Here is a 57,671-nt window from a genome sequence, read left to right as displayed (position 1 = left end):
CGCCGCCCGGATAGGTGAAGGTGACGTCCGCGAACTCGACCTCCGCCTCGTCGATCCGCCGCACCGGCTCGGCCGGAACCGGCAGCGCCGGGGTGGAGAGCAGTTCCTCGATGCGCGCGATCTGGTTCCCCAACGCGCGCAGGGCGCCGATGAGCTCGATGAGATTGCCCAGCGGCTCCAGGAAACGGGCGGCCAGGACGAGCAGCACGATCGCCGTGGCGGCCTCGATCCGTCCGCTGAGCATCAGCTCGGCGGTCAGGGCGAGCACCGCGACGAAACCGGCCATGATCACACCGGTGTAGACGAAGAAGGGCTGCCGCGCGCGCCGCATGCCCTCCCGGTACGTCTCGCGGTGGTCCTCCAGTGCGGCGCGCATCTGGGGAGTGCCCTCGGCGTGCCCGGCGGCCCGCAGGACCGGCTGGGCCTGGCCCAGCTCGATCGCCCGGCCGGCGACCCCGGCCGCCGCCCGCTCCAGCTCGATTTCGGCGATCTCGGAGATCCGCGCGGCACGGCGCAGCGCCAGATAGGCGACCAGGGCGATCGCGCACAGCAGCAGCGCCATCCGCCAGTCGACCGTGAACGTCACGACGACGACCGTCGCGGGCAGCAGGGTCGAGGTGATCACGGGCCCGCCGATCGTCACGGCCAGGTGCGCGGCGCTGCCGACGTCCGCGGTCACCGCCCGCGCGAGCCGGGCCTTGTGCTCGGCTGTGAACCAGCCCAGCGTCAGCGTGCTCACATGCCCGACGGACCGACGATGGCGGTCACCCGGCCCGGCGGACAGACGGCGCTGATGTTCTCGACCGCGTTGGTCACCCCGTCGTAGGAGAAGGAGACCCGGTCGAACTCGACGCCGTGGCCGGCGGGCGTCTGCGGGTGCTCGGGCTCGGGCAGCGGCGTACGGGCGAGCAGCTGCTCGATGTTGGCCGCGCCCATCCGGCCCTTGCGCACTCCCTGGGCGGCGGTCACGGCGGGGAGGATGGAGTTGGGCAGTCCGATGGCGACGACCAGGAACGCCACCAGGTCGGCGACGCCGAGCGAGCCGCGGTCGACGAGGACCAGCCCGACGGCCGCCACGGCGGTGAGGACGGCCATCTCCGAGCCGAGCAGCCGTGAGGCCGCGGAGCTGTGGCGGACCTCGGCGACCCAGGCCGCGAACGCCTGGGTGTGCTCGTCCACGGCGTCGTCGAAGCGGCGCAGGACCCGGCCGCCGGTGCCGAAGGTCTTGACCACCTGGATGCCGTCGGCGTACTCGACACTGGCGGCGCTGATCCGGGCGTCGGCGACGACCAGCCGGTTCATATGGGTCGTCATGGAGCGCATCGAGACGCGGAAGAAGATCCCCATCAGGAGCAGGACGCCCAGCACCACGAACGCCATGCGGACGTCGACGAAGAGCAGATAGCCCGTCGCGACGGTCATGACGGTGGTGGCCCCGACCAACTGCCCCAGGGCGTGCGCGATGACCTCGTGCATCTCCTCCAGGTCGCCCGTCATCGCCCGCTTGACCTTGCCCGAGCCCACGGCCCGGAACCAGCCGAGCGGCAGCTTGCCGAGGTGCGTCACGATCCGCACGCGCACGTCGTGCAGGATCGCCGCGTCCGCGTAGTGCCCCACACGGGAGGACTGGACGAACAGGACGAGCCAGACGCCGGCGCCACCGGCCCCGATGCCGACCCAGGTCCAGATGGCGGTGTGGGAATCCGCGGGGTTGTCGAGCATGAGCCGCGCGATCTCGGCGACGGCGATGTAGGGCACGATGGATCGGCGAGCCGCCCCGCCACCGCTGGGACGACCTGCTGACCGACGTCCGCACCCGGCTGGCCGACCTGACGAGCCCGCCGGACCGCCCGATCGCCCTGTTCGGCCACAGCCTGGGCGCGCTGCTCGCCTTCGAGTGCGCCCGGATCCTGGTGGCCGAGCACGGCATCCAGCCGGTCCGCCTGCTGGTCTCGGGCCACCGGGCGCCCCACCTCCCCCTGCGCGAGGAGACACTCCACCACCTGCCGGACGCGGAGTTCCTCACGAAGCTCGGCGAACGGTCGCGCACGCTGCGCGCGTTGACCGACCCCGAGTTCCGCAAGCTCCTCCTGCCGATGCTGCGCGCCGACTTCACCGCCTCGGAGACCTACGCCTTCGTGCCGGGCCCGCGGTTGACCTGCCCGATCACCGCCCTGGGCGGCGAGCAGGACGAGGACGCGCCCCTGGGAGAGATCGCCGCCTGGCAACGGCACACCACGGGCCGGTTCGAGCTGACCGCCTTCGCGGCCGCCACTTCTTCATCGACGACGCGTGGGAGGCGGTGGTGACGAGGGTCGGCGAACGGCTGCGGGTACGAACGGGGGCGCACCGCGGTAGACGTGCCGTTGCACCGAACCCCACGTGCTGCTCTACGCGACGCGCAACGGCGATCCGTGGCGTACCTGGCTTGTATCGCCGTAGCAGGCGTGATGTACGTGTCAGTCCACTTCCAGGGCGTCCAGAGCCAGCGTGTGGGCGATGGCGAGACGGCGGTCGATGTCGGGCGCGAGGATCTCAAGTACGTACCGGGTGTGCAGCCCCAGCTTCTTGGTGACGGTCATCAGCGTCTTGCCGCTCTCGGTGTACTTGAAGCGGTACGGCCAGATGAACGGCACGTATTCGAGGTACGGCACGAACTCCCAGACGAACCGGACGAAGGCCACCACCCGGCTGTGCTCGCGGCCGGTCAGCTTCATCGTCCCCGGCTGCCGCACCTGCCATGTCCTGCGGAGGAAAGACGCGCCCGCGTCCTCGTGGAACGACCCGAAGGACTGGCCCGAAGCGTCCCGCACGTCGTACATGTAGCCCACTTCGTGGTCGCGGCCCTTGAAGGCGGCGAGAACGGACTTCCTGGACGCGTCCGTATAGACGGTCACCTGTCCCCTGAGCGACAGCCGCTTCTCGCGTGCGTAGGCGACGGGCTCGCCCTCGGAGCCGTCCGGCCGGGCCACGCTCACCACGTACTCGCCGGCCGTGAGGCTCAGTGTCTTCTTGATGACGAAGGTGTCGTGGGACTGGATGTCCGGTGCTTCCACAGTGGTGGGGGCCGGGACCGGGGCGGGGGTGGCTTTGGTGAGGTTGACGGCAGCCCTGTCCTTCTCCGAACCCGCTCCTGCACTCGACTCCGTGCCCGTGCTGTCCATGTGGCATCTCCCGTTGTCCGCGTGGCCCCGATTCGGTCCGCCCATCGTCAGCCGCACGACCGGCCCGGCGCAGTCTCCGGAAGTCGCGATCCCGGGCGACGAAAGGTGTCAACTTTCGTCGTACGGTGGCACGACGCTCGGCCGATACCCGTGTTCTTCCGGGGGTCCTACCGTCGGTCCGGTGTATGCGGACAGGGATGTGGACGTGGATGTGAGGGCGGGTACGGATGTGGGAGATCGACGGGTGCGTTCCGCCGGGCTCGCCGTTCGGGGCCTCCGGCGGCGGTTGAGCGGCGGTGTGCTCTGGAGCCCCGCCCGTATCGTCGGGGAGGCGGTGCTCGCCGTCGCCCTCGCCGGTCTCGCCACAGGCTTCGGCGCGTGGACGGACACGCTCGACGCGCGGACCGTCCTCCTCGCCGGGGCGACGGCCCTGCTGGCGCCCGCACGCCACGCGCTGCCCGCGACCGTCCTCATCCTCTCCGCCCCGCTGGCCGGGGGGTGGAACGTCATGGCCTCCGTGCTGCTGGTCTGCGCCGCCTGGTCGGCGGGGCGGCGGATCACGGAACCCTGGCGGGTGGCCGCCGCGTTCGGGGCCGCATGTGTGCTCCACACCGTCCCGGGCCTCTACCACGACATCGCCTCGGGGACCGCGCCTGTGCTGGCCGTCACCCTCGGGTGGAACGTCGTGGCATTCCTGACCCTGGCCGTGGTGCCGGCCCTCGTCGGCCGCTACCGGGACCAACGGCGGCGGCTGCTCGGCGCGTTGTGGCAGAACAATCAGCAACTCAGGCGCGAGCAAGCGATGGTGGCCCGTGAGGCGCGGTTGCTGGAGCGCAACCGCATCGCCCATGACATGCACGACAGCCTCGGCCATCAGCTCGCCCTGATCTCCGTGCACGCGGGCGCCCTCCAGGTCGACCCGGAGCTGACCGGGAGCCAGCGGGAGGCCGTACGGATCCTCCGGGGCGCCTCCGTCACCGCGATGGCGGAGTTGCGGGCGGCGGTGGGGGTGCTCCACGACGAGGCGGAGTATCGGGAGCAACAGAACGAGCAGCAGTACCAGGGGCATCAGTCTCACCAGGGGAACCAGGGGAACCAGGGGGAGGTTCCCTACCGGGAATACGGGGAGCACCGGGAACACCAGGGACGCCGGCGGCAGCCGGTGGGCGACGGCGCCTCGGTGCCGTACGCGCCCCGTACCACCGCCGCCATCGACGGCCTGGTCGAGTCGTCCCGGGGCGCGGGCACGGCGGTGTCGCTGGACCGGAGCGGTGTCCGGCGGCCGTTGGCACCCGCCGCCGACCACGAGGCGTATCGCATCGTCCAGGAGGGCCTGACCAACGCCCACAAGCACGCGCCGGGCGCCCCCATACGCCTTGCCCTGCGGTACGAACCGGACAGCCTGGTCGTGGAGGTCACCAACGGGCCCGTGCCGGGCGGAGCGCCCGAGGTGCCGCCGGGGATCAGCGGCGGCCAAGGGCTGAAAGGGCTGCACGAGCGGGTCGGCCGGGTCGGCGGCATGGTGCACACCGGGCCCACCGAGGACGGCGGCTTCCGGATCGCGGGGATGCTGCCGTACGGGCAGGAGAGCAAGGCGGGAAGCGGGGCGGAGGGCCGGGCGGGGCACCTCGGGGGACACGGGGCGGGGAACGGTGCCCGGGGCGCGGGGACGTACGGCGCGACCTCCGTCGTACCGGCTCGCGACGTTCGGGGGCAGCTGCGTCCGGGGGCGGTGGACGACGGTGGAACGGTCATCAACGGGGCCGATCCACAGAGGGAGTTCACCGCCATTATGAGTACCAGGAAGAACGTCGCCATCGGCTGCGCCGTCACCGCCGTCGTCCTCGTCGCGGGCGTCATCGGCCTGGGCGTCTGGGGGATCGGCGTCATGACGGAAGAGGTGAAGAAGGCGGAGATCTCGCCGAGTGTCTACGAGGAGGCGAAGGTCGGGGACGCCGAGGCGGACATCCGGGCCAGGCTTCCCGAGGAGGACTCGTGGCTCACCTCGGACCTGGCGGACCAGGGGCCCAAGCTGCCCGACGGAGCGACGTGCCGACACTTCACCTCCGAGGACGACCAGGGGGTCGACTTCCTCACCGTCTTCCGGTTCTGCTTCCAGGACGGGAAGTTGGTGTCCAAGGAGACGTACAAGGCGACGTGATGCCGGGCTCCGTGCGGCGGGTCGGACCGTACAGGGCATGATGGCGGGGCCACTCCGTCCATTCTCCTTGACAACGTCATGACCGACACCGCGCAGGAGGCTGTGTGATCCGGGTCCTCGTCGCCGATGACGAGCCGCTCATCAGGGCCGGCATCAGAATGATCCTCACCTCGGCCGACGACATCGACGTGGTCGCCGAGGCCGGGGACGGCCGCGAGGCGGTGGAGAAGGCCCGGGGCGGCGGGGTCGACGTGGCGCTGCTGGACATCCAGATGCCGGTGATGGACGGGCTGACGGCGCTGGTCGAGCTCGGCCGCGCCGCGCCGAAGGTACGGGTCCTGATCCTCACCACCTTCGGCGAGCGGGACAACGTACTGCGGACGCTCGGCCACGGCGGTGCGGGGTTCCTGCTGAAGGACTCCGCGCCCGACGAGCTGATCCAGGCCGTGCGGGCCGCGGCGGCGGGCAACGCGTATCTCTCACCCGCGGCCACCCGGCATGTGGCGGACGTGCTCTCCGCCACCGGGGCCACCACGCGCGGGGAGGCCGCGCGGCGCCGGCTCGACGGGCTCACCACCCGGGAGCGCGAGGTGCTGGCGCTGCTCGGGGAGGGGCTCTCCAACGCGGACGCGGGGCGGCGGCTGCATATGAGCGAGGCCACGGTGAAGACGTATGTCAGCCGCATCCTCACCAAGCTCGACTGCGACAACCGCGTCCAGGCCGCCCTCCTCGCCCGTGACGCCGGGCTCCAGCCGGGGGGACTTCAGCCGGGCGGACACTGACCGGATGGAGCGTCACTTCCGCACGGCCTGACGTCTGTACGGGGGCGCGCCGTCCGTACGGGCCCCTTCCGGCCCGGGGGGCCGAGACACGCGGATCCGTACGACTGACGTCCTCGAACATCGTCCGCGCTCACTCCTCGGGGGAGTGCCCGGTGCGGGGGTGGCCGGTGAGGGTGAACGCGTCCGCGTAGTCGGGGGTGTCCATGGCGCCGAGGGTGGAAAGGCGGGGTGGGGCACCGGCCCGCCGGGCGGGTGGGTGGGTCGTTGGTACCCACATTCGTGGGTGGGGAAGAGGCGGCCGGGTGGGGGTGGGAGGGACCGGATTACGGGGACGGAGCTCCCATGTGGTCCGGTCCCGAAGGGGGTTGACTCGGGACCGCCGCCCGCCCGGGCAGCAAGCCCACCGCACGCGTACCCCAAGGAGAAGTCCCATGAGTGTGCTGAAGCTCCAGACCCTGCAGCCGTCCACCTCGGCGGCGAACCGCGGCCCCGTGAGCCTCACCAGCAGCAGCAGCTCCTGCTGCACCACGCAGCCGAACTGATCGCGCGTGGTCCGGGCGGAGCCGCACCGGCGTGTCCGCCCGGACCGCCACCACCGGCGATCCGGGGGTGACCACCCCCACCCCCGCCCCCATCCGTACTCCGGAGGAACCCAGATGAGTGTGCTGAAGCTCCAGACCCTGCAGCCGTCCACCTCGGCCTCGGCCCGTGGCCCGGTCAGCCTCACCAGCAGCAGCAGCACCTGCTGCACCACGAAGCCGAAGTAATCCCCGGGCGGTCCGGGCGCGGGCGTCGACTGCCCGTGCCCGGACCGCTTCGCCCGTGCCCCGCCGGCCACTGCTTCGACCCGCGGCCCCCGGACGACGACCACAGAGGCTGACATGCGTGACGAACGTTGGATCAACCGCTTCCTCTTCGCCTGGAACGACACCCTGTTCTTCGACCCGCTGGACGTCTACTACCACCCGCGGGAGGACCACTTCCTCGCCGGGTTCGACGAGCGCACCCGGGCGCGCTTCGTCCGCAGCGGGATCTGGTGGAGCCACCGGCACAATCCCGAACTGCCAGCGCAGGGCTGGAAGATCCACGTGTCGGCGGACCACCGCAGCGTGTACCGGGTGGCGAACGAGGTGATCCGCCATCTGGTCGACCGGGAGGCCGACTTCAAGATCGCGCTCGACCTCAACGTGTACGAGATGCTCAACTCCAAGGGCATGTCCCGGGGCAGCGGCGGCAAGCTGGTCACCGTCTACCCCCGCGACGAGGCGGAGTTCCGGTCCTGTCTGGCCGACCTGGCCCGGCTGCTGGACGGCGTCGAGGGCGCGTACGTGCTGTCCGACATGCGCTACCGGGACAGCCGGGCGCTGTACTTCCGCTACGGCCAGTTCCTGCACTCCCGGGCGGTGGACGTGCTCGGGCGGCCGGTGGCGCACATCGAGGGGCCGGACGGGCCGGTGCCCGACGACCGGCAGCCCGGATATGCCCAACCCTGGTGGGTGGAATGGCCGTTCGCTGACTGGAAGCCGGCCGAGGAGCCGGAGGACGACGGGCTGCTGGGCGGCCGCTTCCGGGTGACCGGGGCGATCCAGTTCTCCAACAGCGGTGGGGTCTACACCGCCGAGGACACCGCGGACGGGGACCGCAAGGTGGTGCTGAAGGAGGCTCGCCCGCACACCAACCCCAATCCGCGGCAGGGCCACGACGCGGTGGACATCCTGGCCCGGGAGTGGATGTTCCTGAACCGGCTGGCCGACGTGGGGGCCTATCCGCGGCCGATCGCGTATTTCGAGCACTGGGAACACCACTACATCGCCGAGGAGTTCGTAGAGGGCGCCGACATCCGTACGGTGCTGCTCGCCGACAACCCGCTGGCCCGGCCCGGCTTCGACCTCGAGCGGTCGCGCGACTTCCTGCGGCTCTTCGTGGACGTCTTCCGCGCGCTGGCCCGGGCGATCAGAGCGGCCCACGAACACGGTGTGATCCTGGGCGACTTCACCCCGGCGAACCTGCTCATCGACACCGCCACTCACGAGGTGACCATCGTCGACCTGGAGGCGTGCCGGCTGATCGAGGCGCCGGGCACGGAGGCGGGCGACGACGCGGCGCTGGCGAAGCCGGTCGAGCTGTTCACTCCGGGGTTCAGCCTCTCCGGGCACCACTACCGGGCGGCGGGTCCGGAGGGCGACCTGTTCGGCCTGGCGACCACCATGGCGTACTTCGTCTTCCCGATCGCCGCCATGTCCTATCTGCGCACGGACATCCTGGACAGCTACCGGGTCTTCGTCGACGCGCTTGGCTGGCCGGAGCGGATCCACACCCTGATCATGGACCTGGCCGCGAACCGGATCACCCTCACCGACGTGCTGGAGGAGCTGGGCGACGGCTCGGAGCTGGTCGACCGGGTGACGGTCGCGCCGCCACCACCGGCGCTGCCGGAGCCGGCGCGGCTGGTGGAGGCGGAGGCCGGGGTGGCCGCGTTCGTCACCGCGGTGGCCGACCCCGAGCGCGCCACGCTCTTCCCGGTGGACCCGTTCGCGCACGTCACCAACCCGCTGAGCCTGGGCTTCGGGGCGGGCGGGGTGCTCCGGGCGCTGCACGCCTCGGGTGTGCCTGTACGGCCGCGGTGGCGCGACTGGCTGGCCGAGCGGATCGCCGACCTGGACGTGCGCGACTACCCGGACGGGCTGATGGCTGGTCTCGCGGGCATCGCCTGGGCGGCCGACGAGCTCGGACTGGGCTCACGGGCACGGGAGTTGCTCGGCCACGCCAACCGGCGGGCGCTCGCGGTCGGCGATCACACCTTCTACTACGGCCTCAGTGGCCTGGGCGTGACCAACCTCCGGTTCTTCCACCACGGCCGGGACCCGGGCGACCTGGCCTCCGCCCGGGAGTGCGCGCGGGCACTGCGCGAGCGCGCGGTGCGCTCGGACGGATTGGCGCACTGGCGTAACGAGTTCACCGGAGAGGAGCCGCTGACCGGGCTGGGCTTCGGCCAGGCCGGGGTGGCGCTCTTCCTGCTGCGGATGCACCAGGTGACCGGCGAGGAGGAGTGGCTGCGGCTCGGACGGGAGGCGCTGGCCTGGGAGATGAGCCGGCTCAAGGAGCTGGACGACGAGGGCCGGAAGATGTTCGAGCACGAGGGCACGATGGAGCCGTACGTGGAGGTGGGTTCGGCGGGCGTGGCGCAAGTGCTGCTGCGCTACGGCGATCTGGACGCCGCCCGGGAGGTGCTGCGCGGTCTGGAGGTGCGCTTCTCGGTGCTGCCGGCGTACTGCTTCGGGCTCAGCGGGGTGGCCGACGCGCTGCTGGATGCGGCCGAGTTCACCGGCGACCGCGCCTACCGGGACACCGCGCTGCGCCAACTCGACTACGTACGCTCGGTCTTCCTCTTCGAGCCGGCCGAGCGCTTCGGGGTGCCGCGCGGTGACGACGGGCCGGTGCCGCTGGGCGTCCCCGGCGAGGGTCTGCTGCGCTGCTCCACCGACTACCTGACCGGCTCGGCCGGGGTGCTGCGGGTGCTGCACCGGGTCAACCACGGTGGCCTGCCCGACTTCCTCCTGGACGAGGTGGCGCCGTGAATGAGCTGTGGGAGACCCTGCGCGGGCACCGCCCGCGGTTCGTGGCGATCCTCATCGCCGAGGCGAGCACCGGCGGGATCGAGGCGCTGCTGCACCCGCTGTTGCTCAAGGCGCTGTTCGACCAGGCGATCATGACCGCCGACCTGCATCGCTTCCTCTTCCTCGGCGGCTGCTACCTGGTGCTCGGCATCAGCCTCAACCTGGCGGCGTTCTGGATCTCCGCGTGGCGCAGGCGCTTCGAGAACGCGTTCATGCTTTCGCTGGAGACCGAGCTGCTGGACCGTACGCTCGGTCTGGACAGCCGTAAGCTGACCGGGCCCGGGAACGCCTCGTACGTCAGCCGGATCCACAACGACGTCAGTGAGGGCGTGCTGCCCGCGATGGACGTCTGCATCCGGATCGGCCGGACACTGGTCTCCTCGCTGGTCTTCGTCGGTGTGCTGCTCTACCTGTCCTGGCAGGCCAGCCTGATCCTGCTGGTGATCGTGCCGCCGCTGGTGGTCGTGAGCAACCGGCTGGCCAAGCGGATCGAGGACAACACCGAGCCCGAGCGGGAGGCCGAGGCCGGCTACGTCAGCCGGCTCACCCGCACCCTGGAGTCCTTCCACGCGCTGCGCGGCCTGCCCGCGTTGCTGCCGGGCACCCGGGCGGTCAACCGGCGGGCGCTGGGCGGCTTCCTGGACCTCACCTACGTCAATTACCGGCTGTCGCTGAAGCAACGGACCCTCAGCGACCTGGTGATGAACCTGTCGGACACCGCGTCCATGGTGGTCGGGGCGTTCTTCGTGTTCACCGGCCGGATGTCCTTCGGCAGCTTCCTCGCCTTCGTGAACTCGCTGTGGCGGGCGGTCTCCGGGATCTTCGACCTGATCAACATGATTCCGCAGGTCCGGCGGAGCAACGCGGTGCTGCGGCGGATACGGTCGTTGCGCGACTCCCCCCGGTCCCGGTACGCCGACGAGGGCCCCGCGGTACGGCTGCGCGGGGTGCGGGTCCGCTACGACGGCACCGCGGAGGCGCCGGACACCAAGGAAGTGCCGGACACCAAGGAAGTACCGGTCGCCGACTTCGATCTGGGCACCGGTGAGCGCGTCCTGCTCCGCGGTCCCAACGGCTGCGGGAAGACCACCCTGCTGCACGTCGTCGCCGGGACCCTCGCCCCGGACGCCGGTACGGTCGTCCTGCCGCCGCGCGTGGCGAGCCTGACCGCGCCGGTGAACCTCCCGCCCCTCCCGGTTGATGAGTTGGTGCCGGACGAGGAGCTGCGCGCCGTGCTCGGCCTTGACGGGCTGACCGGACGGCTCCCCTCGCACCTCTCCTCCGGGCAGCGGCAACGGGTCGGGGTAGGCGCGCTGTTGAGCGAGGACGCGGACGTCTATCTCGCCGACGAGCCGTTCGCCAACCTCGACGAGCTCGGCCGGGACGTGGTGTTCCGGGCGCTGAGCGGGCGGACCGAGGGGCGGGCGCTGCTGGTGGTGCACCACGGCGACGGGGGCCTGGACAGCCACTTCGACCGCGTGGTCACCCTGACTCCACCGCCGAAGCCGGGCCCGACATCAGGGCCGGCGCCGGGCCCGGGGGCGGCAAAGCAGCTCACTCCGCGCAGGCTGACCTCAGCCCACCCACCGGTCTCCTCCCCGTGAACCGGCCGGCACCACAGCACCCCGTGTCCGGGGGACCGGCCCTCGCCTCCGGACCCGGGGCCGGAGCCGAGGGCACCCTGCCGCGGCGCGCCCCCGCGCCGGGCGTGGGCTGTCACCAGCCGTCCCCGGTGCCGACCGCCGGGAGGGCGGGCGGGGTGAGCCGGGCCGTACCGGTCCCCGTACCCGTACCGCTGCTGGTCCCTGCACCGATGCCCATACCCGTGCCCGTGAGGAGAGTCGGGGTGGTGCGGGTGGCGGTGGCGAAGGCAGTGCGGTCGGGGTGGCCGGTCTTCCGGAGCAGGCTCGCCACGTGCTTCTCCACGGTGCGTGGGGAGATGTGCAGCAGAACGGCGATGTCCTTGTTGGCGACCCGCTCGGTGAGCAGCTGGGCGACCTCGAACTCCCGGGCGGTGATCCCGAACCGGCGTAGCATCGGCGGCACCTGCTCGGTGCCGGTGCGCCGCTGCCGGACCGTGGCGCCCATGCCGCGCAGCAGCGCGCGGCAGGCGCCGGCGGGGGCCCGCAGCCCGGCGCCGTGGAAGTACTCCTCGGCCTCGCGCAGCCATTCCACCGGGGCACCCCAGCCGTCCCGGTGCGCGGCCGAGGCGACCAGGCGCACCGCCAGGTGGCGGGCGACGGGGTGGGTGGCGGCGACCTCCAGCGCGGCCGCCGCCGCGGCGGTCGCCTCTCCGGCGCGTCCCTGGCGGCCCAGCAGTACGGCGTGCGCCAGTCCGGCGAACTGGCGGTTCCAGCGGGTGCCGCCGGCGCCTGCGGTGCCAGGCAGGTGTTGCCGGCCCATCCGCCCGGCCAACACGCCCAGCAGCACGGCCAGTCCGTAGCGGCCGAAGTCGGCGGTCGAGGGGTTCTCCGCGTCGAGGGCGAGAGCCTGGGCGAGTTCCCGCTCGGCGTCGCCCGGCCGTTCCTCCAGCAGCGAGCAGAAGGCGCGCGCCAGCCCGTATGCCACCGGGCGCAGGCCGGGAGCGGCGTCGGGGGCCAACTCCAGCGGCTCCAGGATGTGTTCCAGCTCCACACGGCGGCCCTGGTGGGCCAGTCGCACCGCCTCGGCCATCCGCAGTTCGGCCAACGCCCCCTTGAGGCACAGCCGTTCGGCCTCGACGGTCGCCGCGCGGATCCATTTCCCGGCGGCCGCGAACTCGCCGCGGCGGATCTGCTCCAGGGCCAGCGCCAGACCGAGGTGCTGCGCCAACGCGGGTACGCCCCGGCGGACCGCCTCCCGGTGGGCGTGTACGAGCGGGGGCAATAGGCCGTCGCGGTCCGCGGCGAGCCGGGCCAACTCGGCCTCCGCGGCAAGCCGGAGCACCGGTAGGCGGTGGGCCCGGGCCAGCGTACGGGCCTCCTCCAGCCGCGCCCGGGCGGCCGACTCGGCTTGTTCCTCCGCGAGTCGGGCGAGGAGGAGCAGCGCTCGGCAGGCGAGGGCGGGCTGTTCGGCGCGTCGGGCGGCGGCCCGGGCGCGTTCGGCGAGTTCGGCGGCGGTACACAGTCGCTCGGGTGCCAGCCGGTGGAGCTGCGCGTGTGCGGCGGCAAGGTCGACCACGGCGGTGTCGGCGTCGGCCGGTTCACCGCCGAGCAGCCAGTGGGCGGTGTCGAGGTGCCGGGCAGCGGCCGCTAACCGTCCGGTGAGGAGGGAGAGTTCGGCCAGTCGGGCGTGGAGCCCGGCCCGGGACGCGGCGGGGAGGTCCTCGGCCGGCACCTCCTTACCGGTGAGCAGCGCTGCCACCGGCTGGAAGCGGGCCGCGCAGGCGGCGGCGTCCAGCAGCCGGGCCAGTACGGTGGCCCGCAGCTCGGGCGGGGTGTCCGGACCGGCCAGCCGGTGCGCCCGGTCCAGCAGGACGAGCGCGCCCCCGACCCCCGTCGTACGCTCGTCCGCCGTACCGCGCCCGGCCTCCGCACCCTCACCCGCCGCACCGCGATCCGCTGCCGCACCGCGATCCGCCCTCGTGTCGTCCCCCGTCCCCGCGCTGCGCTCCGCTGCGGCGCAGTACAGCCGTACGGCCTGCGCGGTGTCGCCGGCCTGGGCGTGGAGGTCGGCCGCGAGCACGCCCCAGCCGCCGGGGAGTTCCGGGTGGAGTGCGACCAGGGCGGCGGCGACCCGGCGGGCGTGGGCGGCGCGGCTGCCCGGTGCGAGATCGGCCAGCAGCACGTGGCCCACCAGTGGGTGCCGGAAGGCGTACCACCGTGGGTCGTCGGCGTCCGGCACGATCAGGTGGGTGGCGGTTGCCGCCCGTACCACCGCGGTGAGTTCGGCGTCGGTACAGCCGAGCGCGCGGTGCAGTACCGGCAGCGGGAAGCGCGGGCCGCAGACTGCCGCCGCGCTCAGGAGCTCCGTACCGAGCGGGGCGAGCCGGGCGGTGCGACATCGGATGCTATCGGCGACCGCGGTGGGCGCCGGTCTCCCGTGGTGGTGATGGTGGAGGTGGGGCCGGCGGAGTCGGTGGTCGTCGTCGCCACCGGGCTGCTGGAGCAGTTCGACGGCGACGAACGGGATGCCGCCGCTGTACTCCTGTACCCGGTGGGCCACTTCGGCGTCGACCTCGGCCAGGGGAATCCGGCGTACGGCGGCGACCAGTCGGCGCATCTCGCCGGGGTCGAGCGGGGCCAGGTCCAGGACGACCGCGGCGCCGCGCTGCCGCGCCCGGGCGGCGAGTTCGGTCGCCACGCAGGGCTCGCGTCGGGCGGTGAGCAGCAGGACGGCGGGCAGCTGCGCGAGGTGGTCCAGCAGGTACTCGACCACCGTCAGGGTGCCGGGGTCGGCGTCATGCAGGTCGTCGAGGACCAGCAGCAGCGCCCCGTGCCGCCGTCCGACGACGGCGACCAAGCGGAGTACGGCCTCGGCGACCGCCAACGGGGAGCCGGCGCCGACTCCCCGGGCGCCGGTCAGCAGTCGAGTCAACACACGGCCGTAGATGCCGAGTTCGGCCGGCTCCGGGAGGAGTCCGGCGCGGGCCAGCGACAGCAGCGCCTCGACCAGCGGGCGGTACGGGACGACCGAGCCGACCGTGCTGGCCCGGCCGCTCGCGGTGGCCAGGTCGGGGCCGGCCGCGGCGAGCGCCACGGCGGCGAGCCGGGTCCGCCCCGCACCGGGCTCGCCGGTGACGAAGAGCGCCCCGCCCCGGCCGGCCCGCGCGGCGACCAGGGCGGCGGCGATGTGCCTCTGTTCGGCCTCCCTGCCGACGAACTCCGCCTGTCTGTACGGTGGTTCACCACCGCCGGGGACGGCCCGGGCGCCGTCGGGGAAGGTGCTACCGGGGATGGCGGGGCGGACGTGGAGCTGCGTCATCTGTCTCTCCTGGGGTGGGGAAGAGAGGGCTCGGCCCGATCGACCGTGCGGGTCCGCGGACGCGCGGGCGCGGCGCCGGGCACCGGGCGGAGCGAAGCCGAGGAAGCAGGCGGGTACGGACGGAACAGAGCAGCGGGACGTCAGGGCGGCAGGGGCGCCGCGGGCGGGTGCCTCCTGTACCGTCGGCGCGAGGCCGGACACCGCCTCGCCCTCCCGTCGACCCGGTGCACCGAACAGCCGGGACCGAGGATAGGAGCGATGGGCAGGTCCTCTGTAGCCATCCGTTTGGGGGGCTTGCACGCCCCCCGAACACGGAGCCCGGAACTGGAACCAGAACCGACGCCAACGCCGAAACCGGCACTATCGCCGGCTCACTGCCCGTCCAGGCTGTCCTCCCGCACCAGCCGGGCCAGGTCGATCTTCGTGTACGCCTGCCGGCCCGCCTGCCGGTACTTGGCCTTGACCCGGTCCAGGTAGTCCTTGGCCGTGTGCACCGTGATGCCGGCGCGCCGGGCGGCGGACTTCAGCGTCATCCCGGACGCGTAGTCGAGCAGGATCTGCCGCTCCCGGGGCGAGAGCCGGGGGCGGGCGGGGCTGTCGTCGTGCGCGCAGGCGAAGGCGAGTTCCGGGGAATGGGCGCCGCGGCCGGCTGCGACGTCCTCGATCGCGGCGACCAGAGTCGGCAGGTCGTTGTCCTTGGTCAGATAGCCGTCCGCGCCGGCCCGTACCGACTCGATGATCCGGGCCCGGTCCGGGACGGTGCTGATCACCAGCACCCGGCTCCCGGAGCTCAGCAGCAGCCGGATGTTGTCGACCGGGTCGGACCCGTCGCCCAACCGGAGGTCGAGCAGCACCACGTCGGGCGCGGCGTACGGGAGCTCCTGGTCCGGCGGGCGTAGCAGCTCCGCGGGGGTGGTCGCGGTGGCCACCAGCCGCAGTCCCGGCACACCGCCCAGCCAGGCCCGCATGCCGTCGGTGAGCATCCGGTCGTCGTCCACCAGCGCGACGGTGATCACCCGGGCCATCTCAGCTCCACCCGTACGCCCTCGCCGGGTTCGGTGTCCAGCTCGGCCCGGCCGCCCACCGCGGTCATCCGCTTGCAGACCGAGAGGCGCAGCCCGAGGCCGGGTTCGCACCGCTCCGGATCGAATCCGCATCCCCGGTCGACGACGGTGACCACGACGGCCCCGGGCCGTCCGGGGTCGGCGGTGGCGGTGAGGTAGGCGTGGTCGGTGCCCGCGTGCCGGCGCACGTTGTTCAACGCCTCCCGGACCGCGTCCGCGAGGGCGACGGAGACCTCCGGCGGCACCTCGGGCAGGGCGTGATAGCGGACGGTGACCCGCAGCCGCAGGCTCTCCGCGGCACCGACCACATCCTCCAGGGCCTCGCCGATCCCCCGGTGGTGGACCTCGTCGGCGGTCTGCTCGATCAGCCGGCGCAGATACGCCGCCTCGCGGGCGCAACGCTCCTGCACCTGGGGAGTGTTGGCGTCCACCCCGCCGGCGGCGAGGGTGGTCAGGGTGGCGAGGACGGTGTCGTGCAGCAGCCGGTGGTGTTCCAGGCGCTCGACATAACGGGCCCTGGTCGCCTCGGCGGCCAGCGTGCGGGCGTTGGCGTCGTCCAGCAGGCGGCCCTGGCGGCGCAGGTACCACCAGAAGACCCAGGCCATCGCGGCGGAGGAGAGCAGCGAGTTGGTGTGACCGAGGACGACCGCGGTGCTGGCGTCCACCAGCCGGTAGCCCAGCAGATGGGTGGCGGCGAGCAGGACGACCACGCCGACGACCTGGAGCCGGTCCAGGACGAGTGCGGCGGTGGCGCACGCCGAGCCGCCGAGCAGCATCGCCCAGCCGAGCGCGGCGGAGTCCTCGGCGCCGCCCCAGGCGTACAGGGTCAGCGGCAGCGCGACCCCGTTGACCAGGACGTCCGCCCAGATGTGCCGCCGCTCGAACCAGCCGCGCCGCAGCGCCGTGCCGTGGACGAGCGCGCTCAGCCCCAGCGCGAGCGCGAGCAGCGCGTACGGCACCGGCTCGTCGCGTTGGTGCTGCAGGACCGCGACCAGGCCCACCGCCAGATGGCTGACCCGGTAGAGCAGGGTGGCCAGCACCATGAAGGACCTGGCGCGCTGCAACCCCGAGCCCGCTGCGGTCTGTTCACGCGGCAGTCCGGGTCGCCGTAACCATAAGGGCACCGCCGACAAAGCCATGCCACGCCTCCCTGTCCGTGGCGCCGCGCGGCCCGGTACGGGACTGGGGCCGCGGCGCCGGTACGTGTCCACGACGCCACGTATTCTGCCCCAGCATGTCCATGCCGAGCGCATTCCGTCGGGTTCGGCCATGTCCGGAAGATCCACTTCCGCAACGCCGCCGTACGCACACCCCACAACGGGACATACAGCCGTGGATGCATGTTGAACGATTCCGGCCGGTGGGGCGGGGCACCCGCGGACCAGGAGGTGACAGCCGATGACGGCAGCAACGCCGGCGGGAGCAGCCGGCGCAGCGGCGATGGCGGGCACCGCGACAGGCGCCGCTGCGGCACGGCGTACGCAGGCCGAGCGCCGGGCGCGCAGCCGGGACGCGCTGCTGGCGGCCGCGGCGCGCGGCCTGGCACACCACGGGTACGCCGAACTCTCCCTGACCCGGGTCGCCGCGGAGGCCGGCTACACCCGCGGTGCGCTCTACCACCAGTTCGCCGGCAAGGAGGAGGTGGCGCCGGCGGTCGTGGGCTGGGTGCGGCAGACCTGTTGGGAGGAGGTCGGCCGGGTACTCGCCCTCCTCTGGCCCGAATGGCCCCGGCGATCCCGGTGACCCCGCCGAGGTGCTTCTCGCGCTCGCCGCGCGCACCCCGTCTACTGCCGGCGGGACATGGCCGCGGTGCTGCGCAGTCTGCGGGTCGAACTCGCCGGGCGGGACCACCCGGTGGGCCAGGCGATCGACGAGGCCGTCGCCCCGCTGCTCACCGCCTGCGAACGCCTGGTCCGCGGCGGCCGCCGGAGCTCGATCCCGCCGGGCCCACCGGGCCGCGACACCGCCGCGGCGGTGGTCGCCGCCCTGGAGGCGGTGCCCATCGCGGTCGCCGGACGCGCCCCGCACGACGTCACCCTCACCGAGCGCGCCGTACGAGGCGTCCTCGGACTTCCCCGGCCGGACTCCCCTCGGCCGCACCGCGCTCCGGGGCGTGACCGTGCCCCGCCCCGGGGCGTAGCCAGACCGCCCGCCGCGGCCTGGTGTTGTGCCCCGTGCCCCACGGGGCACAACACCAGGCCAATCAGATGTCCCGGAAGATCTCGATCTGCGCCCCCACCGAGTTGAGCCGCTCCGCCAGTTCCTCGTAACCGCGGTTGATCACATAGACGTTGCGGAGTACGGAGGTTCCCTCGGCCGCCATCATCGCCAGCAGCACCACCACGGCGGGCCGCAGGGCGGGCGGGCACATCATTTCGGCGGCACGCCAGCGGGTGGGGCCCTCGACCAGGACCCGGTGGGGGTCGAGGAGTTGGAGGCGGCCGCCGAGGCGGTTGAGGTCGGTCAGGTAGATCGCGCGGTTGTCGTAGACCCAGTCGTGGATCAGGGTCTGGCCGTGCGCCGCGGCGGCGATCGCCGCGAAGAACGGGACGTTGTCGATGTTGAGGCCGGGGAACGGCATCGGGTGGATCTTGTCGATCGGGGCCTCCAGCTTGGAGGGCCGGACGGTGAGGTCCACCAGGCGGGTGCGGGCGTTGTCGGCCGCGTACTCCGGGGTGCGGTCGCAGTCGACGCCCATCTCCTCCAGGACGGCGAGCTCGATCTCCAGGAACTCGATCGGGACCCGGCGGATGGTGAGTTCGGACTCGGTCACCACGGCGGCGGCCAGCAGGCTCATCGCCTCGACCGGGTCCTCGGAGGGGGAGTAGTCCACGTCCACGTCGATCTGCGGGACCCCGTGGACGGTGAGCGTCGTCGTGCCGACCCCGTCGACCCGTACGCCCAGGGCCTCCAGGAAGAAGCACAGGTCCTGGACCATGTAGTTGGACGAGGCGTTGCGGATGACCGTCGTGCCGTCGTGGCGGGCGGCGGCCAGCAGGGCGTTCTCGGTCACCGTGTCGCCGCGCTCGGTCAGCACGATGGGGCGGTCCGGGGCGACGGTGCGGTCGACCTGCGCGTGGTAGAGGCCCTCCGTCGCGGCGATCTCCAGGCCGAAGCGGCGCAGTGCGATCATGTGCGGCTCGATCGTGCGGGTGCCCAGGTCGCAGCCGCCCGCGTACGGCAGGGTGAACTGCTCCGTCCGGTGCAGCAGCGGCCCCAGGAACATGATGATCGAGCGGGTCCGGCGCGCGGCGTCGGCGTCGATCGCCGCCAGGTCCAGCTGCGCGGGCGGCACGATCTCCAGGTCCACACCGTCGTTGACCCAGCGGGTGCGCACCCCGATGGAGTTCAGCACCTCCAGGAGCCGGAACACCTCCTCGATCCGGGCCACCCGGCGCAGTACCGTACGCCCCTTGTTGAGGAGCGAGGCGCACAGCAGTGCCACGCAGGCGTTCTTGCTGGTCTTGACGTCGATGGCGCCGGAGAGCCGCCGGCCGCCGACGACCCGCAGATGCATGGGTCCGGCGTACCCGAGCGACACGATCTCGCTGTCGAGGGCTTCACCGATGCGGGCGATCATCTCAAGGCTGATGTTCTGGTTGCCGCGCTCGATGCGGTTGACGGCGCTCTGGCTGGTGCCGAGAGCCTCGGCCAACTGTGTCTGTGTCCAGCCCCGATGCTGACGGGCGTCACGGATGAGCTTGCCGATACGTACGAGGTAGTCGTCTGACATGTCGGCAGGCTATCTCAGATATGAGATGAGGATGCTGTGGGGGTGTGCCGTTCGAGTGACAGGTGTGTACCGGCTCCGCGCGGCCGGGTCTCCCCATCGTCGCCCGCGCGGGAGGAGACGGCGCGGTCGGTGCGTCCGTACGGGGACGGGTCCGGGCCCGCCCCCGCCGGTGCTCAGCTCGCCCGGCCGTGCCGACGGGCGGTGGCGCGCTTGCGGTGGATGAGCTTGATGGGGACCAGGGCCAGCCAGCACCACATGGCCGCGGGAGGCGAGACGAGAAAGGCCACCGGCACCGTCGCGGCGAAGAGCGCGGCGGTCGAGGCCAGATCGGCGGTGACCGCCCGGCCCACTTCGCTGCGGGAGGCCTCCGTCGCATGCTCCGTCTGCCGTCGGCCCGCAAGGAACATCGCCAGCTCCAGCAGGTTCGTGACGGCGACCATGCCCGCGTAGACGGCCACGGCCAGCGGGCGCGCGGCGTACTCGGACAGCAGGGCGGTCGGGAACGGGACGAGAGCGATGGCGCCCAGCCACATGAGCGCGAAGCGCAGCGCCACCCCCTCGAAGCGCGGGACAAGCCGCACGATCAGCCGGTGGTCGCGCCAGAACCCGGCCAGGATCGTGAAACTCAGGGCATACGCGCCGAGGTCCGGCAGCGCCTGGCGTACGGCGTCGGTGAACGCGTCCTTGTCCAGGCCCGGTTCGACATGGAGGTCCAGGACAAGGAGGGTCATCGCGATGGCGAAGATCCCGTCGGACAGGGTCGTCAGACGGTCCGCGCTCTTCTCGTCGGCCTTCTCGTCGGCGGCTCGGGCATCGCTCACCCGCCTCAGGGTGAGGGGGCGACGAGGCTCACCCCGTCATTACGCCGACGGCGGGCAAGCCGGTCCTTCGGGTTCCGGCTCGTCGAGGACGGCGGCCACGGCTTCGATCTCGACGAGCTGGTCGGCGTAGCCGAGCACGGTGACGCCCATCAGGGTGCTGGGCACATCGTGGTCGCCGAAGGCGTCCCGGACAACCTGCCAGGCGGCCACGAGATCCTCCTGCCGCGCCGACGCCACGAGGACCCGGGTGCTGATGACGTCCTCGACCGAGGCGCCGGCGTCGGCGAGCGCGGTCCGCAGGTTCGCGACGGCCTGCGCCGCCTGGCCGGCGTAGTCCCCGACGGCCACGGTCTCGCCGTGCTCGTCGAGCGGGCACGACCCGGCGAGGAAGATCAGCCGGGACCCGGCGGGTGCCGTGGCGGCGTAGGCGTACTCGGCAACGTCGGAGAGGGTACGGGAACGGATCAGCGAAACGGCGCTGGTGCGGGTCACGGTGGGTGCGTCTCCTGCGGGGTGGGGCGTCGCGTGCGGATGCGTACGGGGGTGATCCTTTCAGCGCGCCCCGGGGCTCCGCCCCTCCTTTTTGTGCGGCGACTCGCACGGTGGGTCGCGCAGTGACCCGTCCGGCGAGGAAATTCGGATGCTCGTCGAACGGCGCCCCTCTACGGTGGCCCGATGACGTCGATCAGGCAGGTCCAGATCACCTTCGACTGCGCGTCGCCCACGCGCGTCGCCCACTTCTGGTGCGAGGTGTTGGGGTACGTCGTACCGCAACCGCCGAAGGGGTTCGCCAGTTGGGACGATTACGCCCTCTCCCTGCCGCCGGAGAAGCGGGACGCGGGGTTCGCCTGCCAGGACCCCACGGGGGTGGGCCCGCGGATGTACTTCCAGCGCGTTCCCGAGGCGAAGGTCGTCAAGAACCGGGTGCACCTCTGCGTGCGGGTCGGCACCGGGCTCGCGGGGGACGAGCGCCTCGCCGCGCTGGAGGCCGAGTGCGCACGACTTCTGCCGCTCGGCGCGAAGCGCGTACGGCTGCTCCTCGCCGACGAGGAGAACGAGTCCTGCCTGGTGATGCAGGACATCGAGGGCAACGAGTTCTGCCTCGACTGACGGGCGGGGCCGCCCGGTACCGTGGCTGGGCATGACCGACTCCGACACCGCCGCCGAGATCGAGATCACGGCGGACCTGGTCCGTGACCTGCTCCGGGAGCAACATCCCGATCTGGCGGAGCTGGCCGTCCGCGAGGTCGAGGGCGGCTGGGACAACCAGCAGTGGCGCCTCGGGGACGAGTTGGCCGTCCGCATGCCGCGTACGGAACGCGCGCCGGAACTCCAGCGCAAGAGTGCCGGTGGCTGCCCCACCTCGCTCCGCGTCTGCCGCTCCCCGTCCCGCGCCCGGTGCGGGTGGGGGAGCCGTCCGCACGCTTCCCGAAGCGGTGGACGGTCATGACGTGGGTCCCCGGCGATCCGCTGGACCGCACCTCGATCAGCCGTGGCGACCACGCGGCGGACACCCTGGCGGACTTCCTGAGGGCGCTCCACGTGGCGGCGCCCGCCGAGGCGCCGGGCCTCGTGGACCGGGGCGCTCACCCGGGCACGTACACCGAAGGCTTCGACCACTTCTTCCGGTCCGTCGCCCTCGACGGCAGGGCCGGCGAGGTCCGGGCCGTCTGGGACGACGCGGTCGCCGCCCCCGCGTGGGAGGGCCCGCCGGTCTGGGTGCACGGTGACCTCCACCCCGCGAACGTCGTCGTGTCGGACGGAACGCTCTCCGGCGTGATCGACTTCGGCGACCTGTTCGCCGGGGACCCGGCGTGGGACCTCGCGGCCGCCTGGGTCGTCCTTCCCCGGGGCGGCGCCGCGCGGTTCTTCGACGCGTACGGGCTCGCGGACGGGGCGACGATCCGGCGCGCCCGTGGACTGGCCGCGCTGAAAAGCCTGTTCCTCATGCTCATGGGCCACAACGGGGACCGAGGGCTTCCCGGCGGCAAGTCGGCCTGGGGGCCCGCGGGCAGGACGGCGCTCGATCGCGTCCTGAGCACCGACGTGGTGTGATCGCGCGCTGCGCGCACTCCGCACAGGTGTGCTGCGAGCGGGGGTGCTCAGCCGGCGGCAGGAAGCCCGCGGGCGAAGCGGCGGACGGCGTCGGTGAAGGCGTCCGGGGCGTCGAAGTTCGCGAGATGTCCGGCCCGTGGGATCAATTCGATACGGGCATCCGGATGCGCGCGGGCGAAGTCGGCCTCGCCGGACCGGAAGACGGTGTCCTTCTCGCCGTTCAGGATCAGTACCGGCGCCGCGACCTGACGCAGCGCATCCGTGTCGAACCGGCCCAGTACCTCACCCCAGGCGGCGGACAGGGTGTGGAAGGCGTAGCCGGAGCGGATGGTCGCCTCCACCACGTCCCGTGGATACTGCCGCAGCAGCAGCCGGTCGTTCCACCTGGTCAGCCGGTCCGCCGAGATGCGGGGGACCAGGCCGGCGACCCACCGGTAGGGCGCGGCCCAGGGGCCGCGGGTGGACGCGCTGGCACCCGCGAGAACCAGCCCGCGCAACCGCTCCGGGCAGCGCCGGGCGAACTCCAGCGACACGTAACCGCCGAGCGAATGCCCGACGACCACGGCCGGTTCGCCGCCGAGCGTGTCCACCGCGGCGGCGACGACCTCCGTCGCGGCGCTCAGACTCCAGGGCTGGGCCGAGCGCGCTCCGTGGCCCGGAAGGTCGACGGCGGTGACCGGGAACTCCTCCCGGAGCGCGGCGAGTTGCGTACTCCACTGTCCCGCGCTGAAACGCGTCCCGTGCACGAAGACGATGGGCGGTGCGTCGGCTGTGGTCATCGGCCCCCCTCAAGTGAGGCCCCAGATTAGTGGCCGCATCAGTGGCCGCGCGGGGCGTACATGATCACGGCCATGCCGGCCAGGCAGACCAGGGCCCCGATGATGTCGAAGCGGTCCGGGCGGTAGCCGTCGGCGACCATGCCCCAAGCGATCGACCCGGCGACGAAGATGCCCCCGTACGCGGCGAGGATCCGGCCGAAGTTGTCGTCGCTCTGGAAGGTGGCGACCACGCCGTACAGACCGAGCGCGATGACGCCGGCCCCGACCCACACCCAGCCCTTGTGCTCCCGCAGGCCCTGCCAGACCAGCCAGGCTCCCCCGATCTCGAACAGCGCGGCGACGACGAACAGGGCGATGGAACGGGCGACGAGCACGGTGGAGGGCTTCCTGGTGGGAGGTGGCTGGAGCAGGGCAGGACGGGACAGGACGGGGGACGTCAGTCGGCGGAGCCGAAGAGATCCGTGAGCAGCGCGCCCCCGTCGGCGGGCGCGCGGACCTCCAGGTGCAGACGCGGGCCGTCGAGGTGGAGGCGGAAGTCGAAGAACGGGCAGCACTCCTGCTCCGCGGCCGCCAGCTCGGCGACGCGGGTGACCCGTTCGACGGGCAGGGTCAGCCGCAGCCCTTCGGGTACGGCGGCCCGGGTCGCGCCGGCGACGGCCTCGCGCCACCGGGCGGTGCGCTCGTGCAGCCCGTCGCCGCCCAGCGAGCACGCCACCGGCGCGGAACGCCATCGCTCCGTCTCCTTCCCGGCGGCCCGCCGCCCGGGCGAGAGGACGACATCGACCGGCTGTCCGCCGTGCGCTCCGCCGGAGACGGGGGCCGAACCCGAGGTTGACGAGCCCGGCCCCTGGCCCGTGTCCGGGCCCGCCGCCGAGGCGGACACCGGGCCCGCGGCCTGCGCAGACACCGACCTCGCCCCCGGCGCCAGGAACCCGCACTCCGGGTCGCACCGCCCCGCCCGGTCCAGCAGCGCGTCCAGGTGGGCCAGGGCGCCGCGCAGGGAATCGGTGAAAGCCGCCAGCTCGGCGGCGCGGACCTCGGCCTCGGTGAGCCGGGCGGAGATCCGGGGGCGCAGATCGGCCTTCACATCGCGGCAGGCGCCGGCCTCCCACACCCCGACCAGCTCGCCGATCTCCTCCAGCGCGAGCCCCAGATGCTTGGCCGCGCCGATGAACGCCAGCCGGTCGACCGCGTCCTCGCCGTACATCCGGTACCCGGCGGGGGTCCGGTCGGCGGACAGCAGCCCCGCGCTCTCGTAGAACCGCAGGGTCGTGGCCGGCACCCCGCTGCGCTCGGCGAGCTGGGAGATCCGCATGGAGGTCATGCCACCGACCGTAAACCTTCCACCCGACTGGAAGGTCAAGGCGTCGTTGCTCCGTGCCGGTGCCGGTGCCGGTGCCGGTGCCGTGCGGCAGGACGGGCGCCGGGTGGGTCTCCTCGGCCCGGCCCCCTCACGGGTCTGCGCTAGGTTGCCCGCCATGCCTGAACTCGGATCCGTCGCCTGGCCGCCCGCCCCGATCACGACCGCGCGGCTCGTGCTGCGCGAGCCGGAGGTCCGGGACCGCGCGGCGTTCATCGAGCTGCTGGCCTCTCCGGAGGTGGGCGCCTTCATCGGCGGTCCCCAACCGCGTGACGAGCTCGAACGCGCGATACCGGAGGAGCCCCGCCGGCGTTCCGGCCTCTTCGTCGTCGATCTCGGCGGAGCGATGATCGGCCAGGTCACGCTCACCAAGGACACCGGGCACCTTGCCCGGGCTGCCGGGCGGGCAGAGCTCGGCTACCTGTTCCTGCCGCGGGTGTGGGGCCACGGCTACGCCGCCGAGGCGTGTGAAGCGGCACTCGGCTGGTTCGCCGGTGTGCTGCCCGGCGAACCGGTGGTCCTCGCCACCCGGACCGCCAACGTCCGCTCCCTGCGCCTCGCGGCGAAGCTCGGATTCACCGAGGCCGAACGGTTCGAGGAGTGGGGGGCCGAGCAGTGGATGGGTGTGTGGAAGGGCACCTGGGCATGACCGAGCGGCGGCTATGTACTAGAGTTATCTCGACATCGAGATATCTGCCGAGGCGCACCACAGCCGCCGCCCGGTAAGGGTTACCTAACTAAGCCTTACCTTAGCGGATGGCCGGAGCCGTAGGTGGCAAAACGCGGCGCCGGCTGCCAATGAGGCGCGGCGCGGTAGACGCGCACATTGAAGAAGGAGACTGTCGTGTCGGCGAACAGCTTCGACGCCCGCAGCACGCTGCGCGTGGGCGACGAGTCGTACGAGATCTTCAAGCTGGACAAGGTAGAGGGCTCCGCGCGCCTCCCGTACAGCCTGAAGATCCTGCTGGAGAACCTGCTCCGTACCGAGGACGGCGCGAACATCACCGCCGACCACATCCGGGCCATCGGCGGCTGGGACTCCCAGGCGCAGCCCAGCCAGGAGATCCAGTTCACGCCGGCCCGCGTGATCATGCAGGACTTCACCGGCGTCCCGTGTGTCGTGGACCTCGCCACCATGCGTGAGGCCGTCAAGGAGCTCGGCGGCGACCCGGCGAAGATCAACCCGCTGGCCCCGGCCGAGCTGGTCATCGACCACTCCGTCATCGCCGACAAGTTCGGCACGAAGGACGCCTTCGGCCAGAACGTCGAGCTGGAGTACGGCCGTAACAAGGAGCGCTACCAGTTCCTGCGCTGGGGCCAGACCGCCTTCGACGAGTTCAAGGTCGTCCCCCCGGGCACCGGCATCGTCCACCAGGTGAACATCGAGCACCTGGCCCGTACCGTCATGGTCCGGGGCGGCCAGGCGTACCCCGACACCCTCGTCGGCACCGACTCGCACACCACCATGGTCAACGGCCTCGGTGTGCTCGGCTGGGGCGTCGGCGGCATCGAGGCCGAGGCCGCCATGCTCGGCCAGCCGGTCTCCATGCTCATCCCGCGCGTCGTCGGCTTCAAGCTGACCGGTGAGCTGAAGCCCGGCACCACCGCCACCGACCTCGTGCTGACCATCACCGAGATGCTCCGCAAGCACGGCGTCGTCGGCAAGTTCGTGGAGTTCTACGGTGAGGGCGTCGCCGCCACCTCGCTCGCCAACCGCGCCACCATCGGCAACATGTCGCCGGAGTTCGGCTCCACCGCCGCGATCTTCCCGATCGACGACGAGACCCTGAACTACCTGCGCCTGACCGGCCGCGACGCCCAGCAGGTCGCCCTCGTCGAGGCGTACGCCAAGGAGCAGGGCCTCTGGCTGGACCCGAAGGCCGAGCCCGACTTCTCCGAGAAGCTGGAGCTCGACCTCGCCACGGTCGTCCCCTCCATCGCCGGACCGAAGCGCCCGCAGGACCGCATCGTCCTCGCCAACGCCGCGCAGCAGTTCGCCCAGGACGTCCGCAACTACGTCTCGGACGACGAGGAGGCGGGCAAGGAGTCCTTCCCGGCCTCCGACGCCCCGGCCTCCTCCAACGGCGTGCCGACCAAGCCGACCACGGTCACGGCCCCCGACGGCTCGACGTACGAGATCGACCACGGCGCCGTCACCGTCGCGGCGATCACCTCCTGCACCAACACCTCGAACCCCTACGTCATGGTCGCCGCCGCGCTCGTGGCGAAGAAGGCGGTCGAGAAGGGCCTGACCCGCAAGCCGTGGGTCAAGACCACCCTCGCCCCGGGCTCGAAGGTCGTCACCGACTACTTCGACAAGGCGGGTCTGACCCCGTACCTCGACAAGGTCGGCTTCAACCTCGTCGGCTACGGCTGCACCACCTGCATCGGCAACTCCGGCCCGCTGCCGGAGGAGGTCTCCAAGGCCGTCAACGACAACGACCTCGCGGTCACGTCGGTCCTCTCCGGCAACCGTAACTTCGAGGGCCGCATCAACCCCGACGTCAAGATGAACTACCTGGCGTCCCCGCCGCTGGTCGTCGCGTACGCCATCGCCGGTTCGATGAAGGTCGACATCACCAAGGACGCCCTCGGCACCGACCAGGACGGCAAGCCGGTCTTCCTGGCCGACATCTGGCCGTCCGAGGCCGAGGTCAACGACGTCGTGGCGAACGCCATCGGCGAGGACATGTTCAACAAGTCCTACCAGGACGTCTTCGCGGGCGACGCCCAGTGGCAGGCGCTGCCGATCCCGACCGGCAACACCTTCGAGTGGGACTCCGAGTCCACCTACGTGCGCAAGCCCCCGTACTTCGAGGGCATGACGATGGAGACGACCCCGGTCGAGGACATCACCGGCGCCCGCGTCCTCGCCAAGCTCGGCGACTCGGTCACCACCGACCACATCTCCCCGGCCGGCGCCATCAAGGCCGACACCCCGGCCGGCAAGTACCTCACGGAGCACGGCATCGAGCGCCGTGACTTCAACTCCTACGGCTCGCGCCGTGGCAACCACGAGGTCATGATCCGCGGCACGTTCGCCAACATCCGCCTGCGCAACCAGATCGCGCCGGGCACCGAGGGCGGCTACACCCGCGACTTCACCCAGGCCGACGGACCGGTGTCGTTCATCTACGACGCCTCGCAGAACTACCAGGCCGCCGGCACCCCGCTCGCGATCCTCGCGGGCAAGGAGTACGGCTCCGGCTCGTCCCGTGACTGGGCCGCCAAGGGCACCGCGCTCCTGGGCGTCAAGGCCGTCATCGCCGAGTCCTACGAGCGCATCCACCGCTCGAACCTCATCGGCATGGGCGTCCTCCCGCTCCAGTTCCCCGAGGGCCAGAACGCCGAGACCCTCGGTCTCACCGGCGAGGAGGCCTTCTCCTTCACCGGCGTCACCGAGCTGAACAACGGCACCACCCCCCGTACGGTCAAGGTCACCACCGACACCGGTGTGGAGTTCGACGCGGTCGTCCGCATCGACACCCCCGGCGAGGCCGACTACTACCGCAACGGCGGCATCCTGCAGTACGTGCTCCGCAGCCTGATCCGCAGCTGATCGGCGAGCGGCACAACGCGAGGGCCGCGCCCCGGGATTCCCGGGGCGCGGCCCTCGCGCCGTTTCCGCTGCCGTGGCCTCAAGCCTCGCGTCAGTCCGACGGCGTGCGCCAGACGTCGCTGATCCGGCAGGTCGTGCCGGGCGGCACCTCACCGAGGCCCTGCGCCTTTTTCACAGCGCTCCCGCCGGGCTCCAGGTCGACCACGCCCGCCCCGCCCTCCGCGACCTTGACGCCGTCCTCGTCGAGAAACTCCATCATGATGGTGTAGCTCGCCGTCGTGGACGAGCCGTTCACGACCTTCACCTTCGCCGACTGCCAGCCGATCTGCGGATCGCGCGTGCACGCGGTGATCGTGACGTCCTTCTTCGCGTCCGGTTCGGTCGCGCTGGGCTCCTCGGCGTACGGGTCCTCCTCGTAGGGCTCCTCCTCGTACGGGTCCTCCTCGTACGGCTCCGAGTAGGGGGCCTCCGACCGCGGCGGCAGCGCGATGGAATCCTGGACCGAGGACATCGCCGCGTGGACGAGCGCCACCACCGCTCCCGCCACGATGAGCCCACCGCCCACGGCGAGCGTCACGATCAACCCCGTACGCTGCTTCTGCGGCGGCCCCGGGGGCGCCGCCCACGGCGAAGGCTGCGCCGGAGGCCGGTACTCCGGCTGCGGCTGTTCGGGCGGCGGAGGCGGAAAGTTGTCGGACATGCGGTCCCCCCACGGGAAAGTGATCAGCTGAGGGGCTTACCGTACGTGGCCCCGTCAGCCCCACCCGCACCACCTGTACAGAAAGCGAACGGACCACCATGGGCGAGCTGATCCTCATCCGGCACGGCGAGACCGAATGGTCCCGTTCCGGGCAGCACACGAGCTGGACCGACCTCCCCCTCACCGACGTCGGGGAGCGCCAGGCCCGCGCCCTCGTCCCGCTGCTGGCCGACCGCACCATCGGCCTCACCCTCGTCAGCCCGTCGGTCCGGGCCCGCCGCACCGCCGAACTGGCCGGGCTCCCCGCACCCCGGGTCACCCCCGAGCTGCGGGAGTGGGACTACGGCGGGTACGAGGGCATCACCACCCGGGAGATCCGCCGCACCCGTCCCTTCTGGAACCTGTGGACCGACGGCGTCGACCCCGGCTCCGACGAGCACCCCGGCGAGAGCCCCGCCCAGATCGGCCAGCGGGCCGACCAGGTGCTCGCGGGCGTCCGGTCGGCCGCCGAGGAGGTCCCGGACGAGGAGGACATCGCGCTCGTCGCCCACTCGCACTTCCTGCGCGTCCTCACCGCCCGCTACCTCGGCCTGACCCCGGCCGAGGGGCGGCTCTTCCAGCTCGCAACCGGCGCCGTCTCCCGCCTCGGCACGGAACACGGCCGTCCGGTCGTCGCCGCGCTCAACGTCGCCCTGCCCGAAAGCCTTCAGCCGGAGTGAGCCCCGCTCGACGTCGCCTGCCCGAGAGCCTTCTGGAGAGCCTCGGCGAGAACCGCTGACACGCCGACGGCCGGCACCCCGTCCTTCCGGGGTTCCGGCCGCCCGCGCTCACCGCGTCACGTTCAGGACAGCAGCTCCACCTCCGCGAGCGTCGCCGAACCCGTCAGCACCAGCCGGTACTTCGTGTACGAGCCGGGCTTCGCCACCGAGAACACCCGGGTCTGCTTGTCCCAGGCGAACGACTGGCCGGAGCGGCGGTCGACGTCCTTCCACTCCTTGCCGTCCGTCGAACCCTGGAGCGTCCACCCCTTCGGGGCCTTGTCCGCCGCCGCCGAGGTCAGCGTGTACTGCACGCCCTTCGTGGCCGAGGACACCGGCAGCTCCACCGACTCCACCGTCGCCGAGGTGGCCGAGGTGTCGTCGAACAGGGCGCCGTCACCCTTCAGCGCGTCGCCCTTGGGCGTCGGGACCTTGTCGTCCTTCTGCACCGAGACCGGGGCCGCGTCCTTGCCCGTGCCCCAGGCCGACGGCTTCGGGCCCATGGCGAACTCCAGCGTGCCGCCCTTGGCCAGGACGTCGTGGGGGAGCGCCGTGGAGGTCCACTTCTTGCCGTTGACCTTCACGCCCTGCACGTAGATGTTCTTGTCGCTGTTCTTCGGGGCCTTCACGACCAGCTTGCGGCCGTTGTCCATGCGGACGGTGACCTTCTTGAAGAGCGGCGAGCCGATCGCGTACTCCCCGCTGCCCATGACCAGCGGGTAGAAGCCGAGCGAGGAGAAGAGGAACCAGGCCGACTGCTCGCCGTTGTCCTCGTCGCCGTGGATGCCCTGCCCGATCTCGCTGCCGACGTACAGCCGGCCCAGCACCTCGCGGACTTTCTCCTGCGTCTTGTACGGTTGCGAGGCCGCGTTGTACATGTACGTGGCGTGGTGGGCGACCTGGTTGCTGTGGCCGTACTGGCCCATCCGCACGTCCCGCGCCTCGGTCATCTCGTGGATGACCCCGCCGTAGCTGCCGACGAACTCCGGGCCCGCCGTCTCCGGCGTCGAGAAGTACGTGTCCAGCTTCTTGCCCAGACCGGCGCGGCCGCCGTACAGGTTGGCCAGGCCCCGGCTGTCCTGCGGGGCGGTGAAGGCGTAGCCCCAGCCGTTGGTCTCGGTGTAGTCGTAACCCCAGACGCGCGGGTCGTACTGGTCCGAGGGCAGCCGCCAGTCGCCGTTCGGCTTCTTGCCCTGGAAGAACCCGGCCTTGTCGTCGAAGAGCTTGACGTACTTCTGCGCCCGGTTCATGAAGTACTCGGACTCTTCCTTGTACCGCGCCTTCTTCGTCTTCTTGTACAGCTCCTGGCCCATGCGGGCGATGCCGTAGTCGTTGACGTAACCCTCCAGGGACCAGGACAGGCCCTCGTGGGTGGCGGTGTTGGCGTACCCCTTGAAGACCGAGGTCTCCAGGCCCTTGCGGCCGACGCCCGAGGACGGCGGGGCCACGGTGGCGTTCTTGAGGGCCGCGTCGTAGGCCGCCTCGGCGTCGAACTTCACGCCCTTGACGTACGCGTCGGCGAAGGCCACGTCCGAGCTGGTGCCGGTCATCAGGTCCGCGTAGCCGGGGGAGGACCAGCGTGAGGTCCAGCCGCCGTCCTTGTAGTGCTGGACGAAGCCGTCCACCAGCTCGCCGGCCTTCTTCGGGGAGAAGAAGGAGTACGCGGGCCAGGTCGTGCGGTAGGTGTCCCAGAAGCCGTTGTTGACGTACACCTCGCCGTCGACGATCTTCGCGCCGGTCCGCGTCGGGGTGTTCTCGCCGGTCGCCTTGGAGAAGGGGCTGGCGTACTTGTTCTTGCCCTTCACCTTCTCGTGGCCGGAGTTCGGGTAGAGGTAGAGCCGGTAGAGGCTGGAGTAGAGCGTCGTCAGCTGGTCGGCGTTCGCGCCCTCGACCCCGACCGTCCCGAGGACGTCGTCCCAGGCGCCCTGCGCCTTGCGCTGCACCCGGTCGAAGGAGGTCGACTCCGGGATCTCCATCGCCAGGTTCTGCTTCGCCTGGTCGACGCCGATCAGAGAGGTGGCCAGACGCAGGTTGACCGTGCGGTCCTTGCCGGCGTCGAAGCGGAAGAACCCGGTGACGTCGTCGCCCCCGCCGCCCTTCAGCTTGCCGCTGTCGGTGACCGGCGCGTCGAAGACGCCGTACACGAACATCCGGGTCGCGCCGGTGGACAGGCCGCTCTTGACGTCCGTGAAGCCGGAGAACGAGCTGGTCTTCGGGTCCAACGTGATGCCGCCGGCGTTCGAGACGTTGTCGAAGATCAGGCTGGCGTCCTTGCCCGGATAGGTGAACCGCATCCGGGCCGCGTGGTCGGTCGGCGTCATCTCGGCCTTGAGGCCGTTCTCGAACGTGACGCCGTAGTAGTGCGGCTTCGCCGTCTCGTTCTCGTGCCGGAAGGGCAGCGCGCGGGCGGTCCGGGAGGCATCCGGGGTGCCGCTCGCGGCCGAGGGCATCAGCTGGAAGGTCTGCCGGTCGCCCATCCACGGGCTCGGCTCATGGCTCGCGCCGAAGGCCTGGAGCGTGGGGAGGTTGTCCGCGTTGTTGCCCCGGTGGTAGTCGTACAGCCAGCTCAGCGAGCCGGCGTTCGTCACCGGCGTCCAGAAGTTGAAGCCGTGCGGGACCGCCGTGGCCGGAATGTTGTTGCCGCGCGAGAAGCCGCCGCTGGAGTTGGTGCCGCGGGTCGTCAGCGCGTAGTCCGACAGATGCGCCTTGCGCTTCTCCGGCTTCTTCGGGGCGATCGAGATGTCGTCGATCCAGCCCTGGAACTTCGCCTTCCCCTTGGGGGAGTCGTACGCCACCAGGATCCGGTCGACCGTCTTGCCGGCGGCGACCGTGCCGAGCCGGGCGGCGACCTTGTTCCACTGGTTGACGTAGAGGCGCTTGGCGTCCGCCTGGCCCTGCGGGGTCAGCAGCCCGCCGTGGCTGTCGGTGGCCTTCAGCTCGCTCAGGTACGTGCCGTCGGTGAAGGCGAGGTCCACCGCGACGTGCGTGGCCGGATAGTTCAGGTCCGTCTCGCCCATCTGCGGGTAGACGAGGTAGGACAGCTCGGTGTCCTTGGTGACGGCCGTGTTCACGTCGAAGATCTTGTTGTACGAGTACGCGCGTCCGTCGGGCGTGTGCGTGCCCGCGTAACGCAGTGCCTTCTTTCCGGTGAATCCCGCACCCGACTTCGCGGTGGGGGAGCCGGAGGGGCCGCGGTCGGGCTGGCTGCGCATCTCCTCGGGCACCGGGGCGGAGGTGTCACCGTTCGAGAACTGAACGTCGGCGAGCTGGAGCGCGTCCGCGCCGCCGTTCGCCGTGATGTCCAGCCGGAAGTGCTTGTAGGCGGTGTCGCCCGCGAAGTCGTACCTCTTCGTCTCGTGCCGCTTGGCGAAGGACTCGCCGCTGCGGGTGTCGAGGTCGGTCCACTCCTTGCCGTCCGCCGAGCCCTTGAGCGTCCAGCTCTTCGGGTCGCGTTCGGCGTGGTCGTTGGCCGAAGTGAGCGCGTACGTCACGACCTTGACGGGTTCGTCCAGATCGAACTCGACCCAGCCGGTCTTCGCGAACGTCAGCCACTTGGAGCCCGGCTCGACGTCGACGAGGTTCTCCTTGACCTCGCCGCCCGCGGTGTTCTCGGCGCTCGCGCGCACCTCCGTCACCCGGTCGGTGACATTGCCCGGTATGCCGGAGGAGAAGCCCCCGTCGACGCCGGAGGACCGCTTCTTGCCGTCGGGGCCCTCCTCGACGGTGTTGCGCCAGTCCGGCTGCTTCTCGTCCGCCTCGAAGGAAGTGGTGAACGTCCGGTCGCCGGAGGGCTTCCGGTCCGGCGAGGAGGGCTGCGCGGTGGCGACCGCGGGGGCGATCACCACCAGGGCGAGGGAAGCCGCCAGGGCGGCTGCTGTGGGGGTCCGTCTCCGGCGCGGGGCCGGGCGGGGGACCGCGTGAGGGGCTGTGTCGGAGCCGTGGTTGAGGCCGCGTGGTGGCTGCATGCCGAGCCGTTCCTCCCCGGGAAAATGCATGGACAACGTTGTCATAGCGGGATGCAAGGTCCAGTAGGGAGCCAAGTGACAGGACGTGTCAAGGGTGTTGCTGCGCGGCCCGTCGGCAAATCGGCCGGAATGGTGAAATAGCCGCCGCGGGAGGAGGGGGCGGGACGCCGAGGTATCCGTGAGGTCTCAACTCGGGAAAGACTGCCGCCCAAACCTGCTTTCGATCTTGCTCAGTTGGCGACAAGTGGACTATACCTGTCGGCATCTGCACAGTCGTTTCACACGGATGTGCGCGGGGGAAACAGGAACGTCGCGAGGACGCCGAGGGCGTCCTCGCTGTACGGTCTCCCGGCATCCCCACGGCACCGGCCTGTCCGGTGCATCTGCATATCCGCATGACCCAAGCGCAACTGACCGCGGTGGCGGGGCCCTTCGCCTGAGGCGAATTCTCGACGGGTGACCGGCACACCGCCTGAGTCCTGGAGAAGGCGAGGACTTGAGCATGGGATCCACCTCCGCCCACAACAATGAGGGCCTTGGCCGTCGCGATCTGATCAAGCGTTCTGCCGCACTCGGCCTGATCGCTGTTCCGACGATGAGCTTCCTGTCCGCCTGCGCGAGCGGCGACAGCAGCAGCGACGACAAGGTCGAAAAGGGCGAAAAGAGCGACAAGAACCCGCTGGCCGTCAACGGCAGCGCCCCGCTGGAGATCGTCATCTTCGACGGCGGCTTCGGCACCAAGTACGCCGAGGACGCCAAGGCCGTCTACGAGAAGACCTACCCCGAGGCGAAGGTCAAGTTCTCGGCGACGCAGAAGATCCAGTCGGTTCTTCAGCCGCGGTTCAACGGTGGCACCCCGCCGGACCTGATCGACAACTCCGGTGCGCAGCAGATGGACATGGGCGTCCTGGTCGGCAAGAAGCAGCTCACCGACCTGACCCCGCTCCTCGACGCCCCCTCCATCGACGACCCCGCCAAGAAGGTCCGCGACACCCTGCGGCCCGGCATCGTCGAGATGGGCCAGTTCGACGGCGACCCGGTCTGGATCATGTACTACGCGTACACGGTCTACGGCGTCTGGTACTCGCAGACCGCGCTGGAGAAGCTCGACGCCACGTACCCGGAGAACTGGGACGACATGCTCGCGCTCTGCGCGAAGGCGAAGAAGCAGGACATCGCCGGCTGGACCTACCCCGGCAAGCACCCCTACTACCTCCCCTTCTCGCTGTACCCCTTCATCGCCAAGATCGGCGGTGTCGAGGTCCTCGACGCGATCGACAACCTGGAGCCGAAGGCCTGGGAGCACCCCGCGGTCAAGGCGGCCTTCGAGGCGTACTACGAGCTCGTCGCCAAGGGCTACATCCTCAAGGGCACCCCGGGCCTGGACCACCGCGGTTCGCAGGGCGCCTGGGCCCGCGGCAAGGCGCTGTTCATCCCGAACGGCTCCTGGGTGGAGAACGAGGAAGCGGCGATCATCCCCAAGGACTTCAAGCTGTCCGTGGGCGCCCCCTCCAGCCTCGACTCCTCCGACAAGATGCCCTTCGGCACCATCTGGGCGTCCGGCGGCGAGCCGTTCATCGTCCCGAGCAAGGCGAAGAACGTCGAGGGCGGTATGGAGCAGCTGCGCATCATGCTCAGCGAGGCCTCCTCCAAGTCCTTCACCGCCAGCACGAAGTCGCTGTCCGCCTTCAACGGGGGCACGGACGGCATCGAGCTGTCCGACGGCCTCAAGTCCGGTGTCGCCGCGCTGGAGAAGGCCGGCACCAACGTGGTCAACCCGCGCCTGCAGGACTGGTACGTGAAGCTCCAGAAGGAGCAGATCGGTGTCGCCGCGCTCGGCGAGATGATGGCCGGCCGCGCCAAGCCGGCCGAGACCATCAAGAAGATCCAGGCCTTCGCCGACGCGACCGCCAAGGACCAGTCCATCAAGCACTTCAAGCACCAGTGACCACGCGTCACCAGCGGCGGGCAGCACGGGAAGGTCGGAGTCGGTAACGATGCAACACGGTAAATACCGGTTCATAGTCGGGTTCTTGGTGGTCCCGATGACGTTGTACGTCATCTTCGTCATCTGGCCCTTCATCCAGTCCATCTACTACTCGTTCACGGACTGGACGGGTCTGAGTCCCGACTTCAAGATGGTCGGGTTCGACAACTACACCAAGATGCTGGACGACGACGTCTTCTGGAAATCGCTGCAGCACAGTGTGCTGCTGGCGGTGCTGCTCCCGCTGGTGACGCTGGGCCTCGCGCTCTTCTTCGCCTTCATGCTCAACGTGGGCGGGCGGCGCCGCAAGGGCGCCGCCGTCACCGGCGTACGGGGCTCGGGGTTCTACAAGATCGCGTACTTCTTCCCGCAGGTGCTCTCGATCGCGATCGTGGCCATCCTGTTCCAGTTCGCCTTCGACCCGGCCCAGGGCATGATCAACGGCACGCTGAAGGCCGTCGGTTTCAAGGACGTACCGGACTGGCTGGGCGACCCGAACCTGGCCCTGTGGGTCATCATGGCGGTCCTCGTCTGGTGCACCACCGGCTTCTTCGTGGTGCTGTTCTCCGCGGGCATGGCCTCCATCCCCAAGGACTTCTACGAGGCGGCCCTGCTGGACGGGGCGAGCCGCTTCACGACCTTCTTCCGGATCACGCTGCCCCTGCTGTGGGACACGGTCCAGTCCGGCTGGGTCTACATGGGCATCCTGGCGCTCGGCGCCGAGGGCTTCGCCATCGTCCACATCATGAGCGTCGGTCCCGGCGGGCCCGACTACTCGACCACCGTCCTGCCGCTGTACGTGTACCAGTCGGCGTTCCGTGACGGACAGGCGGGCTACGCGACCACGATCGGTGTCGCCCTGCTCATCGTGACGCTGGCGTTCGCCGCCATCGTCATGCGGGTGGGCCGGCGCGAGCGGCTGGAGTTCTGATGAAGACCACTGACACCCCTCCGTCCGGGCCCTCCGGAACCCCGTCCGACGCCGACGCGGCCAAGGTCCCGGCCCAGCGGGCCGGCACGGTCTCCAAGGGCGCCTCCGCCCCCGCGAAGAGCAGCGAGGGCACCGTCCTCAACGTCTTCTCGCACGGGATGCTGATCCTGTGGGCGATCATGGTCGTCCTGCCGCTGTTCTGGGCGGTGATGTCCTCGTTCAAGACGGACTCGGACATCTTCAACACTCCGTGGTCGCTGCCCAGTTCGCTGAGCTTCGACGCCTGGGGCCGGGCCTGGAGCCAGGCCCACATGAGCGAGTACTTCCTGAACACCATCCTGGTGGTGGGCGGCTCGCTCACCGGCACCCTGGTCCTCGGGTCCATGGCCGCCTATGTGCTGGCCCGCTTCGAGTTCCCCGGGAACCGCTTCATTTACTTCTTGTTCGTCGGCGGCATGAGCTTCCCGATCATGCTGGCGCTGGTCCCGCTGTTCTACGTCATGGACAACATGGGGCTGCTGAACACGATCCACGGCCTGATCCTCGTGTACATCGCGTACTCGCTGCCGTTCACCGTGTTCTTCCTGACCTCGTTCTTCCGTACGCTGCCGACCTCGGTGGCGGAGGCGTCGATCATCGACGGGGCCTCGCACACCCGCACGTTCTTCCAGGTCATGCTGCCGATGGCCAAGCCCGGCCTGATCAGCGTCGGGATCTTCAACTTCCTGGGGCAGTGGAACCAGTACATGCTGCCGACGGTGCTGAACACCGACCCGGAGAAGCGGGTGCTGGCGCAGGGCCTGGTGGAGCTGGCCGCCAGCCAGGGCTACAAGGGCGACTACTCCGGCCTCTTCGCCGGTCTGGTGATCGCGATGCTGCCCGTGCTGGCCGCGTACATCATCTTCCAGCGCCAGGTCGTCTCCGGACTGACGGCGGGCGCGCTGAAGTAGGCCACCCGAAGGTCACGTATCCACAACGGCCCGGTGCCCCGGCGGACTCGATCCGCCGGGGCACCGGGCCGTTACGGGGTGCGCCGGTGCTCAGGTCTTGACGGGAGGCACCCCCGAACGGTCAGCTTAGAGTTCACATGTTGGAGGAAGCCGGGGTCTCATCGCTGCGGCCCCGGCCGGGGCGGTCCTCAGGGACCGCCCGCCAAGGGCAGGAGTGGATGAGTCGATGGAGACTCCCGGGTCGCAGACATCGCTGCACAGGGCCAATCTGGAGCGGGTCGTCCGCGCCGTACGGATGGCGGGATCGCTCACCCAGGCGGAGATCGCCCGGAGCACCGGCCTCTCCGCGGCCACGGTCTCCAATATCGTCCGGGAGCTGAAGGACGGCGGAACGGTCGAGGTCACGCCCACCTCGGCGGGCGGCCGGCGGGCCCGCAGCGTCTCGCTCAGCGGCGACGCGGGCATCGTCATCGGCGTCGACTTCGGCCATACGCATCTGCGCGTCGCCGTCGGCAACCTCGCCCACCAGGTCCTCGCCGAGGAGTCCGAGCCGCTGGACGTCGACGCCTCCTCCGCCGAGGGCTTCGACCGCGCCGAGGTGCTGGTCAAGCGGCTGATCGAGGCCACCGGGATCGGCCCGGACAAGGTGATCGGCGTCGGTCTCGGCGTACCGGGCCCCATCGACGTCGAGTCCGGCACGCTGGGCTCCACCTCGATCCTGCCGGGCTGGACGGGCATCAACCCCAGCGAGGAGCTCTCCGGCCGCCTCGGCGTGCCCGTGTACGTCGACAACGACGCCAACCTCGGGGCGCTGGGCGAGCTGGTCTGGGGGAGCGGCCGGGGCGTCAAGGACCTCGCGTACATCAAGGTGGCCAGCGGCGTCGGCGCCGGTCTGGTGATCGACGGGACCATCTACCGGGGCCCCGGCGGCACGGCCGGCGAGATCGGGCACATCACGCTCGACGAGTCGGGCCCGGTCTGCCGCTGCGGCAACCGCGGCTGCCTGGAGACCTTCACCGCCGCCCGGTACGTCCTGCCGCTGCTCCAGCCCAGCCACGGCCCCGGGCTGACCATGGAGCGGGTGGTCCAGCTGGCCCGGGAGGGCGACCCGGGGTGCCGCCGGGTGATCGGGGACGTGGGCCGCCACATAGGCAGCGGTGTGGCCAACCTGTGCAATCTGCTCAACCCCAGCCGCGTCGTGCTCGGCGGCTCGCTGGCGGAGGCCGGGGAGCTGGTCCTGGGGCCCATACGGGACTCCGTGTCGCGGTACGCGATCCCCAGCGCCGCCCGGCAGCTCTCGGTCCTTCCCGGGGCGCTCGGCGGCCGTGCCGAGGTGCTGGGCGCACTCGCCCTGGTGCTCAGCGAGATGGGGGATTCAACCCTTTTGGAGAGCACCCTCCCCGTGGCCACTCCTGCCTTCACTTAGATAACGAATGGCACCGTTGTCATCTCGTTAAGGATTTACTCCTTGACGCTGGCGCTGGGGCCGAGTTGACTTCCAGCCACCTCGGCCGCAACGTCGCGGCCTCGTCAGGGAGGTTCGAGAATGAACACGCGTATGCGTCGTGCCGCCGTTGCCGTTGCCGCCACCACGATGGCGATCTCGCTGGCCGCTTGCGGGAGCGCCAAGGAGTCCGGCGACAAGGCCGAAGGGAGCTCGGAGAAGAAGGGCGACGACCTGAAGATAGGTCTGCTCCTTCCCGAGAACCAGACGGCCCGTTACGAGAAGTTCGACCGGCCGATCATCGAGAAGAAGATCAGCGAGCTCACCGGCGGCAAGGCGAAGGTCACCTACGCCAACGCCAAGCAGGATGCGAACACGCAGGCCCAGCAGGTCGACACCATGATCACCAACAAGGTCGACGCCCTGATCCTGGGCTCGGTCGACTCCAAGGCGATCGCCAACAGCGTCAAGAAGGCCAAGGAGGCCGGCATCCCGGTCGTCGCCTTCGACCGCCTCGCCGAGGGCCCCATCGACGCCTACACCTCCTTCGACAACGAAGAGGTCGGCCGGGCCCAGGGCACCGCCCTGCTGGAGGCCCTGGGCGACAAGGCCGACGGCGGCACGATCGTGATGATGAACGGTGCGATCACCGACCCGAACGCCGCCCTGTTCAAGAAGGGCGCCAAGTCCGTCCTCGACGGCAAGGTGAAGTACGGCAAGGAGTACGACACCAAGGAGTGGAAGCCGGAGAACGCCAACGCCAACATGGAAGCGGCGATCACCGCGCTCGGCAAGGACAAGATCGACGGCGTCTACTCCGCCAACGACGGCATGGCGGGCGGCATCATCACCGCCCTCAAGGGCGCCGGCCTCTCGCCGCTCCCGCCGGTCACCGGCCAGGACGCCGAGCTCGCGGGTGTGCAGCGCATCGTCTCCGGTGAGCAGTTCATGAGCGTCTACAAGTCCTACCCGGCCGAGGGCATCGTCGCCGCGGAGATGGCCGTCGCGCTCGCCAAGGGCGAGAAGCTCGACTCCATCGCCACCTCCAAGGTCGACAGCGCCACCACCAAGGGCATCCCGACGGTCCTCGTCCCGGTCGTCTCGCTGACCAAGGACAACATCAAGGACACCGTCATCAAGGACGGCATCTGGACGCTGGACGAGATCTGCTCGGCCAAGTACAAGGCCGACTGCGACAAGATCGGTCTGAAGTAGTCCCCCGGGGCTCCGGCCCCAGGGACCCGGCCCGCCCCCGAGCTGCCGGGTCCCGCCCGCTCCACCGCCACCCGGTCCGCCGCGCCCCCGCGCGAGGGCCGGGCGGCCCACCGCCCGCGCGGGCGAAGGCCCCCGGCCCGCCCGCGTCACGAAGCCTGTCCGGCGTCCCGCACACCAACCGTCCCGCTACCGGGCGGGGCGCCGGACGGAACGCTTCACCGCTCTTCCCGTATCTCTTCTGCTCGACACCGCCGCGCCTTCCCCCGGGTGCGGCATCCCCGCCGGTCAGGCGGCGAAGGAGATGGTTCATGTGTCCGCTACGCCCGTGTTGGCGTTGCGAGGGGTCTCCAAGCGCTTCGGTGCCGTCCAGGTACTCACCGATGTAGAGCTTGAGGTCCACGCCGGCGAGGTGGTCGCCCTGGTCGGCGACAACGGCGCCGGTAAATCAACGCTGGTCAAGACGATCGCCGGAGTGCACCCCATCGATGACGGCGTCATCGAGTGGGAGGGCCGGGCGGTGCAGATCAACAAGCCGCACGACTCCCAGAACCTGGGCGTCGCGACCGTCTATCAGGACCTCGCGCTGTGCGACAACATCGATGTCGTCGGCAACCTCTACCTGGGCCGGGAGCTGCGCAAGTTCGGCATCCTGGACGAGGTGGAGATGGAGCGCCGCTCCCGCGAGCTGCTCTCCACGCTCTCCATCCGGATCCCGAGCGTCCGCATCCCGATCGCCTCGCTCTCCGGCGGCCAGCGCCAGACCGTGGCCATCGCCCGGTCGATGCTCGGTGAGCCCAAGCTCGTCATCCTCGACGAGCCGACCGCCGCCCTCGGCGTCGAGCAGACCGCCCAGGTCCTCGACCTCGTCGAGCGGCTGCGCGAGCGCGGTCACGCGGTCATCCTCATCAGCCACAACATGGCCGACGTGAAGGCCGTGGCCGACAAGGTCGCCGTGCTCCGGCTGGGCCGGAACAACGGTGTCTTCGATGTGAAGACCACCTCCCAGGAAGAGATCATCTCCGCCATCACGGGCGCCACGGACAACGCCGTGACCCGACGTGCGGCGCGCAACGCGGAGGTTTCCAAGTGACCACCGACGAGACCACCAACACGGTGGACAAGAGCAGCACCTCGCTGGACAAGGGCACCGACCCGGTGGACGCGCCGCCGGTCGGCAACCCGGACGCCGCCGAGGGCGCCGCCACGGTCGTCGACCCCCGTCTGCTGATCCGCGAGCAGGGCTTCGCCGGCTACCTCACCGAGTTCAAGCGCAAGATCAGCGGCGGTGACCTGGGCTCGATCCCGGTGATCATCGGCCTCGCGATCATCGCCATCGTCTTCCAGAGCCTGAACTCCGAGTTCCTCTCCGCGAAGAACATCAGCGACATCGCGGTCACCATGGTCGCCACCGGCATGATGGCCGTGGGCATCATCTTCGTCCTGCTGCTCGGCGAGATCGACCTCTCGGTCGGCTCCGTCTCCGGCGTCTCCGGCGCCCTGGTCGCGGTGCTCAGCGTCACCCAGGGCATGAACGAATGGCTGGCGATCGTCGTCGCCATCGTCAGCGGCGCGGTGATGGGCGCGATCCACGGCTTCTTCTTCGCCCGGATCGGGGCCCCGGCCTTCGCCGTCACCCTGGCCGGCCTGCTGTTCTGGCTCGGCTTCATGCTCCAGCTGCTCGGCGACTCCGGCACGATCAACCTGGACGGCGAAGGGGTGGTCGGCCAGCTGACCACGTACTACTTCACCGACGTCGCCGCCGCCTACGGGCTCGCCGCGATCGCGGTCGTCGGCTACTTCGCCGCCGCCTTCGTGGACACCCGCCGCCGCGAGGCCGCGGGTGTCCCGTCCCGGCCGATCGCCGACATCGCCGTGCGCACCGCGGTCCTCGCGGTGTTCGCCTTCGCCGCCGCGTACATGTTCAACCAGTACCGCGGCCTGCCGCTCGCGCTGGTCCTCTTCCTGATCGTCCTGGTCGGCACGGACTTCCTGCTCCGCCGGACGGCCTACGGGCGGAAGATCTTCGCGCTCGGCGGCAGCGTCGAGGCCTCCCGGCGTGCCGGTATCAACGTCACCGCGATCCGGATCTCCGTCTTCTCCATCGCGGGCACCTTCGCGGCGATCGGCGGCCTGTTCTGGGCCTCCAAGATCGCGGCGGCCAACCAGGGCTCCGGCACCGGCGACCTCCTGATGAACGTCATCGCGGCGGCCGTCATCGGCGGCACCAGCCTCTTCGGCGGACGCGGCCGCACCTGGAACGCCCTGCTCGGCGTCATGGTGATCGTCTCGATCCAGTACGGACTGTCGCTGGAGGGCATCGCCACGCCGATCCAGTACATGGTCACCGGCGCCGTGCTGCTCGCCACGGTCGTCATCGACTCCGTCACCCGTAAGACCCAGAAGACCGCGGGTCGCGCCTGACCGCACGTTCGCGCAGGTGCCCGGCGTCCCGACAGGGGCTGCCGGGCACCTGCGCGTGTCCGGGTATCGCTACGAACAGGCCCGCCCGCTGCTCACGTCCGGTAGCGGAACATTAGACTCATCGGATCGGCACGCTCGATCAGCTCAAACGCAAGGAGGCACGGGTGGATCTGCTGACCCGCATCAAGGGACCGCGCGACCTGGACCGGCTCAGCCTCGGTGAGCTGGACCAGCTCGCGGAGGAGATCCGCACCTTCCTGGTGGACGCGGTGTCCAAGACCGGCGGCCACCTCGGACCCAACCTGGGCGTCGTCGAGCTCACCATCGCCCTGCACCGGGTCTTCGAGTCCCCCAAGGACAAGGTGCTCTGGGACACCGGCCACCAGGCCTACGTCCACAAGCTGCTCACCGGCCGCCAGGACTTCTCCCGGCTCAAGAGCAAGGGCGGCCTGTCCGGCTACCCCTCCCGCGCCGAGTCCGACCACGACATCATCGAGAACAGCCACGCCTCCGGGGTCCTCGGCTGGGCCGACGGCATGGCCAAGGCGAACGAGGTCCTGAAGAAGGACGACCACGTCGTCGCGGTGATCGGTGACGGCGCGCTCACGGGCGGTATGGCCTGGGAGGCGCTGAACAACATCGCCGCCGCCAAGGACCGCCCCCTCGTCATCGTCGTCAACGACAACGAGCGCTCCTACGCCCCGACCATCGGCGGCCTGGCCAACCACCTCGCCACGCTCCGTACGACCGACGGTTACGAACGGTTCCTGGCCCGCGGCAAGGACTTCCTGGAGCGCACGCCCGTCGTCGGCCGCCCGCTGTACGACACCCTGCACGGCGCCAAGAAGGGCCTCAAGGACTTCATCGCCCCGCAGGGCATGTTCGAGGACCTCGGCCTGAAGTACGTCGGCCCGATCGACGGCCACGACATCGAGGCCCTGGAATCCGCTCTCCAGCGCGCCAAACGCTTCGGCGGCCCGGTCATCGTGCACTGCCTCACCGAGAAGGGCCGCGGCTACACCCCGGCCCTGGAGGACGAGGCGGACCGCTTCCACGCGGTCGGCAAGATCCACCCGGACACCGGCCTGCCGATCTCCACCTCCGGCCTCGACTGGACCTCCGTCTTCGGCGAGGAGATGGTCAAGCTCGGCCAGGAGCGCGAGGACATCGTCGCGATCACGGCCGCCATGCTCCAGCCGGTCGGCCTCGGCAAGTTCGAGGAGGCCTTCCCGGACCGGATCTACGACGTCGGCATCGCCGAGCAGCACGGCGCGGTCTCCGCGGCCGGCCTCGCCACCGGCGGCCTCCACCCGGTCTTCGCGGTCTACGCCACCTTCCTCAACCGCGCCTTCGACCAGGTCCTGATGGACGTCGCCCTGCACAAGTGCGGCGTCACCTTCGTCCTGGACCGGGCCGGCATCACCGGCACGGACGGCGCGTCGCACAACGGCATGTGGGACATGTCGATCCTCCAGTGCGTGCCCACGCTCCGGATCGCCGCCCCGCGCGACGCCGACCAGGTCCGCGCCCAGCTGCGCGAGGCCGTCGCCGTCGATGACGCGCCCACCGTGGTCCGTTTCTCCAAGGGCGCGGTCGGCCCCGCCGTCCAGGCGGTCGGCAAGGCCGGCGGCATGGACATCCTGCGCAAGCCCAAGGCGGCTCGCCCGGACGTCCTGATCGTCTCCGTCGGCGCGCTCGCCCCGATGTGCCTGGAGATCGCCGAGCTGCTGGACGCCCAGGGCATCTCCAGCACCGTCGTCGACCCCCGTTGGGTCAAGCCCGTCGACGAGGCCCTCGCCCCGCTCGCCGAGCGCCACCGCGTCGTCGTCACGGTCGAGGACAACAGCCGCGCCGGAGGCGTCGGCTCCGCCGTGGCCCAGGCCCTGCGCGACGCCGGTGTCGACGTACCGCTGCGCGACTTCGGCATCCCGCCGGTCTTCCTCGACCACGCCTCGCGCGGCGAGGTCATGGCCGACATCGGGCTGACCGCGCCGGACATCGCCCGGCAGGTGACGGGCCTGGTCGCCAAGCTGGACGGCCGCTTCGAGAGCCGCGCGGTGGAGCCCGCCCGCGACTGATCCGCAGTCTCCGTACGGCCGACGGGCCGGGAGAACCGCCCCTGTACGGGTGGTTCTCCCGGCCCATTCGCGTGAAACGGGCCGGATGGCGCGTTCCCGTGCCTGGCCGGTCCGAATCATGGCGTTCACAACCAATGCGTGGAGGTACGCAGGTGAGCGCGCAGGTCACACCACCCCGCGGAAACGGAATGTTCCGCACCAAGTCCGTCGAACAGTCGATCCGTGACACCGAGGAGCCGGAACACGGGCTCAAGAAGTCCCTCTCCGCCCTGGACCTGACGGTCTTCGGCGTCGGCGTCATCATCGGGACCGGCATCTTCGTCCTCACCGGCCAGGTCGCCAAGGAGACCGCGGGCCCCGCCACGGCCATCGCGTTCGTCGCGGCGGGCGTCGTGTGCGCCCTGGCCGCGCTCTGCTACGCCGAGTTCGCCTCCACCGTCCCGGTGGCCGGTTCCGCCTACACCTTCGCGTACGCCTCCCTGGGCGAACTGGTCGCCTGGATCATCGGCTGGGACCTGGTGCTGGAGTTCGCCCTGGGCACCGCCGTGGTCGCGGTCGGCTGGTCCGGCTACGTCCGTTCCCTGATGGACAACGTCGACTGGACGATGCCCGAGGTGCTCTCGGGGCCGGACGTGGCGGAAGGTTTCGGCTTCGACATCCTGGCCTTCGCGCTGGTGCTGGTGCTGACCGTCATCCTGGTCATCGGCATGAAGCTCTCCGCCCGGGTCACCTCGGTCGTGGTGGCGATCAAGGTCGCCGTGGTCCTCATGGTGATCATCGCGGGCCTGTTCTTCATCAAGGCCGAGAACTACAAGCCGTTCATCCCGCCGGCCGAGCAGCAGGAGACGGGCGGCGGCTGGGACGCCCCGCTGGTTCAGCTGATGTTCGGTTACGAACCCACCAACTTCGGCGTGATGGGCATCTTCACCGCCGCCTCCATCGTCTTCTTCGCCTTCATCGGCTTCGACGTGGTCGCCACCGCCGCCGAGGAGACCAAGCTGCCCCAGCGCGACATGCCGCGCGGCATCCTCGGCTCGCTCCTGATCTGCACGGTGCTCTACGTGGCGGTCTCCCTCGTGGTCACCGGCATGCAGAACTACACCGAACTGTCCATCAGCGCCCCGCTGGCCGACGCCTTCAAGGCCACCGGCCATCCGTTCTACGCCGGCCTGATCAGCTTCGGCGCCGCGGTCGGGCTCACCACGGTCTGCATGATCCTGCTGCTCGGCCAGACCCGTGTCTTCTTCGCGATGAGCCGGGACGGCCTGCTCCCGCGCTTCTTCTCCAAGACCCACCCGCGCTTCCGCACCCCGTACCGGCCGACGATCCTGCTCGGCGTGGTGATCGCGATCATCGCCGGGTTCACCAGCATCGAGGAGCTGGCCACCCTGGTGAACATCGGCACGCTCTTCGCGTTCGTCGTCGTCGCCCTCGGCGTCCTGGTCCTGCGCCGCACCCAGCCGGACCTGCCCCGCGCCTTCCGCACGCCGTTGGTCCCGCTGCTCCCGATCGTCTCGGTGGCCGCCTCGGTCTGGCTGATGCTCAACCTGCCGGTGGAGACCTGGGTGCGCTTCGGCGCCTGGATGGTGCTCGGCGTGATCATCTACTTCGCCTACGGGCGCTCCCACAGCCGGATGGCCAAGGAAGGGCGCTAGGGGTTCGAGCTCGGCCGTACCGTACGGGGTCCCACGCACCAGGCCCCGTACGCCTCGACCCGCTGTCGCAGTCCGCGGTCGGCGGTGACGACGACGCACTCCCGCTCAGGACCGGCGGCGGCCGCCAGTTCGGCGATCAGGTCGTCACCGCTGCCGGGGGCCGATGCGACCCGGACCCCGGCCACGGAGTCGACGCCCCGGGCGGCTCCCTCGACCACGAGCACGATCTCGACCGGTCCCGGCAGCCCCGGCAGCCCGGCCGCGGCGTACGGGACCAGGGAGTCGCGCAGCCGGACCGCCGCCCCGCGCCGGTCCCGCCACCAGCCGTCGGGCACGGACCCGACCACATTGGCGGCGTCCACGATCACCAGCACCGCTTCGTCGTCGCTCATCCCGGCAGGGTGTCACGGGGAGAGCGGTACGAGGGCCCGTCAGCCCCCGGTGGCGGGGGACTTCTTCGCTTCCTCGGGGATCGTCGTGTCCTCGCGGATCGCCTTCCACAGCTGACCGGACTGCGGTTCGGACGCGATCACCCGGTTCGGGTCGATCTTGTCGTACGCCACCGGCAGCATGATCGTCTCCATGGAGGCCGGGTCGACACCGTTCATGGAGCGGGCGAACTCCGCCAGCGAGGTGAGCGAGGCGAGCCCCGAGTCGGTGGTGAGCGACTGGGTGGCGGACTTGGCGATCTTGTACGAGTTCGTCGGGCTGCCCAGCAGGTCCTGCGACTTGACCTCGCTCAGCAGGGCCATCAGGAACTGCTGCTGGAGCCCGATACGGCCGAGGTCGCTGCCGTCGCCGATGCCGTGCCGGGTCCGGACGTACGCCAGGGACTCGGTGCCGTTCAGCTTCTGCGGGCCCGCGGTGAGGCTCAGCCCAGACGCCTTGTCGTCGATGTCCTGCGGTACGTCGACGGTGACCCCGCCGATCGCGTCGACCAGGTCCTTGAACCCGGCGAAGTTGATCTCCAGGTAGTGGTCGACGCGGACGCCCGACATCTTCTCCACCGTCTTCACCACACAGGCCGGACCGACCTGCGCGTAGACGGAGTTGAACATGACGCGCTCCTTGCCCGCCACCGTCGAGCCGTCGTCCTTGACGCACTCGGGCCGGGTCACCAGGGTGTCGCGCGGGATGGAGACGGCGACGGCCTTCGACCGGCCCTCGGGTATGTGCACCACCATCGCGGTGTCGGAGCGCGCGCCGCCGACGGAGCCGCCGCCGCCCAGCTCCTTGTTCTCCGCCCCGGCACGGGAGTCCGAGCCGAGGACCAGCAGGTTCTGCCCGCTGGTGGGGAGCTTCTCCGGGCGGTCCTCACCGAGCGCCTTGTTGATGTCGACGCCCTTGATGTTCCCGTCGAGCTGACTGTAGAGCCAGTAGAGGGTGCCACCGGTGGCGAGCAGCAGGACGAGCAGGACACCGAGCGTGATCTTGAGGCCGCGGCGGCGTTTGCGGGGCTTCGCCGCGCGTCGGGAGGCGCGGGGGCCCGGGGTCGTCTCGTCGTTGCTCATCGTGCGGGAGTCCTCACATCTCATTGCCCGTGAGGGCAGGGGAGTACAGGGGACTCGGGTGGGGCCGGTCCGGCCAGTGGGGGTGGCAGAGCAGTATAGACAAACTTTCGAATCGTGAGCGATTCCGTGCTCCCGTCACCCGCGCTACCAGGAAGCGAAATCGATGTGGCGATGCCATGGCGATCGAACGGAGATTCTATGATGGTCCAGCTTCGCGTCCGTCGCGGGCTCCTCATCCGGAGGGGCGAGCAGCGGTCCGGGCCCGGGGCGGGGGATCAAGGGAAGGACGACGTCACATCATGCGGGTCAAGTCAGGGCGTGCCGACCGGGGGAGCGTACGGGGGCGGGCGGCCGAGGGGTACGCGGAGGGCGCTCGGCCCTCCGCCGTGGCGGCGGTCTCCGGGCAGTGGCTGGTGCGGGGCAAGGACGGACGCCTGGCCGCCTACGCGCGCCACGCCGGCGGCGTGCTCCGGTGGACGGAGACGCGGCCCGGCGGGCCGGAGTGGTCCGGGCCGGACCTCTTCGAGGTGCCGCATCTGACGCATCTCTCCCTGGCCCAGGGCGCCGACGGTTATGTGCACTTCCTCGGGCGCCGGTCCGTACCGAAGGGGGACGGGCCGCCCGTCGTCGACGTGGTGCACGCCATCCAGTACCAGAGCGGCCGCGGACTCACGAGCTGGCACTCCCTGGGCAACCCGCGCAAGAACTCCGACCAGGCCTCGGGCCTCGGGGCGCCGGTGGGCGTGGTGGGCCCGACCGGCCTGGTGCACTTCTTCGTGCGCACGGGGGCCGGCGGCGTGATGCTGCGGCGCGACGACAAGGCCGGCGTGTGGGGGTCGTGGCACAACATGAACGCCCGGGGTGCCGAGGAGGGGATGGCGGTCACCCTCGGCCCGGCCGGGACCGTCGACCTCCTCGTGCCGGGCCCGGGCGTCGCGATGCACTGGCGTCAGTCGGCGCCGAACGGCGGCTTCACCCGGGAGCGCGACATCCCCGTCCAGATGGCGCCGGGCAGTGTGACCGCGCTGGCGACCGCGCCGGACCGGTGCACGTACTACTGGACCGACCCGGTCACCGGGGGAGTGGTGGCCCATCGCGTCGGAGGCTGGCTGATCCCCCTGGGCGGCGCCCCCGCCGAAGGGCCGGTCTCCGTCCTCAGGACGGTGCTCGACGGGTACGACTGCACGGTCCTCGCCCACCGCGACACCGACGGCCACGTCATGCTGGCGGCCTGCGGCACCGAGGGTGAGGAGGGTGGCCTCTGGTGGTCGCCGGCCGGCGAGCGGACGTCCACGGCACCGGCCTTGGCGACCGATCACGCGGGTCGGGTGGTGCTGGCGTCGATCGGTCTCGACGGAGCCCTGTCCATCGCGCGGCAGAGCCCCGAGCCGGGCCTGGCCATGGGGCCCGCCCGGCAGATCTCACATTGACATGAGGCGTCGATGTGGTGAAGATGTGCTCACTCTGTGAAACTTGAAGTTCTTTCATCTGTCCTTGGTGACGACTTGTGGTGAAAAAAGCACGGAGTGGCGGCCCACGGGGGGATCCGCTGGGAGTACTGCCGGTCGTCGACCGGCGGCGGATCGAGGGGTGGATGACGTGCGGCGGCTTCTGTGCGACCCGCGTTCGGGGCGATGGTCTTGACGATCATTCCCGAGCCGACGGTGAGGCCCTTCACGGAACCCCTGCCCGGCCCTTCACGGGGGCCCGTCGCCGCGGCGGCTCCCCGGCCCCGTCCGCAGCCGGCCGCCCCGAGCGCCCCGACGGCCGACGACATCTACGTCGAACCGGGCCTCACGCCGCTCGGCGCACGGGAGGCGAACCGCTCCGCCGTCGCCGATCTCCTGCGCTCCGCCGGAGTGTCCTTCTTCACCGTCCGGGGCGCCTCGGACCACGGCACCGTCCTGGCCGTCGCCGAGGAGGACAGGGAAGCCGTCCTGGGCGCCCTCTTCCGCGGCATGGGGCAGTACCCGGGACACCTGAGCGTGATCGACGAGCAGGCCGTGGCGCCCGCCGGCCCCCGCTCCTCCCGTGACCCCAAAGCCTGGCGCGGGGTCCGTACGGCAGCCGCGGTGCAGGCCAGCTGGTACCGGACGGACGCCGGCCGGCACCTGGTGATGGGTCACGAATACGGCTGCGCGGTGGAGTTCTGGGCATGGCGCGGTACGCATCTCGTCGCGCCCCGGGCCAACCGGGTCACCTGGGCGGTCTCGGGCGAGGGCCCCAACGTCCTCGGGGCCGCCCGGCTGTTCAGCCGTCTGGTGTCGGATCACACTCCGGAGCACGAGGCGCCCGCGCTGCCCACCCGGCCCGAGTTCCTGGTCGACTGCGTGGAGGACATCACCTTCCCCGTCGACGCCGTCTACACCTGGGTGGACGGGAACGACCCCGCCTGGCAGCAGCGCAAGGCCGCCGCGAAGGGTGAGGTCTACCACGCGGAGTCCGCGAGCGACGCCCGCTTCATCAGCCGTGACGAACTGCGCTACTCGGTGCGGTCGCTCCACATGTTCGCCCCCTGGATCCGCACCATCCACATCGTCACCGACGACCAGGTGCCGGCGTGGCTGCGCGAGGACGTGCCCGGGATCCAGGTGGTGAGCCACCGGGAGATCTTCCGTGACGCCGCGGACCTGCCGACGTTCAACTCGCACTCGATCGAGAGTCAACTGCACCACATCGAGGGCCTGTCCGAGCATTTCCTGTACTTCAACGACGACATGTTCATCGGCCGCCCGGTGACACCCCACGCCTTCTTCGCCCCGAGTGGAAAGGCGCGGTACTTCCCTTCGCGCAACCGCATCCCCCAGGGCCCGGTCGCCGACACCGACACCCCGGTCGACGCGGCCTGCAAGAACAACCGCGCGCTTCTGAGGGAACGTTTCGGCCGGGTGATCACCCAGCCCATGGAGCACATCCCCTACGCCCTGCGCCGCAGTGTGATGGAGGAGGCGGAGCAGGCGTTCCCGCAGGCCTGGGCGCGTACGGCGGCCAGCCGCTTCCGGGCCATGACGGACCTGTCCACGACGTCGTCCCTCGGGCTCTACTACGCGGCGCTGACCGGCCGGGCGCAACCGGCGGCCATGCCGTTCACCTATCTCCAGCTGGCGGTCCCCGATCTCGCGGACCGGCTGCAACGGCTCCTCGACGGCCGGAGCCAGGACTCCTTCTGTCTCAACGACGCCTTCTCCACCCCGGAGGACATCGAGGCCCAGCAAGAGGTTCTCGACGGATTCCTCAACGCCTACTTCCCCGTGCCCAGCCCCTACGAGCGATGAAACGGAGTTCCTGACATGACCGACGCGAACTCCGCCGCCCGGGTCTACCAGCGCATCGTCCCCCGCCCCGTGCGGGCCGTAGCGGGCAGCCGGGTGCCGCCCCGGGTCCGGCGCAAGGTCAAGGGCGGACTGGTCCGCACCCTGAACCGGCGTGAGGCGCGCCTGCACCAGCGCGCCCTGCGGCTCGTGCGGAAGGGGGACTTCGCGAGCGCCTCCGAGCGCCGCACGCGCACCCCCGACGGCCGCGTGGGCCATGTGCACCGGGGACTCACCGTCGACCTGGCCCGCCGCCTCGACCACGACCTGGTGACCTCCGCCCTGGACGCCGCCGAGATCCCCTGGTTCGCGGTCCCGGCCCTCGACGACCGGCGCATCTGCATCGCCGTGGAACAGCAGGACAAGGGGCAGGTGCGCCGGGTCCTGCGCGCCCTGCTCGAAGAGCACACCGGTTACGTCGTGTCGGCCTCGCCCGTCGACGACGACACCCGCATGACGCCCGGGAGTCACCTCAAGGCCTGGAAGAACTACGGCCGGGCCAAGGCGATCCGGGTGGTCTGGCTGCGCACCGAGCCCACCGAGAACCTCTGGGTCGGCGAGGACCAGGGCATCGAGATCGAGTTCTGGACGGTCAACACCGACCTGTCGCACGAGCGGCTGGTCGGACCCCGCCCCAACCGGGTCCAGCGTGTCGTCCCCCGGGACGCCGTGGGGATCGAGATCGCCTTCGACCGCCTCTCCGGCTACAGCGACATCGACGGCGATCTGAACCCCTCGGTCACCCTCGAAGCGTTCGACATCCCCCGTCTCGAAGAGATCTCCTTCCCGGTCGACGCCGTCCTGCTGTGGGAGCACCCGGGCCCCTGGGGCGAGGAACTGCTGCGGGCCACCCTGCGCTCCCTCCACCAGTACGCCCCCTGGACCGACGTCATCCACGTCGTGGCCCACGCACCGGTGCCCCCGTGGCTCGCCGATTTCGACGGCAGGCTCGCCGTGGTGCACCGCCACCCGGCCGACGGCCTCTTCCACCTCATCCCCGACATCGCGGAGCACTTCCTGTTGTTCCGCCCCGGCGCGCTCCTCGGACGCCCCACCCGCCCGTTCGACTACTTCATGCCCGACGGCACGACCCGCCCGCGCCGGGCGCGGTGGACGGCCGAGGAGTCCTTCGCCCCCTGGACCGCCCAGGCGTACGCCACGACCGGCCGCGCCGTCACCCAGTCCTACGCCCCGGGACCGCAGCCCTACAGCTGCTCCGTGCTCGGCCGGCTCGCGAACACCGGGGCCATGGGGGCGGCCGCGCCGGACGGGCAGACGCATCCGAGGCTTCCCGAGTGCCACCCGGCCGACGGGCTCTTCCACCACTTCGCGTACGCCGCCGGGCAGGCCGACCCCTCGGGCGAGCCGACCGCGGTGCTGCACGCGGCCCTCCCCGACATCTCCCTGCGGCTCCAGCGCCTGCTCGTACGCCGTGACCTGCAGCAGCTCCAGTTCTTCGGGCTCGGGAGCGACGAGGCTCTCCTGCGCGGCGGCGGCGAGAAGGTCGTCGCATTCCTGCGCCGCTACTTCCCCGTGGCGAGCCCGTTCGAGCACGCCCACCCAGAGGACCCGGAAACGTACACGTGAGCACAAGCAATCCGGAGGCATCGGCTGTCGTCGGGGTGTACCGCACTTTCGTTCCACGCTCCCTCAGACGCCGGGTCGCCCGCCGCGTCCCCGTGCGCCTGCGCAGCGGGGTCAAAGGGCTCCTGCGCCGCCTCCACATCCTCACCCTGGTCGCGCGGTTCGTCCGGGGCCGCCGGGCGCGACGTCGCTGGCCCCATCTCTTCGGGGCCTCGGAACGCCTCGCCGTACTCTCCGGCCGGGGCGGAATGATCGCCCTCGTGCGCTCCACCGCCTCCCCGCTGGGCCTGCGCGAAGCGAACCTGGAACTGATCGTCTCCCTCCTGGAGGACGCCGGGATCGACTACTTCGCCGTCCGGGGCACCTCCGACTTCCGGTCGGCCCTCGCCGTCGCGGAGGCGGACCGCGAACGGGTGGTCGCCGCGCTGGCGACCACGCGCGGCACCGCACCCGTCTACGTCTCCGCCTGCTCCGGCGAGCGGCTCGTCGGCCGATCGGCCCTCTGCGGCTCCTCGCGGGCCACCCGCACCGGCCGGCAGGCCCGGGTGCTCCGCACCGGCATGGTCTGGGCGGACCCGGGCAACTCCCTGGTGCTGGGGCTGCGTTACGGCTGCGACATCGAGTTCTGGCGGGCCGAGGACGGCCGCCTGGTCGCACCCCGGCCCAACCGGGTCACCGAGGACGTCGCGCTGGACGAGCCGCGGGTCAGCGTACCGGTCAGCCGGCTGACCGGGTTCGCCGCCCTGCACACCCGCCGGACCCGGTCGGTGCGCACGATCGAGGCGTGCGCGGACACCCTGCCGGAGGACGTGCGGTTCCCCGTGGACGTCGTCTACACCTGGGTGGACGGCTCCTCACCGGAGTGGCAGCAGCGGCGGGCCCAGTACGGCGGGGGCGGCTACCACGCCGAGTCGGCGAACGCCGCCCGCTACATCAGCCGGGACGAACTCCGTTACTCCCTGAGGGCGTTGGAGCAGAACGCGCCCTGGGTCCGGCATGTCTACCTGGTCACCGACCGGCAGACCCCGAAGTGGCTCAACCTGCGCAGCCCTCGCCTCACCGTGGTCGACCACACCGAGATCTTCCACGATCCGGTCGCGCTGCCGACGTACAACTCCCATGCCATCGAGAGCCAACTGCACCACATAGACGGCCTGTCCGAGCACTTCCTCTACTTCAACGACGACATGTTCCTGGGCTGCCCGACCACGGCCGGCGACTTCTTCCTGTCGAACGGCATGACCCGCACCTTCTTCTCCCCCTCGCAGGTGCCCAGGCGGGACCTCGGTGACGGGGACCGGCCCGTCGACGCCGCGGGGAAGAACAACAGGAAGATCATTTTCGACAACTTCGGCTCCGCCATCGTGCAGAAGCTCCGGCACGCGCCCTACGCCCTGCGGCGCAGCGTGCTGCACGAGATGGAGAAGGAGTTCGCCGAGGCGTACCACAGCACGTCGCACAGCAGATTCCGCAGCGCGACCGACATCTCCATCCCGTCCTCGCTCTACCACTACTACGCGTACTTCACCGGACGCGCCGTGCCCTCCGACATCAGCTTCGCCTACCTCGACCTGGCGAAGCCCGAGATCTCCAGAAGGCTGGGCATCCTGCTGGCCCGCCGCGACCGCCAGGCCTTCTGCATCAACGACACGGTCTCCGAGACCTTCGACGTGAACAAGCAGACCCTCATGCTGAAAGCCTTCCTCGACTCCTACTTCCCGGTGCCCAGCCCCTTCGAGCTCAAAGAGGGCGAAGCACGGTGAAGATCTCGTTCCTGATCAACAACATCTACGGCATCGGCGGAACCAACCGCACGGTGATCAACCTGGCCGAGGCGCTGGCCGCGCGCCACGAGATCGAGATCGTCTCGGTGTTCCGACGGGCCACCGCGACGAAGTTCGAGATCTCACCGCGGATCACCGTGCGGGCGCTGGTGGACCTGCGCCCCGGATCGCCGGACCTCAAGGCGAGCGGCCGCGACGAGCCGAGCGGCGTCGTTCCCCGCCAGGAGGAGTTCTACGCCCAGTACAGCAGGTTCACCGACACGCGGATCATCCAGGAGCTGAGCCGGACCTCCGCCGATGTGGTGGTGGGCACCCGGCCCAGCCTCAACCTCTTCGTCGCCCGGCACACCCGCGACGCGGCGCTGCGTGTCGCCCAGGAGCACATGACCCATCTGGCGATCCCCCCGGCGGTCCGGGCCGAGATGGCGCGCGTCTACCCCCGGCTCGACGCCGTCACGACGGTCACCGAGGCGGACGCCCGCTCCTTCCTGGAGAACACCCCGGTCCCCGGCATCCCCGTCGTCGGCATCCCCAACAGCGTGCCCCGGCCCGCCGTGGAACCGTCGGACGGCTCCAGCAAGGTCATCGTCAGCGCCGGCCGTATGCACCACGTCAAACGCTACGACCTGCTCATCCGCGCCTTCGGCGCGCTCGCCGACGAGTTCCCGGACTGGCAGCTGAGGATCTACGGCGACGGCGGCGAAGCCGCCAAACTGCGGGCGCTCGTCACCGAACTCGGCCTCGCGGGCCGGGCCCTGCTCATGGGCGGGTTCTCACCGATCGAGTCCGAGTGGGCCAAGGGCTCGATCGCCGCCGTCACCTCCAGCGCCGAGTCCTTCGGCATGACCCTGGTGGAGGCCATGCGCTGCGGACTGCCCGTCGTCTCCACCGACTGCCCCGTCGGACCGCGCGAGATCCTGCGCCACGGCGAGGACGGCCTGCTCGTCCGCACCGAGGACGCGGACGCGGTCGCCCAGGGCCTGCGCCTGCTGATGTCCGACGACCGGCTCCGCCGCGACATGGGCCTGGCCGCCCTGCGTAACTCCACCCGCTACGACCCCGACGCGGTCGCGGCGCGATACGAAGAACTCTTCGACGACGCCGTACGCCGACGCTCAGCGGCCGACCGCGGCTACCGCGCCCCCTCCGGCTCCACGGCCTCCGCCGGGCAGCCGGCCGTCTCCCCTCCCGTACCGCTCACCGCCGCACCGGTCGACGTCACGGCCGACGACGCGGGCTGGCTGAGGTTCGCCGCCAGCGGCCCGCAGGACGGGAAGTACCGCTGGCAGTTCACCCTCCGGCACAACCCGTCCGACGGGAAACGCCGCCCGGACATGCCGCTGCGCACCACCCGCAAGGCGCTCCCCAACGGCGGAACCCGCTACACGGCCGCCCTCACCCCCTCGGCCCTCGACGACCTCGGGGACGGCAGATGGCGGGTCACGATGACCTCGGCCCGGGCGGCCGGTGTCCATATGAAGGCCGGTATCCGGGACACCCGGAAGCTGATCGGCGCACGCGCCGCCGTCCTCGCCGGCGTCGGGTCCGGGCCCGTCGGCTGGAACCTCCCCTACGCCCAGCCGAACGGAAAGCTGATGCTCCGTACGGTGCTGCGCCAGGACCACGTCGAGTCGACCTCGGTCGCCGTCGGCGAGCACGGCATCACGGTGGAGGGCGTCCTCTGCGGGGCCGGCCGGATCGAGCCCGGCGCCCTCTTCGTCGTCAGCCGCCGCGGCCCGCACGCGGCCAACTTCACCGTTCCGGTCCGGGTGCTCCCGGGCAACGCCTTCCGCGTCGACGTACCGGTCCGCAAGGTGGTCGACCACCGGCTCGACCGGTGGGAGGACTGGGACTGGTGGCTCCAGCCGGAACCGGACAACTGGCGCAAGCTCCGGGTCTGCCACCTCCTGGAGGACTTCCCGGACGTCAAGAGCGTGTTCGTCTACCCCGCCGTACCCGTGGTGGGGGACGAGCCCTCCGACTTCGCCCGGCTCCACCCGGCCAGACCGGTCCGGGTGCGCCCCTACTGCTCCGCGTCGGGAGCCATGGCCATGAACGTGGTCGACCGCTAGAGATCCTTGAATGGGGATGAAATGAACCGCACGATATTTGTCCTCGGGGATTCCGTTCCGGCGCCACGCACGGAGGAGGAAGCCCCCATGGCCGGCTGGGGGCAGAAGATCCAGGAACTGCTCGTCGGCCCGATCGAGGTCGCGAACTACGCGCGCAGCGCCATGACGACGCGCAAGTACTACACCGAACGCTTCGCCGGCCTGCTCAACCGGATGCGCCCCGGGGACATCGTCCTGCTCGGATTCGGCGGCGTGGACCACATGATCCACAACGGGATGCGGTACGTGCCCGTGCCCGAGTACCAGGAACTCCTCGCGCTCTTCACCGACTACATCCGCAGCGAGGGGGGAGTACCGGTGATGGTGACCCCCACCGCGCGCTACGCCTTCTCCGCGACGGGCGAGGTGAAGAACACCCGCGGCGACTACCCCCGGGCCATGGCGGAGACGGCCGCCGAGCGCGGGGTGCCGCTCATCGACCTCACCGGCATGACGATGAGCCTGTGGTCCAGGATCGGGCCGACCCGGCTGCGCCAGTACTTCTGCTGGGTCGACGCGGGCGAGCACCCCCTCCACCCGGACGGGAACATCGACTCCAGCCACCTGAACCACCCGGGCGCCTACGAGGTGGCCCGCCTCGTCGTCGCCGCCCTGGTCGAGCAGTCCGTACTCGGCCGCGCCGACGTGGACGTCGCGGCACTCATGGAGCCCGAGGGACTGCCCGCGGTCTCCCAGGAGTTCACGGTCCAGTCGCCCGAGTCGGCGCTGAACTACGGGTCGCGCACAGGTGGTGCGCCGACCCTCGCGCGCCCGGCCGCCGGTGCCACCGTGGGCCCGATGACCAAGTTCTCGGGAACGGCCGCGCCGGGCACGGACTACCTGCTTTTCTTCGAGCAGGGCCGGTACATCGGCGGAACGGGCGTGGGCGCGGCCGGCCAGTGGCTGTGGCGGCGCGCCGTCGAGTGGACCCCGGGCGAGCACGTCGTCCAGTGCGTCGCGCTGCGGGCGGACGGCTGCTCACCCCCGGTGGAGCAGCACTTCCAGGTGCTCGCCGGAGTGGAGCCGCCCGTCATCACCGCCCCGAAGGAGGGCAAGTTCTCGGGGCCGAAGGTCCGTTTCGCCGGACGCACCCGGCCCGGTGCCACCAAGGTCGTCCTGATGGAGGCCGGACGGCTGATCGGCGCGACCGCCGTGGACGAGAAGGGGGAGTGGCACTACACCCACGCCCACCGCTGGCGGGCCGGACACCACGCCGTCGAGGCCGTCGCGCTGTTCGGCGCACAGGAATCGGCCCCCACCGCCGTCCGG

The 57,671-nt window shown here is 70.9% G+C and carries 44 protein-coding genes and 1 pseudogene (2 of these 45 running past the window's edge); 28 read left to right on the top strand and 17 right to left on the bottom strand.

What is annotated here, in order from left to right; translation table 11 throughout:
- Positions 1 to 739: the 5' portion of an ABC transporter ATP-binding protein gene (locus IE134_RS08605; protein ID WP_229823436.1), read on the bottom strand. It extends 719 nt beyond the left edge of the window; the window shows 739 of its 1,458 coding nt (coding positions 1-739); it begins with the start codon at positions 737 to 739; the stop codon falls past the left edge of the window.
- On the bottom strand, positions 736 to 1,758 hold the full coding sequence (locus IE134_RS08600; RefSeq protein ID WP_229823434.1) for an ABC transporter transmembrane domain-containing protein: 1,023 nt from the start codon (positions 1,756 to 1,758) through the stop codon (positions 736 to 738). Before IE134_RS08600 ends, IE134_RS08605 begins: the two co-directional genes overlap by 4 nt.
- Positions 1,759 to 1,763: 5 nt before the next feature.
- Here IE134_RS08600 and IE134_RS08595 point away from each other — a divergent pair, with 5 nt between their 5' ends.
- Entirely contained in the window at positions 1,764 to 2,309 is a 546-nt protein-coding gene (locus IE134_RS08595; protein WP_308432613.1) for a thioesterase II family protein, read from the top strand.
- A 150-nt stretch (positions 2,310 to 2,459) separates the two neighbouring features.
- Here IE134_RS08595 and IE134_RS08590 read toward each other — a convergent pair whose 3' ends face one another.
- Positions 2,460 to 3,164, bottom strand: a complete 705-nt coding sequence (locus tag IE134_RS08590; RefSeq protein WP_189430106.1) for an LURP-one-related family protein — start codon at positions 3,162 to 3,164, stop codon at positions 2,460 to 2,462.
- Between the two features lie 298 nt (positions 3,165 to 3,462).
- Between IE134_RS08590 and IE134_RS08585 the strand changes: the two genes are divergently transcribed.
- Both IE134_RS08585 and IE134_RS08580 read left to right on the top strand, forming a co-directional pair.
- Positions 3,463 to 5,325, top strand: coding sequence for a sensor histidine kinase (locus IE134_RS08585; RefSeq protein ID WP_229823432.1), 1,863 nt, complete (start codon positions 3,463 to 3,465; stop codon positions 5,323 to 5,325).
- 104 nt (positions 5,326 to 5,429) lie between these two features.
- Complete coding sequence (locus IE134_RS08580) at positions 5,430 to 6,107, top strand: response regulator transcription factor (protein ID WP_030716544.1); 678 nt, start codon at positions 5,430 to 5,432, stop codon at positions 6,105 to 6,107.
- A 130-nt stretch (positions 6,108 to 6,237) separates the two neighbouring features.
- Here IE134_RS08580 and IE134_RS08575 read toward each other — a convergent pair whose 3' ends face one another.
- Positions 6,238 to 6,384 (bottom strand): hypothetical protein, encoded by a 147-nt coding sequence (locus IE134_RS08575; protein ID WP_158634731.1) that lies wholly within the window; start codon positions 6,382 to 6,384, stop codon positions 6,238 to 6,240.
- A gap of 154 nt (positions 6,385 to 6,538) precedes the next feature.
- Here IE134_RS08575 and IE134_RS08570 point away from each other — a divergent pair, with 154 nt between their 5' ends.
- The 4 genes from IE134_RS08570 (at position 6,539) to IE134_RS08555 (ending at position 11,328) form a co-directional block, all read left to right on the top strand.
- Positions 6,539 to 6,649, top strand: a complete 111-nt coding sequence (locus tag IE134_RS08570; protein ID WP_189430104.1) for a class III lanthipeptide — start codon at positions 6,539 to 6,541, stop codon at positions 6,647 to 6,649.
- Between the two features lie 114 nt (positions 6,650 to 6,763).
- A complete protein-coding gene (locus tag IE134_RS08565) occupies positions 6,764 to 6,874 on the top strand; it encodes a class III lanthipeptide (protein WP_189430102.1) in 111 nt (36 codons plus the stop codon).
- 114 nt (positions 6,875 to 6,988) lie between these two features.
- Positions 6,989 to 9,685: a class III lanthionine synthetase LanKC gene (gene lanKC / locus IE134_RS08560; protein WP_189430100.1), complete on the top strand. Its 2,697-nt coding sequence runs from the start codon at positions 6,989 to 6,991 to the stop codon at positions 9,683 to 9,685.
- Entirely contained in the window at positions 9,682 to 11,328 is a 1,647-nt protein-coding gene (locus IE134_RS08555) for an ATP-binding cassette domain-containing protein (protein ID WP_229823431.1), read from the top strand. Before lanKC ends, IE134_RS08555 begins: the two co-directional genes overlap by 4 nt.
- Positions 11,329 to 11,440: 112 nt before the next feature.
- On the opposite strand, the gene IE134_RS08550 is transcribed toward IE134_RS08555, so the two are convergent.
- From IE134_RS08550 to IE134_RS08540, 3 genes are all read right to left on the bottom strand, one after another.
- Positions 11,441 to 14,626 (bottom strand): AAA family ATPase, encoded by a 3,186-nt coding sequence (locus IE134_RS08550; RefSeq protein WP_189430098.1) that lies wholly within the window; start codon positions 14,624 to 14,626, stop codon positions 11,441 to 11,443.
- Between the two features lie 371 nt (positions 14,627 to 14,997).
- A complete protein-coding gene (locus IE134_RS08545) occupies positions 14,998 to 15,651 on the bottom strand; it encodes a response regulator transcription factor (RefSeq protein ID WP_189430096.1) in 654 nt (217 codons plus the stop codon).
- The gene (locus IE134_RS08540; RefSeq protein ID WP_030709794.1) at positions 15,639 to 16,733 is read right to left on the bottom strand and encodes a sensor histidine kinase; all 1,095 of its coding nucleotides are present in this window, start codon (positions 16,731 to 16,733) and stop codon (positions 15,639 to 15,641) included. The genes IE134_RS08545 and IE134_RS08540 overlap by 13 nt, the downstream gene beginning before the upstream one ends.
- Before the next feature lie 355 nt (positions 16,734 to 17,088).
- Between IE134_RS08540 and IE134_RS34045 the strand changes: the two genes are divergently transcribed.
- Positions 17,089 to 17,433 (top strand): TetR/AcrR family transcriptional regulator, encoded by a 345-nt coding sequence (locus tag IE134_RS34045; RefSeq protein WP_229823430.1) that lies wholly within the window; start codon positions 17,089 to 17,091, stop codon positions 17,431 to 17,433.
- Positions 17,434 to 17,893: 460 nt separating this feature from the next.
- Here the strand turns inward: IE134_RS34045 and IE134_RS08530 are convergent, their stop codons facing one another.
- The 3 genes from IE134_RS08530 to IE134_RS08520 form a co-directional block, all read right to left on the bottom strand.
- Positions 17,894 to 19,423 (bottom strand): helix-turn-helix domain-containing protein, encoded by a 1,530-nt coding sequence (locus tag IE134_RS08530; RefSeq protein WP_006128374.1) that lies wholly within the window; start codon positions 19,421 to 19,423, stop codon positions 17,894 to 17,896.
- 173 nt (positions 19,424 to 19,596) lie between these two features.
- On the bottom strand, positions 19,597 to 20,244 hold the full coding sequence (locus IE134_RS08525) for a TMEM175 family protein (RefSeq protein ID WP_098020281.1): 648 nt from the start codon (positions 20,242 to 20,244) through the stop codon (positions 19,597 to 19,599).
- Between the two features lie 39 nt (positions 20,245 to 20,283).
- The gene (locus tag IE134_RS08520) at positions 20,284 to 20,736 is read right to left on the bottom strand and encodes a RidA family protein (protein WP_030709798.1); all 453 of its coding nucleotides are present in this window, start codon (positions 20,734 to 20,736) and stop codon (positions 20,284 to 20,286) included.
- Positions 20,737 to 20,919: 183 nt separating this feature from the next.
- Between IE134_RS08520 and IE134_RS08515 the strand changes: the two genes are divergently transcribed.
- The gene (locus IE134_RS08515) at positions 20,920 to 21,354 is read left to right on the top strand and encodes a VOC family protein (protein WP_189430094.1); all 435 of its coding nucleotides are present in this window, start codon (positions 20,920 to 20,922) and stop codon (positions 21,352 to 21,354) included.
- A 31-nt stretch (positions 21,355 to 21,385) separates the two neighbouring features.
- Positions 21,386 to 22,299: pseudogene (locus IE134_RS08510) on the top strand (aminoglycoside phosphotransferase family protein).
- 47 nt (positions 22,300 to 22,346) lie between these two features.
- Here IE134_RS08510 and IE134_RS08505 read toward each other — a convergent pair.
- From IE134_RS08505 to IE134_RS08495, 3 genes are all read right to left on the bottom strand, one after another.
- The gene (locus tag IE134_RS08505) at positions 22,347 to 23,078 is read right to left on the bottom strand and encodes an alpha/beta fold hydrolase (protein WP_189430091.1); all 732 of its coding nucleotides are present in this window, start codon (positions 23,076 to 23,078) and stop codon (positions 22,347 to 22,349) included.
- Positions 23,079 to 23,116: 38 nt separating this feature from the next.
- Positions 23,117 to 23,452, bottom strand: coding sequence for a YnfA family protein (locus tag IE134_RS08500; RefSeq protein WP_030709806.1), 336 nt, complete (start codon positions 23,450 to 23,452; stop codon positions 23,117 to 23,119).
- Positions 23,453 to 23,514: 62 nt separating this feature from the next.
- Positions 23,515 to 24,402 carry a MerR family transcriptional regulator gene (locus IE134_RS08495; protein ID WP_189430090.1) on the bottom strand — a complete coding sequence of 296 codons (888 nt, stop codon included), beginning with the start codon at positions 24,400 to 24,402 and terminating at the stop codon, positions 23,515 to 23,517.
- Positions 24,403 to 24,556: 154 nt separating this feature from the next.
- Here IE134_RS08495 and IE134_RS08490 point away from each other — a divergent pair, with 154 nt between their 5' ends.
- Together IE134_RS08490 and acnA are read left to right on the top strand one after the other, a co-directional pair.
- Positions 24,557 to 25,087 (top strand): GNAT family N-acetyltransferase, encoded by a 531-nt coding sequence (locus tag IE134_RS08490; protein WP_098894636.1) that lies wholly within the window; start codon positions 24,557 to 24,559, stop codon positions 25,085 to 25,087.
- A 195-nt stretch (positions 25,088 to 25,282) separates the two neighbouring features.
- On the top strand, positions 25,283 to 27,997 hold the full coding sequence (gene acnA / locus IE134_RS08485; RefSeq protein ID WP_030709809.1) for an aconitate hydratase AcnA: 2,715 nt from the start codon (positions 25,283 to 25,285) through the stop codon (positions 27,995 to 27,997).
- A 91-nt stretch (positions 27,998 to 28,088) separates the two neighbouring features.
- Here acnA and IE134_RS08480 read toward each other — a convergent pair whose 3' ends face one another.
- Complete coding sequence (locus tag IE134_RS08480) at positions 28,089 to 28,697, bottom strand: hypothetical protein (protein WP_030709811.1); 609 nt, start codon at positions 28,695 to 28,697, stop codon at positions 28,089 to 28,091.
- Positions 28,698 to 28,795: 98 nt separating this feature from the next.
- Between IE134_RS08480 and IE134_RS08475 the strand changes: the two genes are divergently transcribed.
- Positions 28,796 to 29,416 carry a histidine phosphatase family protein gene (locus tag IE134_RS08475; RefSeq protein WP_030709813.1) on the top strand — a complete coding sequence of 207 codons (621 nt, stop codon included), beginning with the start codon at positions 28,796 to 28,798 and terminating at the stop codon, positions 29,414 to 29,416.
- 122 nt (positions 29,417 to 29,538) lie between these two features.
- On the opposite strand, the gene IE134_RS08470 is transcribed toward IE134_RS08475, so the two are convergent.
- Positions 29,539 to 33,420: a GH92 family glycosyl hydrolase gene (locus tag IE134_RS08470; RefSeq protein ID WP_189430087.1), complete on the bottom strand. Its 3,882-nt coding sequence runs from the start codon at positions 33,418 to 33,420 to the stop codon at positions 29,539 to 29,541.
- A 502-nt stretch (positions 33,421 to 33,922) separates the two neighbouring features.
- Between IE134_RS08470 and ngcE the strand changes: the two genes are divergently transcribed.
- The 9 genes from ngcE (at position 33,923) to IE134_RS08425 (ending at position 46,101) form a co-directional block, all read left to right on the top strand.
- On the top strand, positions 33,923 to 35,368 hold the full coding sequence (ngcE, locus tag IE134_RS08465; RefSeq protein ID WP_030709817.1) for an N-acetylglucosamine/diacetylchitobiose ABC transporter substrate-binding protein: 1,446 nt from the start codon (positions 33,923 to 33,925) through the stop codon (positions 35,366 to 35,368).
- A gap of 49 nt (positions 35,369 to 35,417) precedes the next feature.
- The gene (locus IE134_RS08460; protein ID WP_032786848.1) at positions 35,418 to 36,338 is read left to right on the top strand and encodes a carbohydrate ABC transporter permease; all 921 of its coding nucleotides are present in this window, start codon (positions 35,418 to 35,420) and stop codon (positions 36,336 to 36,338) included.
- Positions 36,338 to 37,288 (top strand): carbohydrate ABC transporter permease, encoded by a 951-nt coding sequence (locus tag IE134_RS08455; protein WP_030709820.1) that lies wholly within the window; start codon positions 36,338 to 36,340, stop codon positions 37,286 to 37,288. Before IE134_RS08460 ends, IE134_RS08455 begins: the two co-directional genes overlap by 1 nt.
- Before the next feature lie 226 nt (positions 37,289 to 37,514).
- Positions 37,515 to 38,714 (top strand): ROK family transcriptional regulator, encoded by a 1,200-nt coding sequence (locus IE134_RS08450; protein WP_010072512.1) that lies wholly within the window; start codon positions 37,515 to 37,517, stop codon positions 38,712 to 38,714.
- 120 nt (positions 38,715 to 38,834) lie between these two features.
- Positions 38,835 to 39,947 carry a sugar ABC transporter substrate-binding protein gene (locus tag IE134_RS08445; RefSeq protein WP_030709821.1) on the top strand — a complete coding sequence of 371 codons (1,113 nt, stop codon included), beginning with the start codon at positions 38,835 to 38,837 and terminating at the stop codon, positions 39,945 to 39,947.
- Positions 39,948 to 40,248: 301 nt separating this feature from the next.
- Entirely contained in the window at positions 40,249 to 41,037 is a 789-nt protein-coding gene (locus IE134_RS08440) for an ATP-binding cassette domain-containing protein (protein ID WP_010059429.1), read from the top strand.
- On the top strand, positions 41,034 to 42,368 hold the full coding sequence (locus tag IE134_RS08435; RefSeq protein WP_373296745.1) for a sugar ABC transporter permease: 1,335 nt from the start codon (positions 41,034 to 41,036) through the stop codon (positions 42,366 to 42,368). The genes IE134_RS08440 and IE134_RS08435 overlap by 4 nt, the downstream gene beginning before the upstream one ends.
- Before the next feature lie 164 nt (positions 42,369 to 42,532).
- A complete protein-coding gene (gene dxs, locus IE134_RS08430; RefSeq protein ID WP_098895706.1) occupies positions 42,533 to 44,446 on the top strand; it encodes a 1-deoxy-D-xylulose-5-phosphate synthase in 1,914 nt (637 codons plus the stop codon).
- Between the two features lie 188 nt (positions 44,447 to 44,634).
- The gene (locus IE134_RS08425) at positions 44,635 to 46,101 is read left to right on the top strand and encodes an amino acid permease (RefSeq protein ID WP_030709826.1); all 1,467 of its coding nucleotides are present in this window, start codon (positions 44,635 to 44,637) and stop codon (positions 46,099 to 46,101) included.
- Here IE134_RS08425 and IE134_RS08420 read toward each other — a convergent pair.
- Entirely contained in the window at positions 46,098 to 46,493 is a 396-nt protein-coding gene (locus IE134_RS08420) for an NYN domain-containing protein (protein ID WP_030709828.1), read from the bottom strand. The genes IE134_RS08425 and IE134_RS08420 overlap by 4 nt on opposite strands.
- 39 nt (positions 46,494 to 46,532) lie before the next feature.
- A complete protein-coding gene (locus tag IE134_RS08415) occupies positions 46,533 to 47,612 on the bottom strand; it encodes an LCP family protein (protein ID WP_032786856.1) in 1,080 nt (359 codons plus the stop codon).
- Positions 47,613 to 47,911: 299 nt separating this feature from the next.
- Here IE134_RS08415 and IE134_RS08410 point away from each other — a divergent pair, with 299 nt between their 5' ends.
- The 6 genes from IE134_RS08410 to IE134_RS08385 form a co-directional block, all read left to right on the top strand.
- On the top strand, positions 47,912 to 49,042 hold the full coding sequence (locus IE134_RS08410; protein WP_189430085.1) for a PLL family lectin: 1,131 nt from the start codon (positions 47,912 to 47,914) through the stop codon (positions 49,040 to 49,042).
- A 204-nt stretch (positions 49,043 to 49,246) separates the two neighbouring features.
- A complete protein-coding gene (locus IE134_RS08405) occupies positions 49,247 to 50,887 on the top strand; it encodes a stealth family protein (protein ID WP_078614340.1) in 1,641 nt (546 codons plus the stop codon).
- A 15-nt stretch (positions 50,888 to 50,902) separates the two neighbouring features.
- On the top strand, positions 50,903 to 52,510 hold the full coding sequence (locus IE134_RS08400) for a sugar phosphotransferase (RefSeq protein ID WP_030709832.1): 1,608 nt from the start codon (positions 50,903 to 50,905) through the stop codon (positions 52,508 to 52,510).
- The gene (locus tag IE134_RS08395; RefSeq protein ID WP_030709834.1) at positions 52,507 to 54,270 is read left to right on the top strand and encodes a stealth family protein; all 1,764 of its coding nucleotides are present in this window, start codon (positions 52,507 to 52,509) and stop codon (positions 54,268 to 54,270) included. The genes IE134_RS08400 and IE134_RS08395 overlap by 4 nt, the downstream gene beginning before the upstream one ends.
- Positions 54,267 to 56,363, top strand: a complete 2,097-nt coding sequence (locus tag IE134_RS08390) for a glycosyltransferase family 4 protein (protein WP_030709836.1) — start codon at positions 54,267 to 54,269, stop codon at positions 56,361 to 56,363. Before IE134_RS08395 ends, IE134_RS08390 begins: the two co-directional genes overlap by 4 nt.
- A gap of 21 nt (positions 56,364 to 56,384) precedes the next feature.
- A protein-coding gene (locus IE134_RS08385) for a GDSL-type esterase/lipase family protein (protein WP_030709837.1) crosses the window boundary here: on the top strand, positions 56,385 to 57,671 show its 5' portion. It continues 108 nt past the right edge of the window; 1,287 of the gene's 1,395 nt are visible here — the first part of the coding sequence; its start codon is at positions 56,385 to 56,387; the stop codon falls past the right edge of the window.

Source organism: Streptomyces rubiginosohelvolus (assembly GCF_014649875.1).
GTDB classification, from domain to species: domain Bacteria; phylum Actinomycetota; class Actinomycetes; order Streptomycetales; family Streptomycetaceae; genus Streptomyces; species Streptomyces rubiginosohelvolus.
The sequence above is the reverse complement of the archived record's forward strand: the minus strand, read 5'-3'. Positions and strand labels throughout refer to the sequence as shown.

What these genes read in the sequence shown, in the direction of transcription:
- IE134_RS08590 (WP_189430106.1), bottom strand. Translation starts at nt 3,164, where the DNA reads ATGGACAGCACGGGCACGGAGTCGAGTGCAGGAGCGGGTTCGGAGAAG.
- IE134_RS08575 (WP_158634731.1), bottom strand. Translation starts at nt 6,384, where the DNA reads ATGTGGGTACCAACGACCCACCCACCCGCCCGGCGGGCCGGTGCCCCA.
- IE134_RS08570 (WP_189430104.1), top strand. Translation starts at nt 6,539, where the DNA reads ATGAGTGTGCTGAAGCTCCAGACCCTGCAGCCGTCCACCTCGGCGGCG.
- IE134_RS08565 (WP_189430102.1), top strand. Translation starts at nt 6,764, where the DNA reads ATGAGTGTGCTGAAGCTCCAGACCCTGCAGCCGTCCACCTCGGCCTCG.
- lanKC (WP_189430100.1), top strand. Translation starts at nt 6,989, where the DNA reads ATGCGTGACGAACGTTGGATCAACCGCTTCCTCTTCGCCTGGAACGAC.
- IE134_RS08550 (WP_189430098.1), bottom strand. Translation starts at nt 14,626, where the DNA reads ATGACGCAGCTCCACGTCCGCCCCGCCATCCCCGGTAGCACCTTCCCC.
- IE134_RS08545 (WP_189430096.1), bottom strand. Translation starts at nt 15,651, where the DNA reads ATGGCCCGGGTGATCACCGTCGCGCTGGTGGACGACGACCGGATGCTC.
- IE134_RS08540 (WP_030709794.1), bottom strand. Translation starts at nt 16,733, where the DNA reads ATGGTGCTGGCCACCCTGCTCTACCGGGTCAGCCATCTGGCGGTGGGC.
- IE134_RS34045 (WP_229823430.1), top strand. Translation starts at nt 17,089, where the DNA reads ATGACGGCAGCAACGCCGGCGGGAGCAGCCGGCGCAGCGGCGATGGCG.
- IE134_RS08530 (WP_006128374.1), bottom strand. Translation starts at nt 19,423, where the DNA reads ATGTCAGACGACTACCTCGTACGTATCGGCAAGCTCATCCGTGACGCC.
- IE134_RS08515 (WP_189430094.1), top strand. Translation starts at nt 20,920, where the DNA reads ATGACGTCGATCAGGCAGGTCCAGATCACCTTCGACTGCGCGTCGCCC.
- IE134_RS08505 (WP_189430091.1), bottom strand. Translation starts at nt 23,078, where the DNA reads ATGACCACAGCCGACGCACCGCCCATCGTCTTCGTGCACGGGACGCGT.
- IE134_RS08495 (WP_189430090.1), bottom strand. Translation starts at nt 24,402, where the DNA reads ATGACCTCCATGCGGATCTCCCAGCTCGCCGAGCGCAGCGGGGTGCCG.
- IE134_RS08490 (WP_098894636.1), top strand. Translation starts at nt 24,557, where the DNA reads ATGCCTGAACTCGGATCCGTCGCCTGGCCGCCCGCCCCGATCACGACC.
- IE134_RS08480 (WP_030709811.1), bottom strand. Translation starts at nt 28,697, where the DNA reads ATGTCCGACAACTTTCCGCCTCCGCCGCCCGAACAGCCGCAGCCGGAG.
- IE134_RS08475 (WP_030709813.1), top strand. Translation starts at nt 28,796, where the DNA reads ATGGGCGAGCTGATCCTCATCCGGCACGGCGAGACCGAATGGTCCCGT.
- IE134_RS08470 (WP_189430087.1), bottom strand. Translation starts at nt 33,420, where the DNA reads ATGCAGCCACCACGCGGCCTCAACCACGGCTCCGACACAGCCCCTCAC.
- ngcE (WP_030709817.1), top strand. Translation starts at nt 33,923, where the DNA reads ATGGGATCCACCTCCGCCCACAACAATGAGGGCCTTGGCCGTCGCGAT.
- IE134_RS08460 (WP_032786848.1), top strand. Translation starts at nt 35,418, where the DNA reads ATGCAACACGGTAAATACCGGTTCATAGTCGGGTTCTTGGTGGTCCCG.
- IE134_RS08455 (WP_030709820.1), top strand. Translation starts at nt 36,338, where the DNA reads ATGAAGACCACTGACACCCCTCCGTCCGGGCCCTCCGGAACCCCGTCC.
- IE134_RS08450 (WP_010072512.1), top strand. Translation starts at nt 37,515, where the DNA reads ATGGAGACTCCCGGGTCGCAGACATCGCTGCACAGGGCCAATCTGGAG.
- IE134_RS08445 (WP_030709821.1), top strand. Translation starts at nt 38,835, where the DNA reads ATGAACACGCGTATGCGTCGTGCCGCCGTTGCCGTTGCCGCCACCACG.
- IE134_RS08440 (WP_010059429.1), top strand. Translation starts at nt 40,249, where the DNA reads ATGGTTCATGTGTCCGCTACGCCCGTGTTGGCGTTGCGAGGGGTCTCC.
- IE134_RS08425 (WP_030709826.1), top strand. Translation starts at nt 44,635, where the DNA reads ATGTTCCGCACCAAGTCCGTCGAACAGTCGATCCGTGACACCGAGGAG.
- IE134_RS08420 (WP_030709828.1), bottom strand. Translation starts at nt 46,493, where the DNA reads ATGAGCGACGACGAAGCGGTGCTGGTGATCGTGGACGCCGCCAATGTG.
- IE134_RS08415 (WP_032786856.1), bottom strand. Translation starts at nt 47,612, where the DNA reads ATGAGCAACGACGAGACGACCCCGGGCCCCCGCGCCTCCCGACGCGCG.
- IE134_RS08410 (WP_189430085.1), top strand. Translation starts at nt 47,912, where the DNA reads ATGCGGGTCAAGTCAGGGCGTGCCGACCGGGGGAGCGTACGGGGGCGG.
- IE134_RS08405 (WP_078614340.1), top strand. Translation starts at nt 49,247, where the DNA reads ATGGTCTTGACGATCATTCCCGAGCCGACGGTGAGGCCCTTCACGGAA.
- IE134_RS08400 (WP_030709832.1), top strand. Translation starts at nt 50,903, where the DNA reads ATGACCGACGCGAACTCCGCCGCCCGGGTCTACCAGCGCATCGTCCCC.